This window comes from Xanthobacter autotrophicus (genome assembly GCF_029991245.1).
GTDB lineage: Bacteria > Pseudomonadota > Alphaproteobacteria > Rhizobiales > Xanthobacteraceae > Xanthobacter > Xanthobacter autotrophicus_C.
In genome coordinates, this window is the sequence record NZ_JAIVFO010000020.1 from 1 (window position 1) to 41,713 (window position 41,713).

The 41,713-nt window shown below is 69.3% G+C and carries 34 protein-coding genes; 19 read left to right on the plus strand and 15 right to left on the minus strand.

From position 1 onward, the window contains the following. Positions 1 to 5 precede the first annotated feature (5 nt). Together K9U41_RS05760 and K9U41_RS05765 are read left to right on the plus strand one after the other, a co-directional pair. Complete coding sequence (locus K9U41_RS05760) at positions 6 to 638, plus strand: 2-hydroxychromene-2-carboxylate isomerase (RefSeq protein ID WP_282639930.1); 633 nt, start codon at positions 6 to 8, stop codon at positions 636 to 638. Positions 639 to 811: 173 nt separating this feature from the next. Next, positions 812 to 1,306, plus strand: a complete 495-nt coding sequence (locus K9U41_RS05765) for a hypothetical protein (RefSeq protein WP_282639901.1) — start codon at positions 812 to 814, stop codon at positions 1,304 to 1,306. Between the two features lie 28 nt (positions 1,307 to 1,334). On the opposite strand, the gene K9U41_RS05770 is transcribed toward K9U41_RS05765, so the two are convergent. Then, the gene (locus tag K9U41_RS05770; RefSeq protein WP_282639902.1) at positions 1,335 to 2,291 is read right to left on the minus strand and encodes an alpha/beta hydrolase; all 957 of its coding nucleotides are present in this window, start codon (positions 2,289 to 2,291) and stop codon (positions 1,335 to 1,337) included. Between the two features lie 283 nt (positions 2,292 to 2,574). Between K9U41_RS05770 and K9U41_RS05775 the strand changes: the two genes are divergently transcribed. The 3 genes from K9U41_RS05775 (at position 2,575) to K9U41_RS05785 (ending at position 5,302) form a co-directional block, all read left to right on the plus strand. Continuing rightward, entirely contained in the window at positions 2,575 to 3,048 is a 474-nt protein-coding gene (locus K9U41_RS05775; RefSeq protein ID WP_282639903.1) for a secondary thiamine-phosphate synthase enzyme YjbQ, read from the plus strand. A 106-nt stretch (positions 3,049 to 3,154) separates the two neighbouring features. Then, positions 3,155 to 3,829: a response regulator transcription factor gene (locus K9U41_RS05780; protein ID WP_282639904.1), complete on the plus strand. Its 675-nt coding sequence runs from the start codon at positions 3,155 to 3,157 to the stop codon at positions 3,827 to 3,829. A 111-nt stretch (positions 3,830 to 3,940) separates the two neighbouring features. Further along, positions 3,941 to 5,302 (plus strand): AmpG family muropeptide MFS transporter, encoded by a 1,362-nt coding sequence (locus K9U41_RS05785; protein WP_282639905.1) that lies wholly within the window; start codon positions 3,941 to 3,943, stop codon positions 5,300 to 5,302. Positions 5,303 to 5,312: 10 nt separating this feature from the next. Here K9U41_RS05785 and holA read toward each other — a convergent pair whose 3' ends face one another. From holA to leuS, 3 genes are read right to left on the minus strand one after another with little or no spacing between them, the layout of a single operon-like run. Continuing rightward, positions 5,313 to 6,341, minus strand: a complete 1,029-nt coding sequence (gene holA, locus K9U41_RS05790; RefSeq protein ID WP_282639906.1) for a DNA polymerase III subunit delta — start codon at positions 6,339 to 6,341, stop codon at positions 5,313 to 5,315. Positions 6,342 to 6,344: 3 nt separating this feature from the next. Continuing rightward, the gene (gene lptE, locus K9U41_RS05795) at positions 6,345 to 6,959 is read right to left on the minus strand and encodes an LPS assembly lipoprotein LptE (protein ID WP_282639907.1); all 615 of its coding nucleotides are present in this window, start codon (positions 6,957 to 6,959) and stop codon (positions 6,345 to 6,347) included. Beyond that, positions 6,946 to 9,630 carry a leucine--tRNA ligase gene (gene leuS / locus K9U41_RS05800; protein ID WP_282639908.1) on the minus strand — a complete coding sequence of 895 codons (2,685 nt, stop codon included), beginning with the start codon at positions 9,628 to 9,630 and terminating at the stop codon, positions 6,946 to 6,948. Before leuS ends, lptE begins: the two co-directional genes overlap by 14 nt. Before the next feature lie 258 nt (positions 9,631 to 9,888). Here leuS and K9U41_RS05805 point away from each other — a divergent pair, with 258 nt between their 5' ends. Then, a complete protein-coding gene (locus K9U41_RS05805) occupies positions 9,889 to 11,346 on the plus strand; it encodes a sodium:proton antiporter (RefSeq protein ID WP_282639909.1) in 1,458 nt (485 codons plus the stop codon). A gap of 22 nt (positions 11,347 to 11,368) precedes the next feature. On the opposite strand, the gene K9U41_RS05810 is transcribed toward K9U41_RS05805, so the two are convergent. After that, positions 11,369 to 11,878 carry a L,D-transpeptidase gene (locus K9U41_RS05810; RefSeq protein WP_432715734.1) on the minus strand — a complete coding sequence of 170 codons (510 nt, stop codon included), beginning with the start codon at positions 11,876 to 11,878 and terminating at the stop codon, positions 11,369 to 11,371. A gap of 347 nt (positions 11,879 to 12,225) precedes the next feature. Between K9U41_RS05810 and K9U41_RS05815 the strand changes: the two genes are divergently transcribed. From K9U41_RS05815 to K9U41_RS05830, 4 genes are all read left to right on the plus strand, one after another. Continuing rightward, positions 12,226 to 12,792: an NnrU family protein gene (locus K9U41_RS05815; protein ID WP_282639910.1), complete on the plus strand. Its 567-nt coding sequence runs from the start codon at positions 12,226 to 12,228 to the stop codon at positions 12,790 to 12,792. 33 nt (positions 12,793 to 12,825) lie between these two features. Next, on the plus strand, positions 12,826 to 13,668 hold the full coding sequence (gene panB, locus K9U41_RS05820) for a 3-methyl-2-oxobutanoate hydroxymethyltransferase (protein ID WP_282639911.1): 843 nt from the start codon (positions 12,826 to 12,828) through the stop codon (positions 13,666 to 13,668). After that, positions 13,668 to 14,510: a penicillin-binding transpeptidase domain-containing protein gene (locus K9U41_RS05825; RefSeq protein WP_282639912.1), complete on the plus strand. Its 843-nt coding sequence runs from the start codon at positions 13,668 to 13,670 to the stop codon at positions 14,508 to 14,510. The genes panB and K9U41_RS05825 overlap by 1 nt, the downstream gene beginning before the upstream one ends. A gap of 70 nt (positions 14,511 to 14,580) precedes the next feature. Next, positions 14,581 to 15,726, plus strand: coding sequence for a benzoate/H(+) symporter BenE family transporter (locus tag K9U41_RS05830; RefSeq protein ID WP_282639913.1), 1,146 nt, complete (start codon positions 14,581 to 14,583; stop codon positions 15,724 to 15,726). 163 nt (positions 15,727 to 15,889) lie between these two features. On the opposite strand, the gene K9U41_RS05835 is transcribed toward K9U41_RS05830, so the two are convergent. From K9U41_RS05835 to K9U41_RS05865, 7 genes are all read right to left on the minus strand, one after another. Then, complete coding sequence (locus K9U41_RS05835) at positions 15,890 to 16,882, minus strand: branched-chain amino acid ABC transporter permease (protein WP_282639914.1); 993 nt, start codon at positions 16,880 to 16,882, stop codon at positions 15,890 to 15,892. Positions 16,883 to 16,892: 10 nt separating this feature from the next. Further along, positions 16,893 to 17,774, minus strand: coding sequence for a branched-chain amino acid ABC transporter permease (locus tag K9U41_RS05840; protein WP_282639915.1), 882 nt, complete (start codon positions 17,772 to 17,774; stop codon positions 16,893 to 16,895). A gap of 65 nt (positions 17,775 to 17,839) precedes the next feature. Then, a complete protein-coding gene (locus tag K9U41_RS05845) occupies positions 17,840 to 19,045 on the minus strand; it encodes an ABC transporter substrate-binding protein (RefSeq protein ID WP_282639916.1) in 1,206 nt (401 codons plus the stop codon). Between the two features lie 51 nt (positions 19,046 to 19,096). Continuing rightward, complete coding sequence (locus K9U41_RS05850) at positions 19,097 to 19,816, minus strand: ABC transporter ATP-binding protein (protein ID WP_282639917.1); 720 nt, start codon at positions 19,814 to 19,816, stop codon at positions 19,097 to 19,099. A gap of 1 nt (position 19,817) precedes the next feature. Further along, complete coding sequence (locus tag K9U41_RS05855; RefSeq protein ID WP_282639918.1) at positions 19,818 to 20,588, minus strand: ABC transporter ATP-binding protein; 771 nt, start codon at positions 20,586 to 20,588, stop codon at positions 19,818 to 19,820. Positions 20,589 to 20,795: 207 nt separating this feature from the next. Beyond that, positions 20,796 to 21,368, minus strand: coding sequence for a hypothetical protein (locus K9U41_RS05860; RefSeq protein ID WP_282639919.1), 573 nt, complete (start codon positions 21,366 to 21,368; stop codon positions 20,796 to 20,798). A gap of 148 nt (positions 21,369 to 21,516) precedes the next feature. Then, positions 21,517 to 22,098 (minus strand): peroxidase-related enzyme, encoded by a 582-nt coding sequence (locus K9U41_RS05865; protein WP_432715735.1) that lies wholly within the window; start codon positions 22,096 to 22,098, stop codon positions 21,517 to 21,519. 283 nt (positions 22,099 to 22,381) lie between these two features. Here K9U41_RS05865 and K9U41_RS05870 point away from each other — a divergent pair, with 283 nt between their 5' ends. After that, complete coding sequence (locus K9U41_RS05870) at positions 22,382 to 27,217, plus strand: NAD-glutamate dehydrogenase (RefSeq protein ID WP_282639920.1); 4,836 nt, start codon at positions 22,382 to 22,384, stop codon at positions 27,215 to 27,217. Positions 27,218 to 27,340: 123 nt separating this feature from the next. Here K9U41_RS05870 and K9U41_RS05875 read toward each other — a convergent pair whose 3' ends face one another. Beyond that, positions 27,341 to 29,164 carry an AI-2E family transporter gene (locus tag K9U41_RS05875; protein WP_282639921.1) on the minus strand — a complete coding sequence of 608 codons (1,824 nt, stop codon included), beginning with the start codon at positions 29,162 to 29,164 and terminating at the stop codon, positions 27,341 to 27,343. A 190-nt stretch (positions 29,165 to 29,354) separates the two neighbouring features. Here K9U41_RS05875 and K9U41_RS05880 point away from each other — a divergent pair, with 190 nt between their 5' ends. From K9U41_RS05880 to K9U41_RS05905, 6 genes are all read left to right on the plus strand, one after another. Then, entirely contained in the window at positions 29,355 to 29,654 is a 300-nt protein-coding gene (locus K9U41_RS05880) for a hypothetical protein (protein ID WP_282639922.1), read from the plus strand. 149 nt (positions 29,655 to 29,803) lie between these two features. Next, positions 29,804 to 31,213 (plus strand): MFS transporter, encoded by a 1,410-nt coding sequence (locus K9U41_RS05885; protein ID WP_282639923.1) that lies wholly within the window; start codon positions 29,804 to 29,806, stop codon positions 31,211 to 31,213. 10 nt (positions 31,214 to 31,223) lie between these two features. Beyond that, a complete protein-coding gene (locus K9U41_RS05890; RefSeq protein WP_282639924.1) occupies positions 31,224 to 31,577 on the plus strand; it encodes a cupin domain-containing protein in 354 nt (117 codons plus the stop codon). 93 nt (positions 31,578 to 31,670) lie between these two features. Then, positions 31,671 to 31,904 (plus strand): hypothetical protein, encoded by a 234-nt coding sequence (locus tag K9U41_RS05895; protein ID WP_282639925.1) that lies wholly within the window; start codon positions 31,671 to 31,673, stop codon positions 31,902 to 31,904. A gap of 146 nt (positions 31,905 to 32,050) precedes the next feature. After that, a complete protein-coding gene (locus K9U41_RS05900; RefSeq protein ID WP_282639933.1) occupies positions 32,051 to 34,474 on the plus strand; it encodes an ATP-dependent helicase in 2,424 nt (807 codons plus the stop codon). Positions 34,475 to 34,615: 141 nt separating this feature from the next. After that, positions 34,616 to 35,527 (plus strand): 50S ribosomal protein L11 methyltransferase, encoded by a 912-nt coding sequence (locus K9U41_RS05905; RefSeq protein ID WP_282639926.1) that lies wholly within the window; start codon positions 34,616 to 34,618, stop codon positions 35,525 to 35,527. Between the two features lie 190 nt (positions 35,528 to 35,717). Here the strand turns inward: K9U41_RS05905 and K9U41_RS05910 are convergent, their stop codons facing one another. Both K9U41_RS05910 and K9U41_RS05915 read right to left on the minus strand, forming a co-directional pair. Then, positions 35,718 to 35,891, minus strand: coding sequence for a hypothetical protein (locus K9U41_RS05910; protein ID WP_282639927.1), 174 nt, complete (start codon positions 35,889 to 35,891; stop codon positions 35,718 to 35,720). 170 nt (positions 35,892 to 36,061) lie between these two features. After that, a complete protein-coding gene (locus K9U41_RS05915; RefSeq protein ID WP_012113444.1) occupies positions 36,062 to 36,571 on the minus strand; it encodes a thioesterase family protein in 510 nt (169 codons plus the stop codon). A gap of 214 nt (positions 36,572 to 36,785) precedes the next feature. Between K9U41_RS05915 and K9U41_RS05920 the strand changes: the two genes are divergently transcribed. Together K9U41_RS05920 and K9U41_RS05925 are read left to right on the plus strand one after the other, a co-directional pair. After that, positions 36,786 to 38,198, plus strand: a complete 1,413-nt coding sequence (locus K9U41_RS05920) for an FAD-binding oxidoreductase (protein WP_282639928.1) — start codon at positions 36,786 to 36,788, stop codon at positions 38,196 to 38,198. A 63-nt stretch (positions 38,199 to 38,261) separates the two neighbouring features. After that, positions 38,262 to 41,713: AsmA family protein (locus K9U41_RS05925; RefSeq protein WP_282639929.1), on the plus strand; the 3,452-nt coding region annotated here is incomplete at its 3' end.

Here is a 41,713-nt window from a genome sequence, read left to right on the forward strand (position 1 = left end):
GCCCCATGACAGCCCCTGTCCGCCGCATCGATTATTTCTTCTCCTGCGTCAGCCCGTGGAGCTTCCTCGGCCACGCGCCGTTCCTGGCGGTGGCGCAGCGGCACAAGGCCACCGTGGCCTTCCATCCGGTGGAACTGGGGCCGGTGTTCGCGCAGACCGGCGGCCTGCCGCTGGCCAAACGGGCGCCGGAGCGCCAGCGCTACCGGCTGGTGGAACTCCAGCGCTGGCGGGCAAAGCGCGGGGTGGAGCTTCATCTCGCGCCGGCCTTCTGGCCCTTCGACGGCACGCTGGCGGACCAGACCATCATCGCCGCCCTTCAGGCCGGCCTGCCCGTGGATGCCCTGATCGCCCGCATCTGTTCCGGCGTCTGGCAGCGGCAGGAAAATCTCGCCCTTCCGGAGGTCATCGCCGCCCTCGCCGATGCCGCAGGCCTGCCCGGCGCCACCCTCGTCGCGGCGGCCCAGGGCGAGGCGGCGAAAACCGCCTATCTGGACAATCGGGCAAAGGCCATGGCGGCGGACGTATTCGGCGCCCCGTCCTACGTGCTCGACGGCGAGGTGTTCTGGGGGCAGGACCGTATCGAGCTGCTGGACGACGCCCTCGCCAGCGGCCGCCCGCCGTTCCGGCCACTGGCGTAAGTTCGCTTCTGGCGCATGGGGAGGTGGACCGGTTGCGGTCGGACCAAGGGGATGCCCATTCCGTTATGCCTTGGGGCACCTTGTAAAGATCAAGCCGTCCCCTTCCGGCCGGGAGCGGAGCGCTTATGTTTCGCCAAAGGCGGCCGCGCGCCGCCCCCACACGGGAGGCGATGATGACCCGTTCCGCCGTTGATCTGCGCCTCGTCACGCTGTGCGCCCTGGTTCTCATCCCGCTCGCGGCCGCTCCCGCCCTGGCGCAGGGCGCGCCGCAAGGAACGCCGCAAGGAACGCCGCAGGCGGCACCGTCCGCCGAGACCTCCGCGCCGCGCTTCGCGTTCGCCCCGGTGGAGGGCGGCGCACTGAAGCTCGACCGGGAAACCGGCCTTGTGTCCCTGTGCGCCAAGCGGCGCTCGGGCTTCACCTGCGAGGCGGTGCCGGACACCCGCGATGCCTATGAGGCCGAGATCGCCCGCCTCAAGGCCGAGGTGGACACCCTGCGCCGCGCCGCCGGCATGCAGCCCCAGCCGGGACGACCGGTGCCGCCGCCGGGCGCCGCGCCGGACGCCACCGATCTCGACCAGGCGTTCGCCTATGCGGAACGCTTCTACCGGCGCCTGAAGGGCCTCATCGACGAGCTGCGCGCCCCGACCGGGGAGGAGCGCCTCTGACGGCGCCGGAGCCCGGCTTGCGCCGGCTTCAGAACGCGCTCAGGTAGGTGCACATGCGCTTCAGGCCCTGGTCGGCGAGGGTGCCGGGAAAGCCGATGAAGACGTGGCAGCCGCCGGGATAGACATCGAGCGCCGTGGCATTGCCGGCGGCGAGCCAGGCGTTGGCCATGAACAGGGTGTCGTCGAGCAGCGCATCGCGCGTGCCCACCATGAACAGCGCCTTCGGCAGCCCCTTCAGGTTGCCGAGGAGGGGGGAGACGTCCGGCGCATCCGCCTTGCCCTCCAGCCTCAGATAATTGTTCACGAAGAAGGTGATGTCCCGGGTGTTTAGCACCAGCGGCTCGTCGCCCCAGTTGCGCGCGGAAGGCGTGAGGCGCAGGTCGAAGCAGCCGGCGGTCAGCACCGCCGCCGAGAACGGCGAAAGCTGGTGCTTGTCGCGCAACCGCACCAGGGTCGCCACCGCCAGCGTCGCCCCGCCCGATTCGCCGCCGATGGCAAATCGCCCGGTGCCGAAGCGCGCGCCGCCCTCCTTCAGCAGCCACAGCGCCGCCGCCTCGCAATCGTCGGGCCCGGCCGGATACGGCTCCTCGGGGGCGAGCGCATAGTCCACCGAGACCACCGCGAGCCCGCATTGGCCGGCGATGCGGTCCAGCATCCCCTCGTTCTCCCGCGCCGAGCCCACGGTCCAGCCACCGCCATGGATGTGGAGGTAGACCCCCTTGGGCGGGCCGTCCGGCATGTAGATGCGCACCGGCACCGGGCCGCGCGGGCCGGGAATGGTCTCCTGCCGCGCCCGCGCGCTCGACGGCGCCAGCGGGAAGACCCCGTTGCCGGACAGCCGCGCGGCGCGGATCTCCGGCAGCGGCGCCGCCCAGCGGTCGGGAATGGTCTTCATGATCTTGACGATGGCGTCGTTGATCATGCGGGTATCGGGCGCCACGGCCGCCGGCGAGAACACGGCGGCATCGAGAACCAGCTTCGACATCGGCGACAGTCCTTGGCAGCGGCGGCCGGCCGCGATCGCGAGGGAAGACGGGGGGATGCGAAAACTGGTACGAGCCGCGAACGCCGGACGCAAGACGCCGATACCAGAAACCAGGCCGGCAGAAATCATCCGCGCAGGCGCCGTCGGGCTCACCTGCGCGCGACAGACGGGTTCCATCCGGCGCGCGCAGCTCGAACCCCAACTCATTGATCCGGTGGATCAACTTTTCGAACCGAAGGGGTACCATCCGTTTCGGTTGATCCCCCGGAGGAGACCCGCGATCATGGCCCGCACCACCCGCTCTGCCCCGACCCTGAGCGACGCCGTGCGCCACGCCGAGGCCCGCCTGAAGGTGGAGACGCCCGGCGAAGGCTTCACCGAGATCACCGCCGAGGCGGCGGCCTTCCTCGGCGACATCGGCGCCGGCGCGGGAGTGCTGACGGTGTTCTGCCGCCACACCTCGGCCTCCCTGACCATCCAGGAGAATGCCGACCCGGATGTACGCACGGACCTCCTCAGCGCCCTCGACAGCCTCGCGCCGCGCGATTTCGGCTGGGTCCACGACACCGAGGGACCGGACGACATGCCGGCCCATGTGCGCACCCTTCTGAGCGACACCAGCCTGTCCATCCCGGTGAGCCAGGGCCGCATGGCGCTCGGCACATGGCAGGGCCTTTACCTGATCGAGCACCGCGACCGGCCCCAGCGCCGCGAGGTGGTGCTGGCATTCACGGGAACAATCGGTCATATGGCGTGACCGGCTTGTCACCGCTCCGCCATGGATTGATGATCGGACCAGCCGATTCGCCGCGGGCGCCATCCCCCGCGGCGATAAGAAGAGCGGAGCCGTTGGGGAGGGAGCATTGGGAGAAGCCGCCGAGGGCAGCCTGCGCCTCGTTATCGCCGACGACCACCCCCTGTTCCGCGGCGCCCTGCGCGAGGCGGTGCTCGGGCGTCATGCCGACGCCACCATCGAGGAGGTCGGAACCTTCGACGAGCTGACCGCGCTCCTGGAACGCGACCGCGATTTCGACCTGATCCTGCTCGACCTCACCATGCCGGGGGCCCGTGGCTTCTCCGGCCTCATCTATCTGCGCGCCCAATATACCAGCCTGCCGGTGGTGGTGGTATCGGGGAACGAAGAGTCCGCCGTCATCCGCCGCTGCATGGACCTCGGCGCATCGGGCTTCATCCCCAAGACCATGAGCGTCGCCGCCATGCGCGAGGCGGTGGCGGGCGTGCTCGGGGGCGAGACCTTCGTGCCGTCGGACATCAGCCTCGCCGCCCGCGCCGATGCGGAGACGGATGCCATCATCTCCCGCCTCGCCACCCTGACGCCGCAGCAGGTGCGGGTGCTGATGATGCTGTCCGAAGGCCGGCTCAACAAGCAGATCGCCTATGAGCTGAGCGTCTCGGAGGCGACGGTGAAGGCCCACGTGTCCGCCATCCTGCAGAAGCTCAGCGTGGAAAGCCGCACCCAGGCCGTGATCGCGGTCTCCAAGGTGGAAGCCGGGCTCTGGAGCCAGTCCCAGGCCTGACGGCTTCCGCCGCAGTAGGGACCTTTTCACCGGTCAGGCTTAAACGGTCGGAACAGGCATGGCGCGGGCACCCTCGGCCGCGCCGGCCCCGGCAACGGCCGAAGGATCCACATGACCGAGCAAACCCTCAGCCCGTCCGGCGGCTCCGCGCCGCAGCGCCGCTCCCTGAAGGAGGCGTTCGCGCTCTATACCCAGCGCGACGTGCTGAGCGTCAGCCTGCTCGGCTTCTCCTCGGGCCTGCCTCTGGCGCTCACCGGCGGCACCCTCGCCCTGTGGATGAAGGACGTGGGGGTGACGCTCACCACCATCGGCCTCTTCAGCCTCGTGGGCCTGCCCTACACCCTGAAGTTCCTCTGGGCGCCGGTGCTCGATGCCGTCGACGTGCCGCTGCTGTCGCGGCTGCTGGGCCGGCGGCGCGGATGGCTGCTGGCCTGCCAGATCGTGCTGATGGCCGCCATCGCCGCGCTCGCGGTGCAGGACCCGGTGGCAACCCCGTTCGCGGTGGCGGCCTGCGCGCTGGCGGTCGCCATCGCCTCCGCCACCCAGGACATCGCGGTGGACGCCTTCCGCGTGGAGCGGCTGGACACCTCCAGCGAGCAGGCCGCCGGCATGGCGGGCTACGTCACCGGCTACCGGCTGGCCATGCTGGCGACGGGCGCCGGCGTCATCGCCCTGGTGGCGTACCTTGAGGAAGCGCACGGCCTGCCGCGGGCTACGAGCTGGTTCTGGGGCTACATGCTCGCGGGGGCGTGCGTGGCCATCGGCGTCATCGCCACCCTGTTCGCCCGCGAGCCGAAGGCCCCCGAACGGGTCGCGGGCGAGGGCACCGGACACCGGCTCATCGCCACCACGGTGGGGGCGTTCCGCGACTTCCTCACCCGCGACCAGGCGGTGATGGTCCTGCTGTTCGTCATGCTGTTCAAATTCTGCGATGCCTTCGCCGGCGTGCTCACCGGGCCGTTCGTGCTGGACATCGGCTTCAGCAAGGCGACCTACGTGGAAATCGTGAAGGTGGTGGGCTTCGGCGGCACCATCGTCGGCGGCTTCGTCGGCGCCTATCTCGCCCGCGCCTATCCGCTCGTCACCTGCCTGTGGATCTCCGGCGTGCTGCAGATGACGTCGAACCTCGGCTTCACCGCGCAGGCCTATGCCGGGCCGAACGCGAGCGTGCTCACCGGCGTGATCCTGGTGGAGAACTTCACCAGCGCCATCGGCACCGTGATCTTCGTTGCCTATCTCTCCGCCCTGTGCGGGGCGCGCGAGCACACGGCCACCCAATATGCGCTGCTCACGGCGCTCACCGCCGTGGGCCGGACCCTGCTCGGCTCCTCCAGCGGCGCCATCGCCGAGGCGTCGGGCTGGCCGCTGTTCTTCGCTCTCACCGCGGTGGCGGGCCTGCCGGGCCTCGTCGCCCTGGGCTGGCTGCAGGCGAAGGGGCATTTCCGGGCGCTCAAACCCGACGAAGCCGTCTGACCCTCCCCTTCTACCGCCGTCCCCGCCCTGCCTGCTGGGCCACCTGAAGCACCACCCGCTCGCAGATGGCGGGGGCGAGGGGCGCGTTGCGTCGGGCGGCGAGCACGGCGTCGTCCACCGCCAGCAGCGCCTTCAGGCAGCGGTCCGGATCAAGCGCCCGCAAGGCCTTCTCCAGCTTGGCCTTGCGGGAGAAATGCACCGGCGGGCGGGCCGAGCCCACCACTTGGTCGGGGCTCGCCCCGGCGGCCACGGCCAGCGCCATGGGGTGCAGGGCGGTGAGCGCGCGCAGGAGGCTGCCGAGCACCGCATCGGGCCGCGTCGCGGCGCCGAGGGCCTTGGCGAGGGCGGCCATCGCCTCCCGCGTTTCTCCGGCCAGCGCCGAATCCACCACGTCGTCGAGGGCCAGCGCCGAGGCATCGCCCACGATGGTGCGCACATCCTCAAGGCTCACCCGCTGCTGCCCCTGGGCGTAGAGGATGAGCTTGGCGATCTCCCCGCGCGAAGCCAGGCGGTCGCCGCCGATGAGGGAGACCAGCAGGTCCCGAGCGTCGCGGTCGATGGCGAGGCCCGCCTCGGCCATCATGGAATCCACCAAGCGGGAGAGGTCGCGGTCGCTGTCGGCATAGCAGGCGATGGCAAGGGCGTTGGGGGCGTTCTCGCACAGGGCGCGCAAGGGTGCGCCCTTCTTGAGGTCCCCGGCCTCCACCACCACCAGCGCATCGCAGCGGCCCGCGAGCACCGGCTGGAGCGCCGGCACGATGTTGCGGCTGCCGGCGCGCACCCACACCACCCGCTCGCCGCCGAACAGGCCAATGGTGGAGGTCTCGTCGATCAGGCGGCGCGGGTCGGAGGAGATATCGTCGCCTTCGAGGCGCACCAGGGCGAACGGATCATGCGCATCGGGCACGGCCCGGCGCACCAGGCCCTGGGCGCGCTCATGCACGAGGCCTGTATCGGGCCCGAAGATGAGGACGACGCTTTTCCCCGGGTCGCGCCGGGCGAGCGCCGTCTCGGCGTCGCCGGGCCGCACCGCGACCACGGCTCAGCTCGCCGAGCCGGGGGCGCTGGGGTTCCGGATGAAGAAGGCGCCAAGCTGGGCCTTGATCTGATCCGCGACACCGCGCGCGGCGCGCTTCTCGGCGTCGATGGTGGCGCTGTAATTGGCGAAGCGCTGGTCGCTCGTGTCGATGGTGGCGGTACCGGATGCCGCACCGGTGGTCACGATCACCACCTTCTTCGGATCGTCTGCCGCCTTCACCAGGCGCCAGTTGGCGGTCACGCGGATCACCTGGTTCTCGGGCAGGCCCGAGGACGAGTTCACGATCGCCGTGGATGTGGACGTATCCACCGCGATGATGAGCTGAAGCGGCGCACCCTTCGGATTTCCCGACCCGCCGGTGAGGGCGAAGATGAGGTCGTTCCGCAGGTCGTTGCCCAGCCGGCCCCGGATCTCGATGACATCCACGTCCCGGAACTTGTCCATGAGGGCGGGACCGCCCACCGTGGAATTTTCCGCATAGAGCGGCTGGAAGCAGCCGGCCAGCGCGCCGGACAGGGCGCACACCAGCGCCAGCCGCGCCGCGAGCGGTGCACGGGCAAACCGCCCCAGCCGGGAGGCGGGGCGCGACACTTGGGTCGAGGGATCAGGCAACGACATTCACGATCCTCTGCGGCACCACGATGATACGCTTTGGCGCGCGGCCGTCGAGTGCCCGCTGCACGCTTTCCAGCTTCAGCACCAGGGCTTCGACTTCCGCCGCCGTCGCATCGCGCGGCACGACGATATCATCGCGCTTCTTGCCATTGATCTGGATCGGAAGTGTGACCGTGTCCTGACGCAGCAGGTCGGCCTCCACCTTCGGCCACGGGGCCTGCGCCACCAGCGTCGAGCCACCAAGGGCGACCCAGCATTCCTCCGCCAGGTGCGGCACCATGGGCGCGACAACCGACGCCAGCATTTCCGCCGCCTCGCGCAGGGCGAAGGCGAGGTCCGGCGGAACGTCCTTCTCCGCCCGGGCCGCGGCGATGGCGCTGCCGAAAGCGTTGGCGAATTCGTGCACGTGGGCCACCGCCACGTTGAAGCGCAGGCGCTCGATGTCCTCGGCCACCGTCGCCACAAGGCCGTGGGCGGCCCGGCGCAGGCCGGTGGCGGTGGGCGAGAAGGCATCCGGCTGCGGCGTGCCCGCGGGCGCGCCCAGCTCCACCGCCTCGTTCACCAGCCGCCAGACCCGCTGCACGAAGCGCCAGGCGCCCTCGATGCCGCCCTGCGTCCATTCGCTGTCGCGCTCGGGCGGGGTGTCGGAAAGCATGAACCAGCGGGCGCAATCCACGCCGTAGGTATCCGCCACCACCTCGGGGGCCACCACGTTGCGCTTGGACTTGGACATCTTCTCCGGCGGGGAGACGGTGACATCCGAGCCGTCGGCGATCTTGATGGCCTTGCCGTTGCCGAGGAGCTTCACCTCCTCCGGGAACAGCCACTTGCCGGCGGTATCCTTATATGTCTCATGGACGATCATGCCCTGGGTGAACAGGCCGGCGAAGGGCTCGTCCAGGTCCACGCGGCCACATTTCTTCAGCGCGCGGGTGAAGAAGCGCGAATAGAGCAGGTGCAGAATGGCATGCTCGATGCCGCCGATATATTGGTCCACTGGCAACCAGTGGGCCACCGCATCCTTGTCCAGCGGCACCTGCGGGTTGTCCGAGGCGTAGCGCAGGAAATACCAGGACGAATCCACGAAGGTGTCCATGGTGTCGGTCTCGCGCCGGGCCGGCTTGCCGCACCTGGGGCACGGCACGTCGCGCCACGCCTTGGCGCGGTCCAGCGGATTGCCGGGACGGTCGAAGGTGACATCGTCGGGCAGCGCCACCGGCAATTGCTCGCGCGGCACGCCCACGGGGCCGCAGGCATCGCAATGGATCACCGGGATGGGGCAGCCCCAATAGCGCTGGCGCGAGATGCCCCAGTCGCGCAGGCGGAAATTCACCCGCCGCGTGCCCTGCGGCTCGTCGCCGATGCGGTAGCGCTCCAGCCGGCGGGCCACCGCCTCCTTCGCGTCCGGCACGCTCATGCCGTCCAGGAAGCCGGAATTGAACAGGGTGCCGTCGCCGTCATAGGCCACGTCGTCCACCGCGAAGGCGCCGGGGTCGGTCTCCGCCGGCAGCACCACGGGGGTGACGGAAAGGCCATACTTGCGGGCGAAGTCGAGGTCGCGCTGGTCGTGGGCCGGGCAGCCGAAAATGGCGCCGGTGCCGTAGTCCATGAGCACGAAATTGGCCACATAGACCGGCACGGTGCGCTTGTCGTCCAGCGGGTGGACGACCTCGAGCCCGGTCGCGTAGCCCATCTTCTCCTGGGTCTCGATCTCCTCGGCCGAGGTGCCGCCGCGCTTGCATTCCGCGATGAAGGCAGCGAGGGCCGCATCCTTCTGCCCCAGATGCTGCGCCAGCGGATGGTCGGGAGACAGCGCGAGGAAGGAGGCGCCGAACAGGGTGTCCGGACGGGTGGTGTAGACCTTTACCGCCTTTGCCGCCGCCGGCAGGGCGCCCGCCGCAACCGAGGCCCTGGTGAACTCGAACAGCACCTCCATGCCTTCCGAGCGACCGATCCAGTTGCGCTGCATGAGGCGCACCTTCTCGGGCCAGCGGTCCAGCGTATCGAGGGCGTCCAGCAGTTCCTGGGCGAAATCGGTGATGCGCAGGAACCACTGCGACAGCTTGCGCCGCTCCACGATGGCCCCCGAGCGCCAGCCGCGCCCGTCGATGACCTGCTCGTTGGCGAGCACGGTGTTGTCCACCGGGTCCCAATTGACCTCGCTCTCCTTGCGATAGGCGAGGCCGTTGTCGAGGAAGTCGAGGAAGATGCGCTGCTGCTCCGCATAATAGGACGGGTCGCAGGTGGCGATCTCGCGGTTCCAGTCCAGCGAGAGGCCGAGCAGCTGGAGCTGCTCGCGCATGGAGGCGATGTTCTCGTAGGTCCAGCTCTTGGGGTGGATGCCGCGCTCGATGGCGGCATTCTCCGCCGGCAGGCCGAAGGCGTCCCAGCCCATGGGATGGAGCACGTTGAAGCCCTGCATGCGCTTGTAGCGCGCGAGCACGTCGCCCATCACATAGTTGCGGCCGTGGCCGATATGGATGCGCCCCGACGGATAGGGGAACATCTCCATGACGAAGAATTTCGGGCGCGGGTCGTCGTTGCGCGTGCGGAAGATGCCGCGCTCGGCCCAGGTCTTCTGCCACCGGGGTTCGGCTTCGCGGGCATTGTAGCGGTCAGGGCTACGGTCTTGCGCACGATCCTGGGCGCGCTCCGGCGTACGATCTTGGGTCATGGATCCGTCAAGGGTAAAATCGGGCGGGACTAGGACAGAAACAGGCCGCCCGGTCAACCGTTCTCCCGGTCGTGGCAGGTGCCGGACGTGGCAGGGACCGTGGCCACGGCGCCCCGCCCCGAGGGCACCATGGTGGCCTGCGGGGCGCGGGCCGAGGCACCACCTCGCCGAGCTTCACCTTGCCACCGGCGTCCGCTTCGTCCATCAAACCCTGATGGGTAATCCGAGGGGGTGGCGATGGCAGCGCAGGGTCGCGGGATGAAGTTTGGTCTCAGGTCCGCGGCCGCTTTTGCCCTGCCCCCCTTCACGCTCATCCTGGCACTGCCGCTGATGGCCGCCTCGCCCGCCGACGCGGCGCAGGGCCTGCCGGTTCTCGACGGGGCGCGGCTCTCCCCGCTCTGGGCCATCCCGTTCGCCGGCATGCTGCTGTCCATCGCGCTGCTGCCGCTGCTGGCGAGCCACTTCTGGCATCACCATTACGGCAAGGTGGCCCTGTTCTGGGGCCTCGCCTTCGTGGTGCCCTTCGCCGCCGTCTACGGCCCATCGGCCACGGGTCACGAGGTGGTGCACACCGCGCTCTTGGAATACATCCCCTTCATCATCCTGCTGTTCGCCCTGTTCACGGTCTCCGGCGGGGTGCTGGTGACCGGCAACATCAAGGGCACGCCGGCGGTGAACACCCTCATCCTCGCCATCGGCACCCTGATCGCGAGTCTCATCGGCACCACCGGCGCCTCCATGGTGCTCATCCGGCCGCTGCTGCGCGCCAATGACGACCGGCGGCACAATGTGCACACCGTGGTCTTCTTCATCTTCCTGGTGTCCAACATCGGCGGCTCGCTGACGCCGCTGGGTGACCCGCCCCTGTTCCTCGGCTTCCTGAAGGGCGTGAACTTCTTCTGGACCACCACCCACCTGCTGCATGACACGGCGGTGATCGCGGCAATCCTGCTCGTCGCCTTCTACCTGCTCGACCGCTATTTCTACGCGAAGGAGGACGCCGCCGTGCGGCGGCCCGATCCGACCCCGCCGACCGAAGGAATCGGCCTGCGCGGCGTGCAGAACCTGCCGCTGCTGGTGGGCATCATCGGCGCCATCCTGCTCAGCGCCCTGTGGAAGCCCGGCGTCACCTTCAACATCTACGGCACCCATGTGGAATTGCAGTGGATCGTGCGCGACGTGCTGCTGGTGGTCCTCGCCCTCGTCTCCCTCGCCATCACCCCCGCCATCGTGCGCGAGCGCAACGGCTTCGACTGGGAGCCCATCCGGGAGGTGGCGAAGCTGTTTGCCGCCATCTTCCTCACCATAATACCGGTGATCGCCATTCTCAAGGCCGGCTCGCGCGGCGCCTTCTCCCCGCTGGTGGACCTCGTGACGGGAGCGGACGGGCAGCCGGTGAACGTGTGGTATTTCTGGCTGACGGGGGCGCTCTCGGCGTTCCTCGACAATGCGCCCACCTATCTCGTCTTCTTCAATCTCGCCGGCGGCGACCCGCACCAGCTCATGGGGCCGCTGGCGGTGACGCTGGAGGCGATCTCGGCCGGCGCGGTGTTCATGGGCGCCATGACCTATATCGGCAACGCGCCGAACTTCATGGTGCTCTCCATCGCCCGCCACCGCGGCGTGAAGATGCCAAGCTTCTTCGGCTACATGGTCTGGTCGATCATCTTCCTGGTGCCGTGCTTCGCGCTCCTTACGGTGCTGTACTTCATCTGAGGCGCAGCGAGCTGCCGGCGCCTCAGCGGGTAATCACGATCGCCGTATTGCCGGGGCCATAGGTCCGGACCAGCCCATAGAGCGTGGCCGCATTGCCGGGATGCAGGCGGATGCAGCCATGGGAGGCCGGCCCCCCCAGCTGGCTCACCGCATAGCTGCCGTGGATGGCGAAGCCGCCGCTGTAGAAGATCGAATAGGGCATGGGCGAGTTGTAGTACTTGCGCGAATAATACTCGCGGTAGAGCCGCTGCGGCCGGTAGACACCGGTGGGCGTCACGTAGCCCCGCCGCGCGGTGGAGACGAGCCAGGAATAGCGCGGCACCCCGTTCACCGAGACCGTCATGCGCTGGGACGACAGGTCCACCCGCGCCACCACCACCGCCGCCTCGGCCCGGAACAGGGCCCCCGACAGGAGGAGCAGGGCCACGGCCGCCGGCACGGCCCGCCATCCTGCCCCCGTCCAGCGCTTCACGACCTGACGCTTCAAGACCTCACGCTTCACCGTGGCAAGCGTCAGGGCGGCAAGCGTCATGACTGATCGTCCCGCAGCATGGAAACCGGCGCTTACCTTTGCCATGGCTGCACCTCCTCCCCTTGGGGAAATCATACTGCCACGCCAAGGCTGCAACGCAAGGCTGCACGGCCGGCATGGCCCCGCCCGGTCGGGGGTAACCCTTTCCGCTGCCGCGCCCGTTGCACGGTCTGGCCGCCCCCACTTCACGCCTGCGCGAAGACGCCCTAGTTGCTTGTTCTGTCGCATTTTCTTCACGCAGAGCGCCGCCCACTTTCCTTCGAAATGGTCTATTGTCCGCGCGTCGGCCCCGTGACCGGCCGGCCCTTCAGGGCTGCCAGCCGTGCGCCGGCGTAGGAGATCAATCCATGGTGATGATGCTGTTCGGCCTCTTCGTTTTCCTCGGCATCCATGTGGTGGGTAGCCTTCGGGGGCTTCGGGCCAAGCTCATCGCCCAGGTCGGGGAAGCTGCCTACAAGGGCTTCTTCTCCCTCCTCGCCATCAGCGGCCTGCTGCTCACCGCCTATGGCTTCGCCCTGTGGCGGGCCTCCGGCGCACCGGACCTATGGAACCCGCCGCGGGGCCTGCGCCACCTCACCGTGCTGCTGATGCTGTTCTCCTCCATCGCGCTGGTGGCGGCCTATGTGCCGAGCCACATCAAGGCCTGGCTCAAGCATCCCATGCTGGTGGGCGTGAAGATCTGGGCCCTCGCCCACCTCCTCGCCAATGGCGACGTGGCCTCCGTCGTGCTGTTCGGCGCGGTGCTGGTCTGGGCGGTCTACGACCGCATCGCGGTGAAGCGGCGCGGCGATCCGCTGCCGGTGGCGCCCAACAATTATGCCGGCGACGCGCTCGTCGTGGGCGGGGGGCTGGTGCTCTATGCCGCGCTCGCCTACCTATTTCATCCCTATGTGATCGGCGTGCCCGTCATGTGAGGCCGCCTGCGTCAGAAAAGTAAGAGGAACGCCATGTCCAGTCAGGCCGATGCCCGCCGCATCACGGCGCCGCAGATCCAGGCGCGCAAGGGAGGCGAGCCCATCGTCTCCCTCACCTCCTACCATGCCCATACGGCGCGCCTGCTCGACCGCCATGTGGACGTGATCCTGGTGGGCGACAGCCTCGGCATGGTGATGCACGGCATGGAGACCACCGTGCCGGTCACCGTGGAGATGATGATCGTCCACGGCCGCGCCGTGGTGCGCGGCACCAAGCGCGCCCTCATCGTGGTGGACCTGCCCTTCGGCAGCTACGAGGCGAGCCATACGGAAGCCTTCCACACCGCCGCCCGCGTGCTGAAGGAAACCGGCGCCGGAGCGGTGAAGCTGGAAGGCGGGCGCCGCATGGCCGAGACCGTGCGCTTCCTGGTGGATCGCGGCGTGCCGGTGATGGGCCATGTGGGCCTCACCCCCCAGGCCATCAACACCCTCGGCTCGTTCAAGGCCCGCGGCCGGGACGACGCGGAAGCCTCCATCATCCTCGACGACGCCCGCGCCATCGCGGAGGCCGGCGCCTTCGCCATCGTGCTCGAGGCCATCGCCGAGCCGCTGGCCCGCCGCATCACCCAGGAGGTGGCGCCCCCCACCATCGGCATCGGCGGCTCGCCCGCCTGCGACGGCCAGATCCTGGTGCTGGAGGACATGCTGGGCCTCGGCGACCGGGTGCCGAAGTTCGTGAAGAAGTACGCCAATCTCGGCCCGGACATCGAGAAGGCGGTGGCAAGCTATGCGGACGAGGTGCGCGCCCGCACCTTCCCCGCCGCCGAGCACACCTACGCCCCGCGCCTCGTCGAGAAGCCGGCGAAAGCCTCCTGATGGGTGCGCGCCGGACCGGGGGCGCCTCCCTCAATCGCGCTCTTTTTGGCCTCCTCCTCGCCCTCGCCGCCGCGGTGCCCACTGCGCCGGCGCAGGCCGCGGAAGACTGCTTCATCGCCACCGATCTCGACACCGGGCGGGTGCTGGCGAAGCAGGGCCTGTGCGCCACCCGCCATCCGCCCAATTCCACCTTCAAGATCGCCCTCGCCCTCATGGGCTATGATGCCGGCCTGCTGAAAAGCGAGACCCAGCCGGTCTTCTCCCCGCCGCCGGGAGAAAACCCCGACCGTGAAGCCGCGCGCGGCCCGCAGACGCCGGGCTCCTGGATGCGCAATTCCGTGGTCTGGTATTCCCAGATCCTCGCCCGTGACCTGGGGCGGGAGCGCATTGCCGGATACCTGAAGGGCTTCGCCTACGGCAACGAGAACATGGGCGGGCTGCAGGGCGAGGACGAACCGCTGGTCCGTTTCTGGCTCTCCTCGTCGCTGCGCATCTCCCCGCGCGAGCAGATCGATTTCCTGCGCCGCATGCTGAAGGGCGCCCTGCCCGTCTCTGCCGATGCGGTCAGCGCCACCGAGCGCCTCATGGCCATCGAGGAGCAGCCCGCCGGCTGGCCGGTGTTCGGCAAGACCGGCACCGGCCATGGCCGGCTCGCCGACGGCGGCCTGGACCGCGGGCGGCCGTTCGGCTGGTTCGTGGGCTTTGCCCGCAAGGCGGCGCACACCGTGGTGTTCGTACGCTTCACCGCCCTCGACATCGCCGCCCCCGAGCCCCTCGGCCCACTGGCGCGGCGGCAGGCCATCGCCATCCTCGCCCCGGTGCTGGCGGCGCAGGCGCCCTGATCCGGACCGCGGCTTCCCTTCCTTTCCTTTGCCGCTCCCGCCCACACGCCATTCAGCCAAGGACAGGCCCGTGCGCGTCTCCGTCATCGTCTCCGCCTTCGTTGCGGCGCTCGTGGGATTCGGCGGAACCCTCGCCCTGATCCTCGCCGCCGCCGCCGAGGTGGGGGCGAGCCCCGCCGAGGCCTCCTCCTGGGTCGCCGCCATCTGCCTTGCCATCGCGGCAAGCTCCGCCCTGCTCTCCATGCGCTACCGCATGCCCATCATCGCCGCATGGTCCACGCCGGGGGCAGCGCTCATCGCCGGTTTCGGATCGGGGATCGGCATGGCCTCGGCCACCGGCGCCTTTCTGGTCGCCGGCCTGCTGGTGGTGCTGTGCGCGGCGGTGAAGCCCCTGGGCACGCTGGTGGCGCGCATTCCGGTGGCGGTGGCCGCCGCCATGCTGGCCGGCGTGCTTGCCCGGTTCGTCATGGCTCTGGCCGAGCATGCGGCGGCATCGCCGGCCCTGGTGCTGCCGGTGATCGCGGTGTTCTTCCTCGTGCGGCTTCTGTCGCCCAACTGGGCGGTGCCCGCCGCGCTGGTGGCGGGCGGCGCCGGAGCCGTCCTGCTCGGCCGGGTCGGCCCCATGCCGGCACCCGAACTCTCCGCCCTGGTGTGGACCACGCCGCGGTTCGAGCCCTCGGTGCTGGTGGGGCTCGGCGTGCCCCTGTTCCTCGTCACGATGGCCTCGCAGAACCTGCCCGGCTTCGCAGTGCTGCGCGCGAGCGGCTACATGCCGCCGGTGCGGCCCATCCTCGCCGTCACCGGCCTCGCCTCCATGGCCAGCGCGCCGTTCGGCGCCCATGCCACCAACCTGGCCGCCATCACCGCTGCCTTGTGCACGGGGCCGGAGACCCATCCCGATTCGAAGCGACGCTGGCTGGCGGGACCGGTCTATGCCGGCTTCTACCTGCTGCTGGCGGCGGCCGGCGCCTCGCTGGTGGGGGTGTTCGCCGCCCTGCCGCCCGCCCTCATCGCCACCATCGCCGGCCTCGCCCTGCTGACCCCGCTGACCGGCGCGCTGACGGCGGCGCTGAATGAAGAGAAGCACCGGGTGGCGGCGGTCGCCACCTTCGCCACCACCGCCTCGGGGGTCACCGCCCTGGGCCTCGGCGCACCGGTGTGGGGGCTGGCGGCGGGGCTTCTCATCGTCGGCCTCGACCGGCTGCGGCGGGTCTGAGCGCGACCTTCACGGCCGGCCAGCGACCGGGACCTCAGATCTGAAGCGCGGAATGTGACGCGCAGGACTTGAAACAAAAGATCCCGCGGGCGACGCCGGTCGCCCGCGGGATCTGCATGTGCTCAGCCGGCGGTGTCCGCCGGCGCGCATCAGTCCGCCTGCATCAGTCCGCCTTTTTGGCCTTGAACTGCTGGATGATGGCGATGACCTCGCCGACGAAGCCGCGGCGGAACAGGGACACGGCGAGCACGAAGATGACGCCCTGGATCACCAGCACCCATTCGCCCAGGCCGGCCAGGTAGTTCTGCATGGTGACGATCACCGCCGCGCCCACGATGGGGCCGAGGATGGTGCCCATGCCGCCCACCAGCGTCATCAGGATCACCTCGCCCGACATCTGCCAGGCCACGTCGGTGAGCGAGGCCAGCTGGAACACCAGCACCTTGGTGGCCCCGGCAAGGCCGGCCAGCGCCGCCGAGAGCACGAAGGCGACGAGCTTGTACTGGTTCACCCGGTAGCCCAGCGAGATGGCGCGGGGCTCGTTCTCGCGGATGGCTTTCAGCACCTGCCCGAACGGCGAGTGGATCGCCCGGTAGATGACCAGGAAGCCGAACACGAAGATGGCCAGCACCAGGTAGTAGAGGTTGATGTCCTTGGTCAGGTCGATGATGCCGAACAGCGCCCCGCGCGGCACCGCCTGAAGGCCATCCTCGCCGCCGGTGAAGGGCGCTTGCAGGCAGAAGAAGAAGAACATCTGTGCCAGCGCCAGCGTCACCATGGCGAAATAGATGCCCTGGCGGCGGATGGCGAGCAGGCCGGAGAGAAAGCCCAGCGCGGCGGCGAAGACGACGCCGGCGAGGATGCCCAGTTCCGGCGAGAAACCCATCACCTTGATGGTGTGGGCGCACACATAGGCCGACCCGCCGAAGAACATGGCATGGCCGAAGGAGAGCAGGCCCGTGTAGCCCAGCAGCAGGTTGAAGGCGCACGCGAACAGCGCGAAGCACATCACCTTCATGAGGAACACGGGATAGACGCCGAACGGCGCCGCCAGCAGCACCGCGATGGCGAGGACGCCGAAGATGGTGCCGACGCTGGCGCCGGAGCCGGAGGCCGCGGGCGCGCCGGCGGGATGGGTGGGGGTGGAGGTGCTCATCGCGCCGCGCTCACTTGGCTGTGCCGAACAGGCCGGCGGGCTTCACCATGAGCACGATGGCCATGATGACGAAAATCACCGTGGAGGAGGCCTCCGGATAGAACACCTTGGTGAGGCCCTCGACGATGCCGAGGCCGAAGCCGGTGACGATGGCGCCCATGATGGACCCCATGCCACCGATCACCACCACAGCGAACACCACGATGATGAGGTTCGAGCCCATGGTGGGGCTCACCTGGTAGGCCGGCGCGGCCAGCACGCCGGCGAGCGCGGCGAGGCCCACGCCGAAGCCGTAGGTGAGCGTGATCATGCGCGGCACGTCGATGCCGAAGGCCTGCACCAGGTCCGGCCGCTCGGTGGCGGCGCGCAGGTAGGAGCCGAGCTTGGTGCGCTCGATCACGTACCAGGTGGCGATGCACACCACGAGGGAGGCCACCACCACGAAGGCGCGGTAATTGGGCAGGAACATGAAGCCGAGGTTGGTGCCGCCCGGCAGGGGATTGTTGTAGGGCAGGCCCGAGGAGCCGTACTGCCGCCGGAACAGGCCCTCGAGGATGAGGGCGAGGCCGAAGGTGAGCAACAGCCCGTAGAGATGATCGAGATGGTACAGCCGTTTGAGCAGGGTCCGCTCGATCACCATGCCGATGGCCGCCACGATGATGGGCGACAGCACCAGCGCGCCCCAGAACGGGATGCCGGCATAGTTGAGCAGCATCCACGCCCCGAACGCGCCCATCATGTATTGGGCGCCGTGGGTGAAGTTGATCACGTTCAGAAGGCCGAAGATCACCGCGAGCCCGAGGCTCAGCATGGCGTAGAAGGCGCCGTTGATCAGGCCGAGCAGCAATTGCCCGAACAGGGCCTGCGGAGGAATGCCGAGAAGCTCGAACATCGAAGATCCGTCTCGTCAGGAGGATGCGGACCGGCCCTTAAGGCCGGCCCGCCTGCATTGGAGGATCAGCCCTTCTTCACCAGCGGGCAATCGCCCTCGCCGATGGGACGGAAGGCCTCGTTCGCCGGAATGGTCGCCTTCAGGGTGTAGTAATCGTAGGGGCCCTTCGACTCCGACGGCTTCTTCACCTCGAACAGGAACATGGGGTGGATGTGGCGCCCGTCGGCGCGCACCTCGCCCTTGCCGAACAGCGGATCATCGGTGGGGATCTTCTTCATCTCGGCCACCACGGCAGCGCCGTCCTTGGCCGACTTGAGGGCTTCCACCGCCTTCAGATAATGGGTGACGCCGGAATAGACGCCGGCCTGCACCATGGTGGGCCGCTTGCCGCCGTTGGCCGCCGCGAAGGCGTCGGCAAACTTGCGGTTGGCGTCGGTCATGTCCCAATACCAGGCCGAAGTCAGGTTCAGGCCCTGCGCCACCTTCAGGCCGAGCGAATGCACGTCGGTCAGGAAGATCAGCAGGCCGGCGAGCTTCTGGCCGCCCTCCACGATGCCGTATTCGGCCGCCTGCTTGATGGAGTTGATGGTGTCGCCGCCGGCATTGGCGAGGCCGATGATCTTGGCCTTCGACGACTGCGCCTGCAGCAGGAAGGACGAGAAATCGGCATTGTTGAGCGGCACGCGCACCTTGCCGGCCACCTTGCCGCCGTTTGCCAGCACCACCGCCTCGGTGTCGCGCTCCAGGGCATGGCCGAAGGCGTAGTCGGCGGTGAGGAAGAACCAGGTGTCGCCGCCGGTCTTCACGATCGCCTTGCCGGTGCCGTTGGCCAGCGCCCAGGTGTCGTAGGTCCAGTGCACGGTGTTGGGCGTGCAGGCCTTGCCGGTGAGGTCGGACGACGCCGCGCCGGAATTGATGAAGACCTTGTTCTTTTCCTTGGTGACGCCGCTGACCGCGAGGGCGACGCCGGAATTGGGGGTGTCGAAGATGGCGTCCACGCCGTCCACGTCATACCACTGGCGGGCGACCGAGGTGCCCACGTCCGCCTTGTTCTGGTGGTCGGCGAAGATCACCTCCACCTTGAGGCCCTTGGCGGCGGCGCCGAAGTCTTCCACCGCCTTCTTGGCGGCCCACACCGAGCCCTGGCCGCCGAGGTCGGCATAAAGGCCGGACTGGTCGTTGAGGACGCCGATCTTCACCGGAACCTGGGCGTAAGCGGCGCCGGCGCCCATGAGGCTGCTGGCCGCCAGGAAAATGGCTGCAAGACGCATGTGTTTCCTCCCACCGGCTGCAAGCCGGATTTCTCTGTCAGGAACCCGGCGTCAGACGCCGAGGAACGCTTCGAGACGTGCCGCGTTTTCCGCGATCTTGTCATTGGGGACCATGTCCACCACGCGTCCGTGCTCCACCACATAGTGGCGATCGGCGACGGTGGAGGCGAAGTGGAAGTTCTGCTCCACGAGCAGAACCGTGAACCCCTTCTTCTTGAGGTCCCGGATGATCTGGCCGATGTGCTGGACGATCACCGGGGCGAGACCCTCGCTGGGCTCGTCCAGAAGCAGGAGCTTGGCGCCGGTGCGCAGGATGCGGGCGATGGCCAGCATCTGCTGCTCGCCGCCCGACAGCTTGGTGCCCTGGCTGTTGCGCCGTTCCTCGAGGCGCGGGAACAGTTCGTGGATCTCGTCCACGGAGAGCCCGCCGGGCAGGACAACCGGCGGCAGCAGCAGGTTCTCGCGCACCGAGAGCGAGGCGAAGATGCCGCGCTCCTCGGGGCAGATGGCGATGCCGAGCCGGGCGATCTTGTTGGGCTGCAGCCCGACCGTCTCGGTGCCCTCGTAGCGGATGGAGCCGGCGCGCTTGCGCAACAGGCCCATGATGGCCCGCATGGTGGTGGTCTTGCCGGCGCCGTTGCGCCCCAGAAGCGTCACCACCTCGCCCGGATGCACGTCGAAGGTCATGCCGTGCAGCACATGGCTCTCGCCATAGTGGCCGTGCAGGTCCTTCACCGACAGAAGGGGCGCCGTCCCGTTCAATGCGGCCATCTCAATGCGCTCCACCGGTGCCCATGTAGGCCTCGATCACCTGCGGGTTCTTGGACACCTCGGCGTACGGCCCCTCGGTCAGGATCTCGCCGCGGGCGAGCACGGTGATCATGTCGGAGAGGTCCGAGACCACCGAGAGATTGTGCTCCACCATCAGGATGGTGCGGCCCTCGGAAACGCGCTTGATGAGGTCCGACGTCCGCGCGATGTCCTCGCGGCCCATGCCGGAGGTGGGCTCGTCCAGCAGCAGCATCTCCGGCTCCAGCGCCAGGGTGGTGGCAATCTCCAACGCCCGCTTGCGGCCGTAGGGAAGTTCTACCGCAAGATGTTTGGCGTAGGAGGTCAGGTCCACATCGGCCAGCAAAGCCATGGCGCGGTCGTTCAGCGCGTCCAGCGAAGTCTCCGACTTCCAGAAATGGAAGGAGTTGCCGATGGGACGCTGCAGCGCGATGCGCACATTCTCCAGCACAGTGAGGTGCGGGAACGTCGCCGAGATCTGGAACGAGCGCACCATGCCCAGCCGGGCCACATCCGCCGGCGGCGTGCGCGTGATGTCCTTCCCGTTCAGGCGGATGGTGCCGCGGGTCGGTTCCAGAAACTTGGTGATCAGGTTGAAGCAGGTGGTCTTGCCCGCGCCATTCGGCCCGATGAGGGCGTGAATGGTGTGCCGGCGGATCCTGAGGTCAACGTTCTTGACCGCAGCAAATCCTTTGAATTCCTTGGTAAGACCAGACGCTTCAACGATGTAGGGCACGTCTGAGACGGTGTCCATGATCGTAAGGTGCCCTCGCTATTGCGGCCGGTGGAGACAGCGAGCGTTCCCCTGGCCAATTTCCTCCGGATCGGCACCTTTTGCGGTGCACTTCATCTTGCGGCGCAAACTAGCACGTTGCGCCATGGAAGCGTCAATAGACTGCTATCGCGACGTTTGTCTATCTCGATCTTAGCTTGTGGATGTGCAGCGCAGCCTGACGACTGCTTAATCCACGGGCGTGACCAGGAAATCGAGCCGCGCGCCCTCCGCGCCCGACGCCTGAAGCCGGACATCACCGCTCGGAATCCTGAAGCGCAGGCTCTTGCGCAGGCCCGGACAGGCGTGCACGCCAGTGAAGGCGACGGGTGTCAGCGGCCGGCCGTCCACCACCACGTCGATCCAGGCATTTGCCGAAACTGTGACCTGCCACACCCGCTCGGGCGCCGGCACCTGCAGGTCCACCACGCCGGCGAAGGCCCCCTCCTCGCCCGTGCGCGGCGGAACGGGGAGATTCGCCCCCGGCTGCGGCACGAGGATGAAGCGCAGCGCGCCATGGAGCGGCAGAACCAGCACGTCGCCGGGCCTGACCGGACGCAGGCCAGGCGCCGAGAGCCGCGCCCGGTCGTCCGCGAGCGGCCAGGCGGCGCGGTCGCAATCCTGCGCCGGCGCGGCCGGCTGCGCCCTGCCCGCTCCGCCGCCCGCCGCCAGAAATTCAGCCGCCAGAAGCAGCGGGAGGAACAGGGCGTGCACCGCCCCCCGCCGGCGCCTGCTACGCACCGAACACGTCAAGAATGCCATGCCCGTCTCCAGTTGTATTTCATGGGATACATCATTCCATGAAATACAACTTCGGTGCGCCAGCCGCCAGCCTGCGCACCGAAAGGTGGTGCCGCCGTTTGAAAGGGTCCTGCATCGACCGGGCACGAGAGGACCGGAGCGGCCCCGCTCACTCGGGCAGGGTGCGGGCCTGGGCGTGGTAGGCCTCGTTGGGCCGCATGTCGGTGGCCGAGGCGATTCGGTTGGACATGTTGAAGAAGCCCACCACCGCCGACACATCCCAGATGTCCCGCTCCGAGAGGCCGACGCGGCGCAGGGCCTCGCGGTCCTCCTCCTCCACCTCGTTGGGGCGCTCGGTGAGCTTGGCGGCGAAATCGAGCATGGCGCGGCGGCGCGGATCGAGCCGGGCGGCGCGATAATTCATCACCAGTTGCTCGCCGAGGATGGGATCGCCGGAGAGCTGCCGTACTGCCGCGCCATGGGCCGTGAGGCAGTAATAGCAGCGATTCACCGCGGAAACGACCACGGCGATCATCTCCCGCTCCAGCTTGGAAAGACCGGATGGCGCGAGCATCAGATCGTTATACATGGCTGCGAAAGCCGAAAGCTTCGCCACGTCGAAGGCATAGGCTTGGAGTACGTTCGGAACGAAGCCGATCTTCTCCAGGCATTTGTCGAAATACGCGCGGTTGGCCGCATCAAGCTCCGCAGGCGCGAGCGGAAGGGCGATGGCGGGAAGATCGTCCCGCACCCGCGCCGGCGCGGGCGCCGCGGCCGGAACCGCCTTTGCGACGGCGACAGGCGCCGCCTTGGCAGGCGCCTTGCCGGCAGCCGCCTTTTTCGCAGGCGTGCCTTTAATTTCAGCGGTCCCGCTTTTGCCCTTTTCCGCGCCCACGCCAGCCCTCACCTTCGTTGCCATAGCGTCGCCTCGTCATTGTCGCGTTGCCAGCCTGGTTGAAAACGCGGGTCAGGAACTCACCCGTTACCGGATCCACCGCAGCCGGAGCCGGCCGCTGCTCCACAGGGGAAAGGCCATGAACATCATGGGATTTCAAGCCGGCGCGATCAATTGGGGGGATCCCACCAGCCTGACGGATCTGAAGGCGCAGATCGCGGCCCAGGCCCCGTTCTTGCCGGAGGGCTTCATCGACACCTTTCTTGCCGCCGTGGCGCTCGAAGATCTCGTGCCCCTCACGCCATCCTGTGTCGCCCTGCTGCTCACCGAGGCCTGGTCCCACGTGTCGAGCCGCCCCCGGGGGCAGTCCTCCGTGCGCATTTTCAATCCTGAGCTTCATGGCGGGCCGGTCACCGTTATCGAGGCGGTGAACGACGACATGGCCTTCCTCTACACCTCCGTGGTCGGCGAGGTCATCGAGCGCGGACTGGAGCTGAAGCTCGCCGCCCACCCCATCCTCCATGTGGACCGGGACGCCGAGGGCCGCGTGACGGGGCTCGAGGTTGTCTCCCGAAAGGGCGAGCGGTCCGAAGAGAACCGCGAGAGCCTGATCCACATCCACGTCCCGGCGATGGGTGAGGCGGAGCGGGCGCAGCTCAAGGCCGTCCTCGAAACGGTGCTCGCGGACGTGGGCGTCGTGAACGACGACTTCGCCGCCATGCGCAAGCAGGTCCGGAGCCTCAGCAAAGGCTATCGCCGCGAGAAGCGCCCCTACGACGCCGACGCCCAGGAAGAGGCGGCCGACGTGCTGGAATGGCTGACCGAGGACAATTTCGTCTTTCTCGGCCTCAGGCACTACGAACTCCTCGAGGACGGCAGCCTCAGGGCGGAGCCGAACAGCGGCCTCGGCATCCTGCGCGATCCTGTCGTGCGCGAGCTGCGTCTCGGCGACAAGCCGGTGGTGACGCCGCCGGAGATCCGCGCCTTCCTCGAAGCCTCCTCCCCGCTCCACTTCACCAAGGCCAGCCTGCGCTCCCGCGTCCACCGGCGGGACGTGATGGACTATGTGGGCATAAAGGCCCACGACGACGACGGTCGCGTGGTGGGCGAGGTGCGCCTCATCGGCCTGTTCACCGCCACCGCCTACACCCAGCCGGTGCGTGAGATCCCCTATCTCAGGCTCAAGGCGGCGTCCGTGGTGAAGGAGGCCGGCCTCGAACCCGCAAGCCATTCGGCCCACGCCCTCCAGACCCTGCTGGAGACCTATCCGCGCGACGACCTGTTCCAGATCAGCACGGAAACGCTGCTGGTCCACGCCCGCGAGATCCTCTCCCTCTACGACCGTCCACGCCTCAAGGTGATGGCGCGCGCGGACCGGTTCGACCGCTTCGTCTCGGTCCTCGTGTTCCTGCCCCGCGAGCGGTTCGACGCGGAAGTGCGGGACAAGACAGGCGCCATCCTCGCCCGGGCCTTCGGAGGCAGGGTGGCATCGGTCGATCAGGACTTCGTCACCGGCATCCCGCTCATCCGCGTCCACTTCATCATCGACCGCAGCGACGGCCGCATTCCGGAGGTGGACCGCGCCGCGCTGGAGCAGGAAGTGGCGGATGCCATGCTCTCCTGGAGCGACCGGCTCGGCTCCGCCATCTCCGCCCTGCCCGGCACCGACCGGGAGATGGCGGCGCGCCTGAAGCACCGCTACGCCGCCGCGTTCGGCCCCGGCTACGAGGCCGCATACGACGTCACGACCGCGCTCGCCGACATCGACCGGCTGGAGCGCCTGTCACCCGCGCGCCCCGTCGCCCTCGACTTCTACCGTCGCCCGGGCGACGACGAGCGGCGCATTTCCCTGCGCCTGCTCTCGTTCGGCGCGCCGCTGCCCCTCTCCACCCGCGTCCCCATGCTGGAGAACATGGGCCTCAAGGCCATCAACGAGCGCTCCTACCGCATCGAGCCCGCGGGCGGGGCGGCGCGCAGCTGGCTGCACGACATGACGCTGGAGCGCGCCGATAGCGGCTCCATCTCCCTGGCGGGCGCCGACGAGCGGCTGGAAGACTGCCTCAACGCCGTGCTGCGCGGCGCGGCGGAAGACGACGGCTACAACGGCCTGGTGCTCGATGCCGCCCTCTCCTTCCGCGAGGCGGCGCTGGTGCGGACCCTCGGCCACTACATCCGGCAGGCGGGCATCCCGTTCTCGCAGGACTATATCTGGCAGACGCTGAACGCCCACGGCGCGCTGGCCCGCGCCATCGTGGCCCTGTTCCACGCCCGCTTCGACCCCGCTCTCGATGCGTCCGCCGAGGCGCGCGTGGCCCGCGAGGCGCCCCTGCGCGCCGCCATCGACGACGAACTTTCCGACGTGTCGAGCCTCGACCAGGACCGCATCCTGCGGCGCTTCGTGAACCTCGTGGACGCGGCCATCCGCACCACCTTCTACCAGCGCGATGCGGACGGCCGGCCCAAGGAGGCCATCGCCATCAAGTTCGAGAGCGCGAAGGTGGAGGGCCTCGCCCTGCCCCGCCCGCTCTACGAGGTGTTCGTCTATGCGCCGCGGGTGGAGGGCGTGCACCTGCGCTTCGGCAAGGTGGCGCGCGGCGGCCTCAGGTGGTCCGACCGGCCGCAGGATTTCCGCACCGAGGTCCTCGGCCTCGTGAAGGCGCAGCAGGTGAAGAACGCCGTGATCGTGCCGGTGGGCGCCAAGGGCGGCTTCGTGCCCAAGCGCCTTCCCGCCGGCGGCAGCCGCGAGGCGGTGATGGCCGAGGGCACCGCCGCCTACGAGATCTTCGTCTCCAGCCTGCTCGACCTCACCGACAATCTGAAGGGCGGGCAGGTGGTGCACCCCGCCAACACGGTGCGCCTCGACGCCGACGACCCCTATCTCGTGGTGGCGGCCGACAAGGGCACGGCCACCTTCTCCGACACCGCCAACGCCATCTCGGCCCGCCACGGCTTCTGGCTGGACGACGCCTTCGCCTCCGGCGGCTCGGTGGGCTACGACCACAAGGCCATGGGCATCACCGCCCGCGGCGCCTGGGAAGCGGTGAAGCGCCACTTCCGCGAGATGGACATCGACATCCAGGTGACCCCGGTCACCGTGGCCGGCGTGGGCGACATGTCCGGCGACGTGTTCGGCAACGGCATGCTGCTGTCGCGCGCCCTCAAGCTGGTGGCCGCCTTCGACCACCGCCACATCTTCATCGACCCCACCCCGGACCCGGCCGCCTCCTTCGCCGAGCGCCAGCGCCTGTTCAACCTGCCCCGGTCCTCGTGGGCGGACTATGACGCGTCGCTCATCTCCAAGGGCGGCGGCGTGTTCCCGCGCAGCGCCAAGAGCATCGAGCTGCCGGACGAGGTGCGGGCCCTGCTGCGCTTCCCCAAGGCCCATGCCACGCCGGCGGAACTCATCACCGCCATCCTGAAGGCGCAGGTGGACCTGCTGTTCTTCGGCGGCATCGGCACCTATGTGCGCGCCTCCGGCGAGACCGACGCCCAGGTGGGCGACCGCGCCAACGACGCGGTGCGCATCGCCGCCGCCGACCTCGGCGCCAAGGTGGTGGGCGAGGGCGCGAACCTCGGCATGACCCAGCGCTCCCGCATCGAGGCGGCGCGCCGGGGCGTGAAGCTCAACACCGACGCCATCGACAATTCGGCCGGCGTGAACACCTCCGACGTGGAGGTGAACATCAAGATCGCCCTCTCCCTGCCGCTGGAGCGGGGCGACCTGACCGCCCCCGACCGGGCGGCGCTGCTCAAGGAAATGACCGACGAGGTCGGCACCCTGGTGCTGCGCAACAATTATCTGCAGACGCTGGCGCTCTCCCTGGCCGAGCACAAGGGCGCCGACGACCTCGCCTTCCAGCAGCGGCTGATGCAGATGCTGGAGGCGCGCGGCGAGCTGGACCGGGCGGTGGAGTTCCTGCCCTCCGACGCCGAGATCGCCGACCGGCGCTCGCGCGGGGAACACCTCACCCGGCCCGAGCTGGCGGTGCTGCTGGCCTACGCCAAGCTGGCGCTGGACCAGGACCTCGTCGCCTCCAACGTGCCGGACGATGCCTATCTCTCCGGGGAGCTGGTGAATTACTTCCCGCGCGAGATCAAGCAGCGCTATCCCCACGCCATCGAGACCCATCGGCTGCACCGGGAGATCATCGCCACCGGCCTGTCCAACGCCATCCTGAACCAGGGCGGGCCGTCGTGCCTCGCCCGGATCGCCGACCAGACCGGCGCCGACGCCCCCGCCATCGCCCGTGCCTTCGCCGCCGTGCGCGACAGCTACCACGTGCCGGAGCTGAACGCCGCCATCGACGCCCTCGACACCAAGGTGCCGGGCGCCGTTCAGCTCGGCCTCTACGCCGCGGTGCAGGACCTGGTGGTGGGGCGCACCATCTGGTTCCTCGGCAACGTCTCCTTCGCCGATGGCATCGCCGGAGTGGTGGAGCGCTATCGCACCGGGATCGCGGCGGTGGCCGCCGTGCTGGAGGAGAGCCTGCCCGAGGCCTGGCGCCGCGAGCGCGAGGCGCGCATGGCCGACCTCATCGGCCACAACGTGCCGGAAGAACTCGCCCGCAAGATCGCCTTCATGCCGGGACTGGCGGCGGCCTCCGACATCGCCCTCATCGCCGAGACCACGGGCAAGTCCATCCCCAGCGCCGCCAGCACCTTCTTCGCCGCCGGGCGCACCTTCGCCATCGACGACCTGTTCATGCAGGCGCGCAGCATCCTGGCGCCGGACTATTACGACCGTCTCGCCCTCGACCGGTCGCTGGCACAGCTGGAGACCTTCATGCGCCGCATCACCGAACTGATGCTGGTGGACGACGTGGCGGGAGAAGCCGCGGTGAACGCCTTCATCTGCGCCCGCCACGAGGAGGTGGAGCGCATGCGCCGCACGGTGCGCGAGATCGCCGCCTCCGGCCTCAGCCTCTCCAAGCTGACGCTGGCCGCGAGCCTGCTCTCGGACCTGGTGCGGAGCTGAGCTGCACCCGCTCGGCCCCGATCAGGGACCGGGGCCGTTGACATGAAACCTGCGGCCTCGGTTCCCGACCGGAGCCGCATTTTTGTCCGGGCGCCGCCAGCATCCGATGACGCGTGAGCCGGATCAGGCCGCGCCGGCGCGAAGCGGAGCCGGTGCGGCAGCGGGAACGGCAGAGGCAGAGGCAGAGGGCGCAGGCACCGCCTCCACCGCCTCCACCGCCGCCGCGATGGAGGTGACCACCGCGTCCTCGCCTTCGAGCCGCTCCGTCTGCCCCTCGTCGATGCCCCAGTCGGCGACGATCACCCGCCGGCCCGGCGCATCGCGCTTGAGGCGGCGGATGGTGTAGCGCCGGTGTGCGGGCGTCGCCGGCGACAGATAGGACAGGACCAGCAGGTTCACCTCCTCGCCCACCGGCCGGCCGAGCCCGCCCCGCGAGCGCGTCTCGCACCGCAAGCCGGATTGGCGCAGCCGGTGGGCGAACAGCAGCGCCGCCGCCTCGTCCAGCGCCGAGCGGGCGGACAGGACGAGGACGTGAGGGGTCCCCTCGGCCGGCGGTCCGACCAGGTCGTCCGGATCGGGCAGGTAATCGAGAAGCTCCGCGAGGGTTTCCTTCAGGCGGACCTGGCGCGCGTCGTCCAGCACGCCGCGGGCGGCATCGCGCTGGGCGAGGCGCAACGCCGGCAGCGCCACGCTGTCGGCGTAATCGGCAAATGAGTTCTGCTTCAGGTGCTCCTCGGCCGCGGCCGCCGCCTCCAGCGGATCGCCCGCGAGCAGGCGCTGGTAGAGCAGTTCGCTGGCCGACAGGGGCGGCTGGTCCCCCAGCGCCACGTCGAGGAATTCAAGGCTCTCCACATGCCGGCCCAGCACCACCAGGCAGAGCGTGAGCGGGGTGGAGAGCAGCAGCCCCACCGGCCCCCACAGCCAGGTCCAAAAGGTGGCCGCCGCGATCACCGCCACCGGCGACAGGCCGGTGGAGCGGCCGTAGAGCAAGGGCTCGATCACATGGCCCACCACCGGCTCCACCACCAGGAACAGGGCGGCGGTGGAGAGCACCATGGTCCAGCCGGGGTCCACCGCCAGCGCGAGGCCGATGGGCAGCGCCGCGGCAATGGCCGCGCCGATGTAGGGCACGAAGCGCAGCACCGCCGCCGCCAGGCCCCACAGGAACGGGCTCGGCACGCCGATGGCCCACAGGCCAAGGCCGATGACCACGCCGAAGGCGGCATTGAGCGCCACCTGGGCCAGGAAGAACCGCGACAGCCGGCTCCCCGCATCGTCGAGGGCCGCCGTGGTGCGCTGGAGATCGTGCGCCCCCGCGAGCCGCACGAAGCGGTTTCGCAGGTCCTCGCGCTGGAGCAGGATGAACAGCACGAAGATGAAGACGATGCCGAAGGTGGCGAGGGGATGCAGCAGCGGCGCCACTACCGCCGAGAGTGTCCCCAGCGTGCCCGGCGGCGGCTGGTGAACCTCCACCAGCACCGGCCGCCCGTCGGCGGCGCCCGCAAGCCCCTGCCCGGCCTCGGCACCGTCGATCTCGCGGCTGAGGTCCTGGATCAGGTCCATGGTGCGCTCGAAGGTGCCGGAGCCGCCGGCGGCCTCCTTCAGGGACTTGATCTTGTCCCGCATGTTCATGCGGTACTGGGGCAGTTCGGCCACCAGGTCGGTGACCTGCAGGGCGATCATCCCGCCGAGCGCCATGAGGCCGAGGAAGGTGACCAGCACCACCGCCACCACCGCAGCCGTGCGCGGGATGCGGATGCGGCGCAGCACCATGATCACCGGCGCCAGCACGAAGGCGAGCAGGATCGCCACCGCGATAGGCACGAACACGTCGCGCCCCAGGTAAATCACAGTCACGATGGCGATGGCGGCGAAGAAGGTGACGAGGCGGTCCTGCCCGCTTCCGAGCAGGGGCATCTTGATGGAGGGGTCACCCGAACGCAGCATCACCGAAACCCTTTCCCCGCGCGTACCGCCGCGCGAAAGGGACAACGCTCCAGCTCCGCATTGCGATCCAAGGCCGCGTTGATCCAAGGCCATGCTGATCCAAGGCCATGTTGATCCGCGGCCGTCCGGTACTGGCGCGGAACGCCACCGCCGCCACGGGCGTTCGCATCAATGACCGAGGGAGACGAGGATGTTCATTTATCGCGTCGTGCTGCGCGGCAACCCCGAGGGCGAGATGCACGTGCGCGACAAGCGTCCGCCCAAGGCCATGGCCCGGGACCTGGTGAAGGACGGCTACCTCGTGACTGAAGCCGTGAGCGTGCGCGCCGCCACCTCCGCCTTCGACGACGCCGACGGCACCACCGTGAAGGAGGACTTCTTCTCCGCCACGCCCATCGGCGCCGCCGTGCTGGTCAAGGACGCGGTGGCCGCGCTGGTGGAGCACGTCGTTCCCAAGGGCGCCGAGCCCATGCCGGACTTGCCGGAGTAAGCGCCCCCGGCATGACAGCCGGCGACGGGCCGCCCCGCAAACCAGCGGTCCAGAACCCTCGGCCCCCGTGCCATCGGCCCACGCCCGCACTCTTGCGCGGCGGCGCGTCCTGTGCGCCCTTGGCCGGACCTGACCCATCCTGATCCGGCATGCCCGACACCTGCCCTTCCCTGCCTGTTCCTGCCCGGCCGGTCCCGCGCCGGGCCATCTTCGGCTGGATCCTGTTCGATCCCGCCTGCCAGCCCTATTTCACCCTCATCACCACCTTCATCTTCGCGCCCTATTTCGCCTCGGCCGTGGCGGCGACGCCGGTTGAGGGGCAGGCCCTGTGGGGCTTCGCCACGGGCGCTGCGGGGCTGGTCATCGCCCTGTGCTCGCCGGTGCTCGGGGCGGTGGCGGATGCGGCGGGCCGGCGCAAGCCGTGGATCTTCGCCTTCGGGCTCCTGATGATGACCGGCGCGACGGCGCTGTGGTTCGCCGAGCCGGGGAACACGGCGCGCATCCCGCTGGTGCTGCTCGCCTTCGCCATGGGCACCATCGGGGTGGAGTTCGCCACCGTCTTCAACAATGCCATCATGCCTGCCTTGGTGCCGAAGGAGCGGCTGGGGCGGCTGTCCGGCGCCGGCTGGGCGGCGGGCTATTTCGGCGGGCTGGTGGCGCTGGCGCTGATGCTCGCCTTCTTCGCCACCCAGCCTGACACCGGCCTCACCCTGCTTGGCCGTCCACCCGCCTTCGGGCTCGACGCGGCGGCACGGGAGGGCGACCGCTTCAGCGGACCGCTGACGGCGCTGTGGTACGCTGTTCTGGTCATTCCCATGTTCCTGTTCGTGCCCGACGCGCCGCGCGCCATGCCCATGGGCCAGGCGATCCGCACCGGCCTCGGCGAGATCCGCCGGCTGATCCCGCGACTGAAGGGACGCCCGGTGCTGGCGCGCTTCCTCCTCGCCAACATGGTCTATACGGACGCTTTGGTAGCGCTGTTCGCCTTCGGCGGCATCTATGCGGCGGGCACCTTCGGCTGGGGTTCCATCCAGATCGGCATCTTCGGCATCCTGCTTACCCTCGCCGGCACGGCGGGGGCGCTGACCGGCGGCTGGCTCGACGACGCGCTGGGGCCGCGCACGGTAATCTTCGGTGCGCTGCTGGTGCTGCTGTTTGCCAGTGTCGGCCTGCTCTCCGTGGACCGCGGCGCGATTCTGTTCGGCCTGGTGCCCACGGCGCCGGGCACGGGGCTCTTCGGTACGCTGCCGGAGAAAATCTATGTGGGGCTCGGCCTGCTCATCGGCGCCGTGGCCGGTCCGCTGCAGGCGGCGTCGCGCACCCTGCTGGTGCGGCTTGCGCCGGCCGAAAACATGGCGGAATGCTTCGGACTGTTCGCCCTCTCGGGCAAGATCACCTCGTTCGCCGCGCCCACCTGCGTGGCGCTGGTGACGGCGGCCACCGGCAGCCAGAAGGCGGGGGTGGCCGTCCTCGTCGTCTTCTTCGCCCTCGGCGCCGTGCTGGTGGCGGGACGGACGGCGGGACATGATGCCGCCGACACATCAGCACTTCGGGAATAGGGAGGCCGCCATGACCATCCGCTCCATCCGCTTCGATCCCAAGCCGGCCGTGGAGGCAGCGGCCGCCACCACCGTGCATGAGTGGTACCAGGACCGCACCGGCGCCTTCTCCGCCGGCTTCTGGGCCTCGCACCCCGGCGAAATCGCCGTGAGCTATGAGGAGGACGAATTCTGCGTCCTCATCGAGGGCACGGTGGAACTCACCGACGCCTCCGGCCACACCGAGACCTTCGAGGCCGGGGCCTCCTTCCTTATTCCCTCGGGCTTCACCGGGATATGGAAGAGCGTGACGGCAGTGCGCAAATTCTATGTGGTGCACCTGCCCAAGGCGCCCGCCGACCAGACCTCCGCGCGCCCGGCCTGATCGGCAGGCCGCCGACCGGCACCGACGCGCCGGAACATTGCTGGGCCGGCAACTGTTGCTCTTCCGAGACTTTGATCAGGAAGGGTGAAAGCCATGTCTGTCCGGCTTCAGATCGCCGCCATGCTGTTCATGATGATCCAGGCGGTGCTGTTTTTCGCAGGTATTCTTCTGCTGCTGCTCACGCCGCTCTCGCGCGAGGCCATGGAGCTCATGCCCTGGGTGGTGGGGGGAACCGCCATCGTGTCCCTGCCCCTGTCGTGGTGGCTGGCACCTCGCCTGCGGGCCCGCACATGGCGCCGCGAGGGTACGCTCGACGTCCTGAAATGACCCGCGAAGTGACCGTCCGGCAAAGGATGGCGAGCCGCCTTCGCAATCGCGCGCCTCGCAATTGCCGCCCTCGCAATCGCCGCCATTGAGTGCCATTTTGTTCTCAACAGAGAATCAGGCCTTGCGAGAGTTTGCCCGTGACCCAGTTGACCGATCCGCGCCGGCGTCCGGCTGAACCGGCGCCCGAGCGTCCCGCCCCGCGCGCGGGCGGCATCGCCGCGCGGGCCACCGCTGCTGTCGCGCCCACGCCGGATTATCTCAACGGCCTCAATCCCGAACAGCGCGAAGCCGTGGAGACGCTGGACGGCCCGCTTCTGGTGCTGGCCGGCGCCGGCACCGGCAAGACGCGGGTGCTCACCGCCCGCGTCGCCCACATCCTGTCCCAGGGCCGGGCCTATCCCTCCCAGATCCTGGTGGTGACCTTCACCAACAAGGCGGCGCGGGAGATGAAGGACCGCATCCACGCCATGGTGGGCGACCAGGTGGAGGGCATGCCGTGGCTCGGCACCTTCCACTCCATCGGCGTGCGCATCCTGCGGCGGCACCACGAACTGGTGGGGCTGAAATCCGGCTTCACCATCCTCGACACCGACGACCAGATCCGCCTGCTCAAGCAGTTGCTGACCGCCGAGAACATCGACGAGAAGCGCTGGCCGGCGCGGCTTCTGGCCTCCACCATCGACAGCTGGAAGAACCGCGGCCTGTCGCCGAAGGACGTGCCCCCCGGCGAGGGCGCGGTGTTCGCCAACGGCCGGGGCGGCACCCTCTATGCCGCCTACCAGGCGCGGCTGAAGGCGCTGAATGCGGTGGATTTCGGCGACCTGCTGCTGGAGGGCATCCGCCTGTTCCGCGAAAATCCGGACGTGCTCGCCGAATACCACAAGCGCTTCAAGTACCTGCTGGTGGACGAGTATCAGGACACCAACGTGGCCCAGTATCTGTGGCTGCGCCTGCTTGCCCAGGGCTCGAAGAACGTGTGCTGCGTGGGCGACGACGACCAGTCCATCTATGGCTGGCGCGGGGCGGAGGTGGACAACATCCTGCGCTTCGAGAGCGATTTTCCCGGCGCCAAGGTGATCCGGCTGGAGCGCAACTACCGCTCCACCGGCCACATCCTCGCCTCCGCCGCCCATCTCATCGCCCACAATGAGGGCCGGCTCGGCAAGACCCTGTTTTCGGAAGGTGAGGACGGCGAGCCCGTCACCGTCACCGGCGCCTGGGATTCGGGCGAGGAAGCGCGCGCCGTCGGCGAGGAGATCGAGGCCCTGCAGCGCGCCGGGCATCGCCTGTCCGAGATCGCCATACTGGTGCGCGCCTCGTTCCAGATGCGCGAGTTCGAGGATCGCTTCGTCACGCTGGGGATGCCCTACCGCGTCATCGGCGGCCCGCGCTTCTACGAGCGGGCGGAAATCCGCGATGCGCTGGCCTATCTGCGCTGCGTGAATTCATCCGCCGACGACCTCGCCTTCGAGCGCATCGTCAACGTGCCCAAGCGTGGCCTCGGCGATGCCACCGTCAAGCAGATCCACGATGTGGCCCGCGCCGCCGGCCTGCCGCTGCAGGAAGCCGCCCGCGTGCTGACCGAGAGCGAGGAGCTGAAGCCCAAGGTGCGCGCCACCATGCGCGGCCTCGTGGACGCGTTCGGCCGCTGGCGCGAGCAGGCGCGGGTGCTGTCCCACACCGAGCTGGCCGAGATCGTGCTGGACGAGAGCGGCTATACCGAGATGTGGCAGAAGGACCGCTCGGCGGAAGCAGCCGGGCGGCTGGAGAACCTGAAGGAGCTGGTGCGCTCCATGGAGCCGTTCGAGAACCTCTCCGGCTTCCTCGAGCACATCTCCCTGGTCATGGACACCGACAACGGCGCCGGCGAGGATGCGGTGCAGATCATGACCCTGCATTCCGCCAAGGGGCTTGAGTTCGACACCGTCTTCCTGCCCGGCTGGGAAGAGGGCCTGTTCCCCCACCAGCGCGCGCTGGACGAGCAGGGCAAGGCCGGGCTGGAGGAAGAGCGCCGCCTCGCCTATGTGGGCATCACCCGGGCGCGGGCCTCGGCGCGGATCTTCGTCGCCTCCAACCGGCGCATCCACGGCATGTGGAATTCCACGGTCCCCTCCCGCTTCCTCGACGAACTGCCCGACGCCCATGTGCGGGTGGAGGAAAGCCGCGGCGGCGCCGGCTGGGGCGGGTCGAGCTATGGCGGCGGCAGCTACGGGCAGAGCCGCTTCGACCGGGCCGAGCCGTTTTCCGCCTCGTCCTATTCCACCCCCGGCTGGCAGCGGGCGCAGAGCAATCGCAGCCGCACCGATTCCGGCCCTTCCCGCAGCGGCTTCTCCGAGCGCAGCGGACGCTATGATGCGGGCGGCTCCGCCCGGCGCGGCCCCCTGGTGATCGAGGGCACGCTGGTGGCCACCTCCACCGGGACAGCCTCGGCGTTCAGCACCGGAGAGCGGGTGTTCCACATCAAGTTCGGCTATGGCGAGGTGACCGGCATCGACGGCAACAAGCTGACGGTGCAGTTCGACAAGGCCGGCGAGAAGCGGGTGCTGGAAACCTTCGTCGACAAGGTGTGAGCGCCGGACGCCGGTGGCACCTTGACGGACGCGATGGATGCGGCCGACAAGCGCCTCTATGCGGCGCAGGCGGCCGGGCGCAACCGTACGGCGGGGAACCCGAAGCCGATGCCCTCAAGATGAACGGATGATTGCGCACCCATGCTCGAAGGCCTCCCCCCCAACGACGCCACCCATGTGATGCGGGTGGAAGCGCCGCGCGTCGCCGCCCAGCGCATCTCCGACATGATTTCCGAGACGTTCGATCCCGCCGAGGTGGCGGTGGCCAATTTCGAGCGCACGGAAAATGACTGGGTGGTGGAGGTCTATGCCGGGGCCGCCTTCGACCCCGAGCGGCTCATGGAGATGGTGGAGATCGCCGCCGGGCCGGAGATCGCCAAAGGCGTCACCTTCGGCGACGTGGAAGAGAAGGACTGGGTCGCCGCGAGCCTCGAAGGCCTCGCACCGGTGCGGGTGGGCACCTTCGTCGTCCATGGCGGCCATGATCGCGGGCGGGTGGGGCCGAACCTCATCGGCATCGAGATCGAGGCGGCGCTGGCCTTCGGCACCGGTCACCACGGCACCACCCAGGGCTGCCTCCACGCCATCACCGATGCGGCGCGGCGCGGCGCTCCAAGGCGGGTGCTGGACGTGGGAACGGGCACCGGCGTGCTCGCCATCGCCGCGGACCGGCTGTTTCACACCCATGTGGTGGGCAGCGACATCGACACCATCGCGGTGCGCACCGCACGGGCCAACGCCAAGGCCAACAAGGCGCCGGGCGTGCAGATGATCCACGCGGCGGGGGCCGGGGCGCGGGTGCTCCGCGCGGGCGGTCCCTACGATTTGATCCTGGCCAATATCCTGCTGCCGCCGCTGAAGCGGCTGGCGCGGCCGCTGCGCCGGCTGCTGGCGCCGGGCGGCCGCATCGTGCTGTCGGGATTGTTGTCGGCGCAGGTGCCGGCGGCGCTCGCGGCCTATCGCGCCCAGGGGCTTCGCCTGGTGTCGCAGCGGCACATCGAGGGCTGGGCGACGCTCACCCTCGCCACGGATGCGGGGCGTCCCCTGCGCTGAAGATCGGGATGACCGATGCCGAACCCGCCCGCGCCGAGCAGGTGCGAGCGGTCAATCGGGCAGTCAATGACAAGTGTGATGGCCGGCCAGCGGCCAGCGCATGTGCCGCCCGGATTGCTTCGCAACCGGGGCGACAGACCGGTCCCCTCACGTTCAACACCGGATCGACGCGCGATCCGGCCGGAACGCCTCAGGCGACGGGATCGCGCCCGTGGATCTGGACGTAGCGCGCGTATTCGAGTTCGGCCTGCTCCATGCGGGCCGCGACGACGGCCGCGAGGAAGCGGGCGAAAAAGCCCTTCTTGGCAGAAGGGGCAACCTTGGAGGTGCGGACGAACTTGTCGGTATAGGTGACGGCGCTCATAGAGGCCTCCTGCAAATGGGCTCTGTTGCCCTTTTGCAGTGCAATATATCCCTCGGAGCACCGCAGCAGAACTCGTCAACCGACATGCCTGCCCTGCGCCGAGCGCAAGGAAAGAGATTTGCCTGGGACGGCGACCGGCGGACCCCGGCGCCGGGCCGGGGCCGTTGGCTTCAGTAGCGCGCCGGCATGGTCACCTGGCGCCCGAGGCCCTCGGGCGGCGGCAGGGCGGCGTGGGCGGCGCGCATGGTGGCGATGCGCTCCAGCACGTCATCGGGGAACGGCGCCACATGGCGGGTGCGCAGGTCCACATGCAGCACCATCTGCTCGGTCGTGGCGGAGACCCAGCCTTCCGAGGCATGATGCAGCGTCTGGAACAGGTGCAGACGCTTCTCGTCATAATCCACGAGGCGGAGCGTGACCCGAACCGGGGAATGGGGCGCCAGTTCCTTCAGGTAGCGGATATGGCTTTCCGCAGTGAAGAAGGAGGCGCCGCGCTTGGCGGCATAGGTCGGGCCAAGGCCCAGCAGGCAAAGCGCCTCATCCACGGCACGATCGAAAATGAGCGTGTAATAGGCCACGTTCAGATGACCATTATAATCGATCCACTCCCCCTCCACCTTCATGGCGGAGGACACGAACGGAGCGAAAAACACGGGCTCAAAGTCGATCCGGTCAAGCATGGCCGCCTCGCTTCATCTGCATTAATGTGCCGCTGATGAACACACTGTGACGCGAGAAAAGGCATTCGTCACGCTCCAAAACGGCGCGACAGACGAATCACAAAAGTCACTGTCAAGTTCAATATGGCTCAAAACGAGCTATTTCTGGGGATGACTCCAAGGCCCCTGCCCGGCCCCCGGCCGGCAGGTGCGAGGCAAAGTTAAGGAATCGTAAATGGTTGTTGCAGCCGCGAAATCCGAGCTGACGCTTCTCGAAAGAAGCTTTGCCGTCGTCGAACGGCTGAAGGCCGAGCTTGATCACAAAGTCGTGACCGGTCTCGCCGTCCGGGAACAACACGCTAACGTTACCACCTACCTGCCCAATGAGCCGGCAGATGCGGTGGTTTTCGCCGAATGCACAGAGGATGTGCAGGCCGTGGTCCGGGCCTGCGCGGATTATGAGGTGCCGGTGATCGCGTGGGGCGCGGGCACCTCGCTGGAAGGCCATGTGAACGCGCCCTATGGCGGCATCTGCGTGGATCTCTCGCGCATGAACCGCATCGTCGCGGTCAACACGGAAGACCTCGACTGCGTGGTCGAGCCCGGCGTCACCCGCAAGCGGCTGAACGAGGAGCTGCGCGACCAGGGCCTGTTCTTCCCCATCGATCCCGGCGCCGACGCCTCCATCGGCGGCATGGCCTCCACCCGCTGCTCGGGCACCAATGCGGTGCGCTACGGCACCATGAAGGACAATGTCCTCTCCCTGAAGGTGGTGACCCCCACCGGCGAGGTCATCACCACCGCCACCCGCGCCCGCAAGTCCTCCGCCGGCTACGACCTCACCCGCCTCTATGTGGGCGCCGAGGGCACGCTGGGCATCATTGTCGAGATCACCCTGCGCCTGTTCGGCATTCCGGAGGCGGTCTCGGCCGCCGTCTGCCCCTTCCCCAGTGTGGAGGCGGCCTGCAACACGGTCATCGCCACCATCCAGAGCGGCATCCCGGTGGCCCGCATCGAGCTTCTGGACGAAGTGCAGGTGAAGGCCTCCAACGCCTACGCCAAGCTCGCCCTCGCCGAGACGCCCACCCTGTTCCTGGAGTTCCACGGCACGCAAGCCAGCGTCCACGAGCAGGCCGACCGCTTCGGCGAACTGGCGGCCGAATTCGGCGGCGGTCCCTCGGTGTTTGCGGTGAAGCCGGAGGAGCGCTCGAAGCTCTGGCAGGCCCGGCACGATGCCTACTGGTCGGTGCTGCCGCTGCGACCGGGCGCCAAGGCGGTGGCCACCGACGTGTGCGTGCCCATCTCGCGGCTGGCCGAATGCGTCATGGAGACCAAGCGCGACATCGAGGAGATGGGCCTCATCGCCCCCATCGTCGGCCATGTGGGCGATGGCAACTTCCACACCACGCTCATGGTGGACGTGGACGACCCGGAGGACTTCGCCAAGGCCAAGCTCTATATGAAGCGGCTGGTGGAACGGGCGCTCGCCATGGGCGGCACCTCCACCGGCGAGCACGGCATCGGCCAGGGCAAGATGAAATATATGCTGCCCGAGCATGGCGAGGAGGCGCTGGAGGTCATGCGCTCCATCAAACGCGCCATGGATCCCAAAAACATCATGAATCCGGGCAAGATCGTCGCGATCTGATCGCATTCCCTGCGCATAGGGAACAGGTTCCCCATATGAGGGGGACCTTAGGGGGAGACACGCGTGCAGGGCATACTGATCAGCCTCGCCACGGCGGTGATCCTGGCCATCGGCGGGGCGTTCGCAGCCCCGTTCGTGGTGGACTGGAACGCCTGGCGCGGCACGTTCGAGACGCAGATCAGCCAGGCGCTCGGCGTTCCGGTGGTCATCCGCGGCCCCATCGAGGCCGAGATCCTGCCTGCCCCGCGCATCCTGCTGCGGGATGTCACCCTCGGCGATGTGGTTTCCACCGGCGGCACGGTGAAGGCGCTGCGGGCGGAACTGTCCCTCGGCGCCCTGCTGCGCGGTGACGTGGAAGCCACCGGCGTCAGCCTGGACCGGCCGCAGATCCGCCTCGTCATCGACAGCGCCGGACGGCTTGCCCTGCCCACCGGCGCCCAGCGCCCCGCCGCCCTCTCCATCGCCCGGTTCGAGGTGAAGGACGGCACCCTCGACATCCTCGACCGCGCCTCCGACCACACCCAGACCCTGGATGGCCTCAACCTGAAGGGCGAGGCGCGCTCGCTGTCCGGCCCCTTCCGCCTGGACGGCGAGGTGGAGGCCCAGGGCGCGCGCTTCGCCATCCGCTCCACCCTCGGCAAGATCGGCGATGACGGCACCGGCCGCCTGCGCCTCGTGCTCGACGGCCGCAACCGGCCCTATGCCCTCGACCTCGACGGCGGCCTCGCCTTCGCCGGCGCCAAGCCGAAATTCGAGGGCCGCGCCATTCTCTCGCGCCACGGCGGCGAGGGGCTGGAGGCGTGGCAACTGTCCGGCACGCTGAAGGCCAGCCCCGACGCCGTGCTCGCCGACAGCCTCGACCTTGCCCTGGGCGGGGCGCAGACGCCGGCCCAGCTCTCCGGCTCCGCCCGCCTCGCGCTGGGTCGCGCGGTGGGGCTCGACGCCGTGCTCAACGCCCGCAGCCTCGACCTCGACGCCCTGCGCGCCGCCACCGACGGCGTGCCGAACGCGGCCAAGGACAAGGCTCCGGCGGACCAGAACCCCGCCGCCGCTTTGGCGCGCTTCCTCGCCGGCGTCGCGGCCCTGCCGGCGCCGGATATCGCCTCCCGCGTCGGCCTGTCGGTGGAGCAGCTGATGCTCGGCGGCACGCTGGTGCGCGATGTGCGCGCCGATATTTCCGGCTCCGCCGCCGGCTGGCGGGTGGACAATGCCGAGGCGCAGCTTCCCGGCAAGGCGGCGCTGCGCATTTCCGGCAAGCCCACGCGCGGGCCCGGCGGCGGCGGCTTCGACGGCACCGTCACCTTCTCGGCGGACGACCCCGCCATCTTCCTGCGCTGGGCGGCGCCCACCGCGCCGCGCGAATACGTTGCCGCGGCCAAAGGCCCGGTGCGCATCACCGGCAAGGTCAATGCGGGGCCGACGCGGATCGCCGTGGACGGCCTCGACGCCACCTTCGCGGCGAGCCGGGTCCGCGGCTCCGCGGTGGCGGCGTTCGATGCCGGCGCGCCGCCCAAGCTCAATCTCAAGCTGTCCCTCGACGGCTTCGACCTCGACCCGCTGGTGGCCGCGCTCCAGACCGCCGCGGCGGCGGTGGGCGGCGGCGCGGATGGCGCCCTGACGCTGGACGGGCGCAACCTGACCATCTCCGGCCTGCCCCTGCGCGGCCTCGCCCTCGATGCGGCGGCCACCGGCGGCAACTGGCGGCTGTCGCGCATCGTCATGGACGATCTTGCCGGCATCCGCCTCGAAGGCGCGGGGCGCATGGAGAATTTCTCCACCACGCCGCGCGGCGAGTTCAACTTCGCCTTGTCCGGCGCCAAGGCGGACGGGCTCGTCCCCCTCGCCCGCCTCGTGGCCGGCGAGCAGACGGCGCAGGTGCTGGCCACCCTCCAGCCCATCGCCGCCCCGGTGAAGCTTTCCAGCACCGTGGTGTGGAGCGAGGCCGGCGGACGCAACATCGCGGTGGCCGGCACGCTCGGGCAGGTGTCCGGCGATGTCACCTTCGCCCGCAGCAATGCCGGGGTGCCCCTGCGCATCGCGCTCAAGGCCGATGCCACGGACGGCGCGCGCGCCCTCGCGGCCTTCGGTATCGAAGGGCTCGGCCCGCGCCTCGGCCCGGCCCATGTGGAATTGTCCGTCTCCCCCCTCACCCAGGACGAGGCGCAGGTGCGCGGCCGCCTCACCCTCGCCGACATGACCGCCCAGGCGGAAGGCACCGCGCGCCTCGCCGGCGGCGCCATCGCGCCCAGCCTTGCCGTGCGGCTCGACGGCGGCGACCTCGGCCGCATGCTGCCCCAGGCCACGGCGGCGGTGGAAGGCCCGGTGCCCACGGCCCTCGCCTTCACCCTCGCCCGAACCGGCGGGGTGTGGCGGCTCGATACCATCACCGGTTCGCTGGCCGCCGCGCCGGTTTCGGGCAACATCGAGTTCGAGCCTGGCCCGGTGCCGCGCATCGGCGGCAAGCTCGCGTTTGAAAGCCTCTCCCTGCCGCGCATTCTCGGCATGTTCGCCGCCCGCACCGGCGCAGAGCCGGCAGGCGCCGGCGCCTGGAGTGCGGCGCGCCTGCAGCCGGCGGCGGTTTCGGGCTTCGCCCTCAATCTGGAGCTGACCGCCGCCCGCCTTGCCATGGCGGGTCCCTACGTTCTGGGCAACGGCCGCCTGGTGCTGGGCAGCGACGGCGCCGACCTCGACGTGCGCGACATGGCCGGCAGCTTCGGCGGCGGACGGGCGGCGGCGGCCCTGCGCCTGCGCCGGCAGGCCGACGGCGTGCAGGCGGACGGCCGCCTCGTGCTGGAGCAGGTGGATGCAGCGGCGCTGCTGGCGCCCACCGGCGCGCGCTCAGCCCCCAAGGGCAAGGTCAACCTGCTGGTGGATCTCGGCGGGTCCGGCCGCAGCGTGCTGGCTGTGGTGCAGAACCTCTCCGGCCAGGGCACGCTGGGCGTGCGCGACCTCGTCATCGACGGCGCCAGTCCGGCCGGCCTCGACCAGGCCTTGGCGGATGCCGCCGGCCTCTCGCCGCCCCCCGACGAGCGGCGCGCGGCGCAGATGCTCGATCGCGCCCTTGCCAAGGGACCGCTGCGCATCGGCTTCGTCGAGACCACCCTGGGCGTGGTGAACGGCGTTGCCCGCCTCTCCCCGGCCCGTGCCACCGCCGATGGCGTGCGCGTGGGCTTCAATGGCAGCTTCGATCTGGCCCGCCTTGCCCTGGATACAACCGTGGACCTGGACGCCCCAGAAGGCGCCGGCGGCGCACCGGGCGGCAGCATCGTCTGGCGCGGCCCGGTGGCGGGGCCCGAACGGCGGGTGAACGCCCCCGCCCTCACCAGCGTCATCGCCATGCGCGCCATCGAGCGCGAGACACGCCGGCTGGAAGAGCGCCAGGGCCGCACCACGCCAGAGACACAGCCTGTGGCGGCGCCGGCGGCCCAGCCCGTCGCCGCGCCTGCAATTCCCGCCCCGGCCGCCCTCGCGCCGGCGGCCCCTCCCATGCCGGCCCTGCCTGCGCAGGCTCAGCC

Coding starts and splice junctions, on each gene's coding strand:
- K9U41_RS05760 (WP_282639930.1), top strand. CDS start 6: ATGACAGCCCCTGTCCGCCGCATCGATTATTTCTTCTCCTGCGTCAGC.
- K9U41_RS05765 (WP_282639901.1), top strand. CDS start 812: ATGACCCGTTCCGCCGTTGATCTGCGCCTCGTCACGCTGTGCGCCCTG.
- K9U41_RS05770 (WP_282639902.1), bottom strand. CDS start 2,291: ATGTCGAAGCTGGTTCTCGATGCCGCCGTGTTCTCGCCGGCGGCCGTG.
- K9U41_RS05775 (WP_282639903.1), top strand. CDS start 2,575: ATGGCCCGCACCACCCGCTCTGCCCCGACCCTGAGCGACGCCGTGCGC.
- K9U41_RS05785 (WP_282639905.1), top strand. CDS start 3,941: ATGACCGAGCAAACCCTCAGCCCGTCCGGCGGCTCCGCGCCGCAGCGC.
- lptE (WP_282639907.1), bottom strand. CDS start 6,959: ATGTCGTTGCCTGATCCCTCGACCCAAGTGTCGCGCCCCGCCTCCCGG.
- leuS (WP_282639908.1), bottom strand. CDS start 9,630: ATGACCCAAGATCGTACGCCGGAGCGCGCCCAGGATCGTGCGCAAGAC.
- K9U41_RS05805 (WP_282639909.1), top strand. CDS start 9,889: ATGAAGTTTGGTCTCAGGTCCGCGGCCGCTTTTGCCCTGCCCCCCTTC.
- K9U41_RS05810 (WP_432715734.1), bottom strand. CDS start 11,878: ATGACGCTTGCCGCCCTGACGCTTGCCACGGTGAAGCGTGAGGTCTTG.
- K9U41_RS05815 (WP_282639910.1), top strand. CDS start 12,226: ATGGTGATGATGCTGTTCGGCCTCTTCGTTTTCCTCGGCATCCATGTG.
- panB (WP_282639911.1), top strand. CDS start 12,826: ATGTCCAGTCAGGCCGATGCCCGCCGCATCACGGCGCCGCAGATCCAG.
- K9U41_RS05825 (WP_282639912.1), top strand. CDS start 13,668: ATGGGTGCGCGCCGGACCGGGGGCGCCTCCCTCAATCGCGCTCTTTTT.
- K9U41_RS05835 (WP_282639914.1), bottom strand. CDS start 16,882: ATGAGCACCTCCACCCCCACCCATCCCGCCGGCGCGCCCGCGGCCTCC.
- K9U41_RS05840 (WP_282639915.1), bottom strand. CDS start 17,774: ATGTTCGAGCTTCTCGGCATTCCTCCGCAGGCCCTGTTCGGGCAATTG.
- K9U41_RS05845 (WP_282639916.1), bottom strand. CDS start 19,045: ATGCGTCTTGCAGCCATTTTCCTGGCGGCCAGCAGCCTCATGGGCGCC.
- K9U41_RS05850 (WP_282639917.1), bottom strand. CDS start 19,816: ATGGCCGCATTGAACGGGACGGCGCCCCTTCTGTCGGTGAAGGACCTG.
- K9U41_RS05855 (WP_282639918.1), bottom strand. CDS start 20,588: ATGGACACCGTCTCAGACGTGCCCTACATCGTTGAAGCGTCTGGTCTT.
- K9U41_RS05860 (WP_282639919.1), bottom strand. CDS start 21,368: ATGGCATTCTTGACGTGTTCGGTGCGTAGCAGGCGCCGGCGGGGGGCG.
- K9U41_RS05870 (WP_282639920.1), top strand. CDS start 22,382: ATGAACATCATGGGATTTCAAGCCGGCGCGATCAATTGGGGGGATCCC.
- K9U41_RS05875 (WP_282639921.1), bottom strand. CDS start 29,164: ATGCTGCGTTCGGGTGACCCCTCCATCAAGATGCCCCTGCTCGGAAGC.
- K9U41_RS05880 (WP_282639922.1), top strand. CDS start 29,355: ATGTTCATTTATCGCGTCGTGCTGCGCGGCAACCCCGAGGGCGAGATG.
- K9U41_RS05885 (WP_282639923.1), top strand. CDS start 29,804: ATGCCCGACACCTGCCCTTCCCTGCCTGTTCCTGCCCGGCCGGTCCCG.
- K9U41_RS05890 (WP_282639924.1), top strand. CDS start 31,224: ATGACCATCCGCTCCATCCGCTTCGATCCCAAGCCGGCCGTGGAGGCA.
- K9U41_RS05895 (WP_282639925.1), top strand. CDS start 31,671: ATGTCTGTCCGGCTTCAGATCGCCGCCATGCTGTTCATGATGATCCAG.
- K9U41_RS05905 (WP_282639926.1), top strand. CDS start 34,616: ATGCTCGAAGGCCTCCCCCCCAACGACGCCACCCATGTGATGCGGGTG.
- K9U41_RS05910 (WP_282639927.1), bottom strand. CDS start 35,891: ATGAGCGCCGTCACCTATACCGACAAGTTCGTCCGCACCTCCAAGGTT.
- K9U41_RS05915 (WP_012113444.1), bottom strand. CDS start 36,571: ATGCTTGACCGGATCGACTTTGAGCCCGTGTTTTTCGCTCCGTTCGTG.
- K9U41_RS05920 (WP_282639928.1), top strand. CDS start 36,786: ATGGTTGTTGCAGCCGCGAAATCCGAGCTGACGCTTCTCGAAAGAAGC.